The organism is Nonomuraea sp. NPDC048826 (assembly GCF_043198225.1).
Taxonomy (GTDB): Bacteria; Actinomycetota; Actinomycetes; order Streptosporangiales; family Streptosporangiaceae; genus Nonomuraea.
Map to the genome: position 1 here is coordinate 109,469 of NZ_JBICUQ010000007.1, position 54,595 is coordinate 164,063.

General features: G+C 72.9%; 54 protein-coding genes (2 of these 54 cut by a window edge). 29 read left to right on the forward strand and 25 right to left on the reverse strand.

Going from position 1 to position 54,595, the window contains the following annotated elements; translation table 11 throughout:
- The 3 genes in view from ACGFI7_RS25340 to ACGFI7_RS25350 are tightly spaced (each overlapping or abutting the next) and all read left to right on the forward strand, a layout consistent with a single transcriptional unit that may run on beyond the window.
- Positions 1–1,270: the 3' portion of a hydantoinase/oxoprolinase family protein gene (locus tag ACGFI7_RS25340; protein WP_393408895.1), read on the forward strand. 734 nt of this gene lie to the left of the window's left edge; 1,270 of the gene's 2,004 nt are visible here — the last part of the coding sequence; the start codon falls outside the window, past its left edge; its stop codon occupies positions 1,268–1,270.
- Entirely contained in the window at positions 1,267–3,111 is a 1,845-nt protein-coding gene (locus ACGFI7_RS25345; RefSeq protein WP_393408898.1) for a hydantoinase B/oxoprolinase family protein, read from the forward strand. Before ACGFI7_RS25340 ends, ACGFI7_RS25345 begins: the two co-directional genes overlap by 4 nt.
- Positions 3,108–3,689 (forward strand): isochorismatase family protein, encoded by a 582-nt coding sequence (locus ACGFI7_RS25350; protein ID WP_393408901.1) that lies wholly within the window; start codon positions 3,108–3,110, stop codon positions 3,687–3,689. Before ACGFI7_RS25345 ends, ACGFI7_RS25350 begins: the two co-directional genes overlap by 4 nt.
- Here the strand turns inward: ACGFI7_RS25350 and ACGFI7_RS25355 are convergent.
- From ACGFI7_RS25355 to ACGFI7_RS25380, 6 genes are all read right to left on the reverse strand, one after another.
- Entirely contained in the window at positions 3,684–4,112 is a 429-nt protein-coding gene (locus tag ACGFI7_RS25355; RefSeq protein ID WP_393408903.1) for a DoxX family protein, read from the reverse strand. The two genes, ACGFI7_RS25350 and ACGFI7_RS25355, sit on opposite strands and share 6 nt — an antisense overlap.
- A gap of 29 nt (positions 4,113–4,141) precedes the next feature.
- Positions 4,142–4,933: a VOC family protein gene (locus ACGFI7_RS25360; protein WP_393408906.1), complete on the reverse strand. Its 792-nt coding sequence runs from the start codon at positions 4,931–4,933 to the stop codon at positions 4,142–4,144.
- A 253-nt stretch (positions 4,934–5,186) separates the two neighbouring features.
- Entirely contained in the window at positions 5,187–6,083 is an 897-nt protein-coding gene (locus ACGFI7_RS25365; protein ID WP_393408908.1) for a hydroxymethylglutaryl-CoA lyase, read from the reverse strand.
- 203 nt (positions 6,084–6,286) lie between these two features.
- Positions 6,287–8,026: a thiol reductant ABC exporter subunit CydC gene (gene cydC, locus ACGFI7_RS25370; protein ID WP_393408911.1), complete on the reverse strand. Its 1,740-nt coding sequence runs from the start codon at positions 8,024–8,026 to the stop codon at positions 6,287–6,289.
- Positions 8,023–9,681 (reverse strand): ABC transporter ATP-binding protein/permease, encoded by a 1,659-nt coding sequence (locus tag ACGFI7_RS25375; protein WP_393408913.1) that lies wholly within the window; start codon positions 9,679–9,681, stop codon positions 8,023–8,025. The genes cydC and ACGFI7_RS25375 overlap by 4 nt, the downstream gene beginning before the upstream one ends.
- Before the next feature lie 77 nt (positions 9,682–9,758).
- A complete protein-coding gene (locus tag ACGFI7_RS25380) occupies positions 9,759–10,367 on the reverse strand; it encodes a hypothetical protein (protein WP_393408915.1) in 609 nt (202 codons plus the stop codon).
- Positions 10,368–10,449: 82 nt separating this feature from the next.
- On the opposite strand from ACGFI7_RS25380, the gene ACGFI7_RS25385 reads away from it, so the two are divergent.
- On the forward strand, positions 10,450–11,811 hold the full coding sequence (locus tag ACGFI7_RS25385; RefSeq protein ID WP_393408917.1) for an MFS transporter: 1,362 nt from the start codon (positions 10,450–10,452) through the stop codon (positions 11,809–11,811).
- Here ACGFI7_RS25385 and ACGFI7_RS25390 read toward each other — a convergent pair.
- The 7 genes from ACGFI7_RS25390 to ACGFI7_RS25420 form a co-directional block, all read right to left on the reverse strand.
- Entirely contained in the window at positions 11,805–12,548 is a 744-nt protein-coding gene (locus ACGFI7_RS25390) for an arylmalonate decarboxylase (protein ID WP_393408920.1), read from the reverse strand. The two genes, ACGFI7_RS25385 and ACGFI7_RS25390, sit on opposite strands and share 7 nt — an antisense overlap.
- Entirely contained in the window at positions 12,545–13,267 is a 723-nt protein-coding gene (locus tag ACGFI7_RS25395) for an SDR family oxidoreductase (RefSeq protein WP_393408922.1), read from the reverse strand. The genes ACGFI7_RS25390 and ACGFI7_RS25395 overlap by 4 nt, the downstream gene beginning before the upstream one ends.
- A complete protein-coding gene (locus ACGFI7_RS25400) occupies positions 13,252–14,166 on the reverse strand; it encodes a hypothetical protein (RefSeq protein WP_393408924.1) in 915 nt (304 codons plus the stop codon). Before ACGFI7_RS25400 ends, ACGFI7_RS25395 begins: the two co-directional genes overlap by 16 nt.
- Complete coding sequence (locus ACGFI7_RS25405) at positions 14,163–14,864, reverse strand: hypothetical protein (RefSeq protein WP_393408926.1); 702 nt, start codon at positions 14,862–14,864, stop codon at positions 14,163–14,165. The genes ACGFI7_RS25400 and ACGFI7_RS25405 overlap by 4 nt, the downstream gene beginning before the upstream one ends.
- The gene (locus tag ACGFI7_RS25410) at positions 14,839–15,969 is read right to left on the reverse strand and encodes a Rieske 2Fe-2S domain-containing protein (protein ID WP_393408928.1); all 1,131 of its coding nucleotides are present in this window, start codon (positions 15,967–15,969) and stop codon (positions 14,839–14,841) included. The genes ACGFI7_RS25405 and ACGFI7_RS25410 overlap by 26 nt, the downstream gene beginning before the upstream one ends.
- The gene (locus ACGFI7_RS25415) at positions 15,962–16,870 is read right to left on the reverse strand and encodes an alpha/beta hydrolase family protein (protein ID WP_393408930.1); all 909 of its coding nucleotides are present in this window, start codon (positions 16,868–16,870) and stop codon (positions 15,962–15,964) included. Before ACGFI7_RS25415 ends, ACGFI7_RS25410 begins: the two co-directional genes overlap by 8 nt.
- 123 nt (positions 16,871–16,993) lie before the next feature.
- On the reverse strand, positions 16,994–17,275 hold the full coding sequence (locus ACGFI7_RS25420) for a Dabb family protein (RefSeq protein ID WP_393408932.1): 282 nt from the start codon (positions 17,273–17,275) through the stop codon (positions 16,994–16,996).
- Between the two features lie 87 nt (positions 17,276–17,362).
- Between ACGFI7_RS25420 and ACGFI7_RS25425 the strand changes: the two genes are divergently transcribed.
- Positions 17,363–18,907, forward strand: a complete 1,545-nt coding sequence (locus tag ACGFI7_RS25425) for a nitrilase-related carbon-nitrogen hydrolase (RefSeq protein WP_393408934.1) — start codon at positions 17,363–17,365, stop codon at positions 18,905–18,907.
- A 54-nt stretch (positions 18,908–18,961) separates the two neighbouring features.
- On the opposite strand, the gene ACGFI7_RS25430 is transcribed toward ACGFI7_RS25425, so the two are convergent.
- From ACGFI7_RS25430 to ACGFI7_RS25450, 5 genes are read right to left on the reverse strand one after another with little or no spacing between them, the layout of a single operon-like run.
- Positions 18,962–20,380 (reverse strand): aldehyde dehydrogenase family protein, encoded by a 1,419-nt coding sequence (locus ACGFI7_RS25430; protein ID WP_393408937.1) that lies wholly within the window; start codon positions 20,378–20,380, stop codon positions 18,962–18,964.
- 43 nt (positions 20,381–20,423) lie between these two features.
- On the reverse strand, positions 20,424–21,554 hold the full coding sequence (locus ACGFI7_RS25435; RefSeq protein WP_393408940.1) for an FAD-dependent oxidoreductase: 1,131 nt from the start codon (positions 21,552–21,554) through the stop codon (positions 20,424–20,426).
- Entirely contained in the window at positions 21,551–22,951 is a 1,401-nt protein-coding gene (locus ACGFI7_RS25440; protein WP_393408942.1) for an aldehyde dehydrogenase family protein, read from the reverse strand. The genes ACGFI7_RS25435 and ACGFI7_RS25440 overlap by 4 nt, the downstream gene beginning before the upstream one ends.
- Entirely contained in the window at positions 22,948–24,225 is a 1,278-nt protein-coding gene (locus ACGFI7_RS25445) for an acyl-CoA dehydrogenase family protein (protein WP_393408945.1), read from the reverse strand. Before ACGFI7_RS25445 ends, ACGFI7_RS25440 begins: the two co-directional genes overlap by 4 nt.
- Positions 24,203–25,486 carry a flavin reductase gene (locus ACGFI7_RS25450; RefSeq protein WP_393408947.1) on the reverse strand — a complete coding sequence of 428 codons (1,284 nt, stop codon included), beginning with the start codon at positions 25,484–25,486 and terminating at the stop codon, positions 24,203–24,205. The genes ACGFI7_RS25445 and ACGFI7_RS25450 overlap by 23 nt, the downstream gene beginning before the upstream one ends.
- Before the next feature lie 132 nt (positions 25,487–25,618).
- On the opposite strand from ACGFI7_RS25450, the gene ACGFI7_RS25455 reads away from it, so the two are divergent.
- A complete protein-coding gene (locus ACGFI7_RS25455) occupies positions 25,619–26,407 on the forward strand; it encodes an IclR family transcriptional regulator (RefSeq protein WP_393408949.1) in 789 nt (262 codons plus the stop codon).
- A gap of 7 nt (positions 26,408–26,414) precedes the next feature.
- Here the strand turns inward: ACGFI7_RS25455 and ACGFI7_RS25460 are convergent, their stop codons facing one another.
- Positions 26,415–27,467, reverse strand: a complete 1,053-nt coding sequence (locus ACGFI7_RS25460) for a GNAT family N-acetyltransferase (protein ID WP_393408952.1) — start codon at positions 27,465–27,467, stop codon at positions 26,415–26,417.
- A 30-nt stretch (positions 27,468–27,497) separates the two neighbouring features.
- Between ACGFI7_RS25460 and ACGFI7_RS25465 the strand changes: the two genes are divergently transcribed.
- The 3 genes from ACGFI7_RS25465 to ACGFI7_RS25475 all read left to right on the forward strand — a co-directional run bounded on the left by ACGFI7_RS25465 (position 27,498) and on the right by ACGFI7_RS25475 (position 30,427).
- Positions 27,498–27,959 carry a MarR family winged helix-turn-helix transcriptional regulator gene (locus tag ACGFI7_RS25465; RefSeq protein WP_393408954.1) on the forward strand — a complete coding sequence of 154 codons (462 nt, stop codon included), beginning with the start codon at positions 27,498–27,500 and terminating at the stop codon, positions 27,957–27,959.
- A 143-nt stretch (positions 27,960–28,102) separates the two neighbouring features.
- A complete protein-coding gene (locus ACGFI7_RS25470) occupies positions 28,103–28,543 on the forward strand; it encodes a protein-tyrosine phosphatase family protein (RefSeq protein ID WP_393408956.1) in 441 nt (146 codons plus the stop codon).
- 381 nt (positions 28,544–28,924) lie between these two features.
- The gene (locus tag ACGFI7_RS25475) at positions 28,925–30,427 is read left to right on the forward strand and encodes a hypothetical protein (RefSeq protein ID WP_393409560.1); all 1,503 of its coding nucleotides are present in this window, start codon (positions 28,925–28,927) and stop codon (positions 30,425–30,427) included.
- A gap of 123 nt (positions 30,428–30,550) precedes the next feature.
- On the opposite strand, the gene ACGFI7_RS25480 is transcribed toward ACGFI7_RS25475, so the two are convergent.
- Positions 30,551–31,576, reverse strand: a complete 1,026-nt coding sequence (locus tag ACGFI7_RS25480) for a helix-turn-helix transcriptional regulator (RefSeq protein ID WP_393408959.1) — start codon at positions 31,574–31,576, stop codon at positions 30,551–30,553.
- 93 nt (positions 31,577–31,669) lie between these two features.
- Here ACGFI7_RS25480 and ACGFI7_RS25485 point away from each other — a divergent pair, with 93 nt between their 5' ends.
- On the forward strand, positions 31,670–32,092 hold the full coding sequence (locus ACGFI7_RS25485; protein ID WP_393408961.1) for a VOC family protein: 423 nt from the start codon (positions 31,670–31,672) through the stop codon (positions 32,090–32,092).
- A complete protein-coding gene (locus ACGFI7_RS25490; RefSeq protein WP_393408963.1) occupies positions 32,089–33,231 on the forward strand; it encodes a winged helix DNA-binding domain-containing protein in 1,143 nt (380 codons plus the stop codon). Before ACGFI7_RS25485 ends, ACGFI7_RS25490 begins: the two co-directional genes overlap by 4 nt.
- Positions 33,232–33,243: 12 nt before the next feature.
- Here the strand turns inward: ACGFI7_RS25490 and ACGFI7_RS25495 are convergent, their stop codons facing one another.
- The gene (locus tag ACGFI7_RS25495; protein ID WP_393408966.1) at positions 33,244–34,080 is read right to left on the reverse strand and encodes a nitroreductase/quinone reductase family protein; all 837 of its coding nucleotides are present in this window, start codon (positions 34,078–34,080) and stop codon (positions 33,244–33,246) included.
- 419 nt (positions 34,081–34,499) lie between these two features.
- On the opposite strand from ACGFI7_RS25495, the gene ACGFI7_RS25500 reads away from it, so the two are divergent.
- From ACGFI7_RS25500 to ACGFI7_RS25520, 5 genes are all read left to right on the forward strand, one after another.
- On the forward strand, positions 34,500–35,267 hold the full coding sequence (locus ACGFI7_RS25500) for a putative protein N(5)-glutamine methyltransferase (protein ID WP_393408968.1): 768 nt from the start codon (positions 34,500–34,502) through the stop codon (positions 35,265–35,267).
- 94 nt (positions 35,268–35,361) lie between these two features.
- Positions 35,362–35,511 carry a hypothetical protein gene (locus ACGFI7_RS25505; protein ID WP_393408970.1) on the forward strand — a complete coding sequence of 50 codons (150 nt, stop codon included), beginning with the start codon at positions 35,362–35,364 and terminating at the stop codon, positions 35,509–35,511.
- 110 nt (positions 35,512–35,621) lie between these two features.
- Positions 35,622–35,975: an ArsR/SmtB family transcription factor gene (locus ACGFI7_RS25510; protein ID WP_393408973.1), complete on the forward strand. Its 354-nt coding sequence runs from the start codon at positions 35,622–35,624 to the stop codon at positions 35,973–35,975.
- Positions 35,976–35,980: 5 nt separating this feature from the next.
- Positions 35,981–36,592: an SRPBCC family protein gene (locus ACGFI7_RS25515; RefSeq protein WP_393408975.1), complete on the forward strand. Its 612-nt coding sequence runs from the start codon at positions 35,981–35,983 to the stop codon at positions 36,590–36,592.
- Between the two features lie 4 nt (positions 36,593–36,596).
- A complete protein-coding gene (locus tag ACGFI7_RS25520) occupies positions 36,597–36,992 on the forward strand; it encodes a VOC family protein (protein WP_393408977.1) in 396 nt (131 codons plus the stop codon).
- Between the two features lie 3 nt (positions 36,993–36,995).
- Here the strand turns inward: ACGFI7_RS25520 and ACGFI7_RS25525 are convergent, their stop codons facing one another.
- Complete coding sequence (locus ACGFI7_RS25525; protein ID WP_393408979.1) at positions 36,996–38,117, reverse strand: hypothetical protein; 1,122 nt, start codon at positions 38,115–38,117, stop codon at positions 36,996–36,998.
- On the reverse strand, positions 38,114–40,843 hold the full coding sequence (locus tag ACGFI7_RS25530; RefSeq protein ID WP_393408982.1) for a DEAD/DEAH box helicase: 2,730 nt from the start codon (positions 40,841–40,843) through the stop codon (positions 38,114–38,116). Before ACGFI7_RS25530 ends, ACGFI7_RS25525 begins: the two co-directional genes overlap by 4 nt.
- Positions 40,844–40,943: 100 nt before the next feature.
- Here ACGFI7_RS25530 and ACGFI7_RS25535 point away from each other — a divergent pair, with 100 nt between their 5' ends.
- The 5 genes from ACGFI7_RS25535 (at position 40,944) to ACGFI7_RS25555 (ending at position 44,327) form a co-directional block, all read left to right on the forward strand.
- Positions 40,944–41,561 (forward strand): DedA family protein, encoded by a 618-nt coding sequence (locus ACGFI7_RS25535; RefSeq protein WP_393408984.1) that lies wholly within the window; start codon positions 40,944–40,946, stop codon positions 41,559–41,561.
- Positions 41,545–42,648 carry a sensor histidine kinase gene (locus tag ACGFI7_RS25540; RefSeq protein ID WP_393408986.1) on the forward strand — a complete coding sequence of 368 codons (1,104 nt, stop codon included), beginning with the start codon at positions 41,545–41,547 and terminating at the stop codon, positions 42,646–42,648. Before ACGFI7_RS25535 ends, ACGFI7_RS25540 begins: the two co-directional genes overlap by 17 nt.
- Positions 42,639–43,283, forward strand: a complete 645-nt coding sequence (locus ACGFI7_RS25545) for a response regulator (protein WP_393408988.1) — start codon at positions 42,639–42,641, stop codon at positions 43,281–43,283. Before ACGFI7_RS25540 ends, ACGFI7_RS25545 begins: the two co-directional genes overlap by 10 nt.
- Positions 43,284–43,386: 103 nt before the next feature.
- A complete protein-coding gene (locus tag ACGFI7_RS25550; protein ID WP_393408991.1) occupies positions 43,387–43,920 on the forward strand; it encodes a dihydrofolate reductase family protein in 534 nt (177 codons plus the stop codon).
- Between the two features lie 2 nt (positions 43,921–43,922).
- Positions 43,923–44,327, forward strand: a complete 405-nt coding sequence (locus ACGFI7_RS25555; RefSeq protein ID WP_393408993.1) for a hypothetical protein — start codon at positions 43,923–43,925, stop codon at positions 44,325–44,327.
- Positions 44,328–44,339: 12 nt separating this feature from the next.
- Here the strand turns inward: ACGFI7_RS25555 and ACGFI7_RS25560 are convergent, their stop codons facing one another.
- The gene (locus ACGFI7_RS25560) at positions 44,340–45,056 is read right to left on the reverse strand and encodes a MerR family transcriptional regulator (protein WP_393408995.1); all 717 of its coding nucleotides are present in this window, start codon (positions 45,054–45,056) and stop codon (positions 44,340–44,342) included.
- A 114-nt stretch (positions 45,057–45,170) separates the two neighbouring features.
- On the opposite strand from ACGFI7_RS25560, the gene ACGFI7_RS25565 reads away from it, so the two are divergent.
- The 5 genes from ACGFI7_RS25565 to ACGFI7_RS25585 all read left to right on the forward strand — a co-directional run bounded on the left by ACGFI7_RS25565 (position 45,171) and on the right by ACGFI7_RS25585 (position 50,190).
- Complete coding sequence (locus ACGFI7_RS25565; protein WP_393408998.1) at positions 45,171–47,477, forward strand: ATP-binding cassette domain-containing protein; 2,307 nt, start codon at positions 45,171–45,173, stop codon at positions 47,475–47,477.
- A 156-nt stretch (positions 47,478–47,633) separates the two neighbouring features.
- Positions 47,634–47,996 carry an antibiotic biosynthesis monooxygenase family protein gene (locus ACGFI7_RS25570; RefSeq protein ID WP_393409001.1) on the forward strand — a complete coding sequence of 121 codons (363 nt, stop codon included), beginning with the start codon at positions 47,634–47,636 and terminating at the stop codon, positions 47,994–47,996.
- 27 nt (positions 47,997–48,023) lie between these two features.
- On the forward strand, positions 48,024–48,683 hold the full coding sequence (locus tag ACGFI7_RS25575) for a DsbA family oxidoreductase (RefSeq protein ID WP_393409004.1): 660 nt from the start codon (positions 48,024–48,026) through the stop codon (positions 48,681–48,683).
- A gap of 54 nt (positions 48,684–48,737) precedes the next feature.
- Positions 48,738–49,595, forward strand: a complete 858-nt coding sequence (locus ACGFI7_RS25580) for an LLM class flavin-dependent oxidoreductase (protein WP_393409007.1) — start codon at positions 48,738–48,740, stop codon at positions 49,593–49,595.
- A 148-nt stretch (positions 49,596–49,743) separates the two neighbouring features.
- Complete coding sequence (locus ACGFI7_RS25585; protein WP_393409009.1) at positions 49,744–50,190, forward strand: pyridoxamine 5'-phosphate oxidase family protein; 447 nt, start codon at positions 49,744–49,746, stop codon at positions 50,188–50,190.
- Here ACGFI7_RS25585 and ACGFI7_RS25590 read toward each other — a convergent pair.
- Positions 50,187–51,812 (reverse strand): ATP-binding cassette domain-containing protein, encoded by a 1,626-nt coding sequence (locus ACGFI7_RS25590; RefSeq protein ID WP_393409011.1) that lies wholly within the window; start codon positions 51,810–51,812, stop codon positions 50,187–50,189. The genes ACGFI7_RS25585 and ACGFI7_RS25590 overlap by 4 nt on opposite strands.
- A 52-nt stretch (positions 51,813–51,864) precedes the next feature.
- On the opposite strand from ACGFI7_RS25590, the gene ACGFI7_RS25595 reads away from it, so the two are divergent.
- From ACGFI7_RS25595 to ACGFI7_RS25605, 3 genes are all read left to right on the forward strand, one after another.
- The gene (locus ACGFI7_RS25595; protein WP_393409013.1) at positions 51,865–52,509 is read left to right on the forward strand and encodes a TetR/AcrR family transcriptional regulator C-terminal domain-containing protein; all 645 of its coding nucleotides are present in this window, start codon (positions 51,865–51,867) and stop codon (positions 52,507–52,509) included.
- A gap of 93 nt (positions 52,510–52,602) precedes the next feature.
- Positions 52,603–54,000 (forward strand): FAD-dependent oxidoreductase, encoded by a 1,398-nt coding sequence (locus tag ACGFI7_RS25600; protein ID WP_393409015.1) that lies wholly within the window; start codon positions 52,603–52,605, stop codon positions 53,998–54,000.
- A 28-nt stretch (positions 54,001–54,028) separates the two neighbouring features.
- On the forward strand, positions 54,029–54,595 hold the 5' portion of the coding sequence (locus tag ACGFI7_RS25605) for an MFS transporter (RefSeq protein ID WP_393409019.1). It continues 735 nt past the right edge of the window; only the first 567 of its 1,302 coding nucleotides appear in the window; its start codon is at positions 54,029–54,031; its stop codon lies beyond the right edge, outside the window.

Below are 54,595 nucleotides of genomic sequence, written 5' to 3' on the forward strand. Positions count from 1 at the left end.
GGCCCCGGTCAACATGCTGCTGTCCGGCCCGGCGGGCGGGGTGGCGGGTGCGACCTGGGTGGCCGAGCAGGCCGGTTTCACCGACTTCCTCACCTTCGACATGGGTGGCACCTCCACCGACGTGGCCCTCGTCCAGGACGCCAAGCCGCGGGTCGGCCGCGAGACCAAGGTGGGCGACCTCACCGTCCGCTCGGCCTCCGTGGACGTGCGGACCGTCGGCGCGGGCGGCGGCTCGATCGCGCACGTCCCCGAGCTGACCAGGGCGCTGCGCGTCGGCCCGCAGTCGGCGGGCGCCGAGCCGGGACCGGCCGCCTACGGCAAGGGCGGCACGGACCCCACCGTCACCGACGCCAACGTGGTGCTCGGCTACCTGCCCTCGCGGCTGGCCGGCGGCGAGATCGTGCTGGACCGGGAACGGTCCCGCGAGGCGGTGCGGCGGGTGGCCGACGCGATGGGCCTGTCGGTGGAGGCCGCCGCGCAGGGCATCGTCGACATCGTCAACGAGAACATGTTCGGCGCGCTCCGCCTCGTCTCCGTCCAGCAGGGCTTCGACCCGCGCGACTTCGGGCTGGTCGCGTTCGGCGGCGCCGGGCCGCTGCACGCCAACGCGCTCGGCCGGCTGACCGGCTCCTGGCCGGTCATCATCCCGCCGTCGCCCGGCGTGCTGTGCGCGTACGGCGACGCCACCACGTGCCTGCGCGACGAGGCGGCCAGGACCAGCATCAAGCGGTTCTCCCAGCTCACCGACGACGAGCTGCGGCAGATGCTGACCGAGCTGGCCGAGCGGGCCGCCGCCACCCTGGAGGCCGAGGGCGTCAGCCGCGCCGACCAGACCGTCACGTACCAGGTCGACGTGCGCTACCACGGCCAGGGCTTCGAGATCCCCATCGACCTCGGCCTGGACACCGGGCTGGAGGCGCTGGGCAAGGCGTTCGACGCCGAGCACGAGCGGCTGTTCTCGTTCCTGCTGAGCAACGAGCACGAGATCGTCAGCGCCCGCGCCTCGGTGAGCGGGCCGCGCCCCGACGTCCAGCCGGTCCGCCTGGCCCAGGGCGGCCCCACCGCCGAGCCGGTCGACAAGCACGAGATCTGGATCGACGGCGGCTGGGCCGAGGCCTCGGTCTACGACCGCGCCACCCTGCTCGCGGGCAACCGGATCGAAGGTCCCGCGATCGTCACCGAAATGGACTCCACCACGCTCGTCCTGCCCGGCCACGTGGCCGAGGTGCACGAGAGCGGCAGCCTTCTCATCCGGCCACTGGAGGCATGATGGCCCAGATCATCCAGACCGCGACGGAGCCTCTGGCCGAGGTCGAGGTCGACCCCGTCACGCTCGACATCATCGAGAACGCGCTGCGCAACGCCCGCTACGAGATGGACGAGGTGCTCTTCCGCACCGCCCTGTCGCCGGGCATCCGCGAGCAGCACGACGAGTTCCCGCTCATCGCCGACCCCGAGGGCCGCATGGTCGCCGGGCAGTTCGGCCTGTCGATCCCGGCGCTGCTCGACCGGTTCGACGGGACCGTGGAGGAGGGCGACGTGCTGCTCACCTCCGACCCGTACTCCTGCGACGGCGCGATCAGCCACGCCAACGACTGGCTGGTGGTCATGCCGGTGTTCGTGGACGGCCGGGTGGTCGGCTGGGCCTCGATGTTCGGCCACATGTCGGACGTCGGCGGCAAGACCGCCTGCTCGATGCCCACCGACGCGCGCACGATCTTCGAGGAGGGCGTGGTCATCCCGCCCTTCAAGCTCTACTCCAAGGGCGTGCTGAACGAGGACGCGCTGCGCATCATCCTCAACCAGGTGCGCCGGCCCGACTGGAACCGCGCCGACCTCAACGGCATCGTGGCCGCCTGCCGCACCGCCGGGCGCCGGATCCAGGAGCTGTGCGCGCGGTTCGGCGCGGACACCTACACCTCGGCCCTGAGCGCGCTGCTCCAGCGCAACCACGACGCGATGCGCGTCCTGCTGACCACGCTGTTCGAGGACGGCGAGACGCTCACGTTCAAGGACTACATCTGCGACGACGGCGTCGGCAACGGCCCGTACGAGCTGGTGCTGTCGCTGACGCGGACGGGCGACAAGGTGCTGCTGGACTTCACCGGCAGCTCCGAGCAGGCCGAGGGACCGATCAGCTACTACCTGAACGAGAACCTCGCCCGGATGTTCTTCGGCATCTACCTGATCACGGTGGCCGACCCGCAGATCCTCTGGAACGACGGCTTCTACCCACTGATCGACGTGCGCATCCCCGACGGCAGCTTCTGGAAGCCGAAGTATCCCGCCGCGCTCAACGCCCGCAACCACGGCGTGGGCCGGATCTTCGACCTGTTCGGCGGGCTGCTCGGGCAGAAGACGCCCGACCTGCTCAACGCGGCCGGCTTCTCCTCCTCACCCCACTTCATGTACGCGGGCGAGGGGTTCCAGCTGTACTCCATCGGCTTCGGCGGCATCCCCGGCAGGCCGATCGGCGACGGGCCCGACGGCCACTCGCTCTGGCCGTCGTTCACCAACATCCCGTGCGAGTTCCTGGAGTCGTACTACCCGCTGCGCATCGAACGCTGGGAGACCGTCGCCGACAGCGGGGGAGCGGGCCTGCACCGGGGCGGCAACGGCGTGGACGTGGCGTACCGGTTCCTGGAGCCGGGCACGATCGCGATCCACGACGACCGCTGGCTGACCTACCCGTGGGGCGTGAACGGCGGCGAGCCGGGCGCGCGCGGCCGCAAGTGGATCGACCGGGCGGACGGCGGGAAGGAGATCCTTCCCAGCAAGGTGCACGACGTGCCGGTCAAGCCCGGTGACGTGCTGCACTTCGTCACCTGGGGCGGCGGCGGCTGGGGCGACCCGCTGGCGCGCGACCCCGGCCTGGTCGGGCTGGAGGTGAAGCGCGGCCTGCTGACGGCGGACGGCGCCCGCCGCTACGGCGTGGCCTGCGCGGCCGACGGCACGGTGGACGAGGCGGCCACCCGGGAGCTGCGGGCGGAGCTCGAACGCACCAGGCCGGCGCCGCAGGTCTTCGACATGGGCCCGCCGATGGAGGAGATCCTGGCCCGGTGCGAGGAGGAGACCGGTCTGCCGGCTCCCCGGCCCCCGGCGAGGGCGTGAACCCGTTCGACGGGACGCTCCCGTTCGGGGAGCGTCCCGCGCTCATCCTCATCGACCTGATGCGGGCGTACTTCGAGCCGGGCGCGGACCTCTACATGGGGTCGCGGGACTGCCTGGACAGCGCCGCCCGGGTGCTGTCGGCGGCCCGCGCGGCCGGGGTGCCGGTGGTGCACACCCGGGTCGCGTTCGGCGCGGGCGGCGTCGACGGCGGGCTGTTCTACCGCAAGGTGCCGCCGCTGCGGCACCTCGCGGGCCCGCTGGGCGAGCTGATGCCGGAGGTGGCGCCGGCCGACGGCGAGGTGGTGATCGTCAAGCAGTACGCCAGCGCGTTCTTCGGCACCACGCTCGCCTCCACGCTGACCGCGCTGCGGGTGGACACGCTGCTCATCACGGGCGTGTCCACCAGCGGGTGCGTACGGGCCAGCGCGGTCGACGCGGTGCAGCACGGTTTCGTCCCGATCGTGGTCCGGCAGGCGGTCGGCGACCGCGACCCGGGCCCGCACGAGGCGAACCTGTTCGACATCGGCGCCAAGTACGGCGAGGTCTGGGACGAGGAGGAGGTGCTGCGCCGCCTATGACACGACCGCACGGTCGGCCGGGGCGGCGACGGCCGGCAGCTTTCTGTCGGCCGGCCTGGAGGACCAGGACACGATCGTGAGAACGAGAAGGAAGACCGCCGGGATCAGTTGATACCAGGGGTCGCCCGAGGCGAGGTGCGAGAACGACCCTCCGGTGAGGAGGAAGAAGATTCCCGCGTACGCCCACTCCTTGAGGAGCGGATACCTGGGGGCGACGATCGCCGCCGCCCCCAGGATTTTCCAGGCGCCGAGCAAGGTCAGGACGTAGACCGGGTAGCCCAGCTGGACGATGCCCCAGGCGTACGGCGGCGCCAGCGCGCCCTCGTTCTCGATGCGCAGCAGTTGCTGGATCCCGGAGGCGACCAGCGCCGAGGCCAGCACGACGGTGGAGACCCAGTAGGTGATCTTCCGGCTCTTCGTCATGTCACTTCGCTCCTTTCAGCTGTTCGTCGTCAGTGCGTCACGCGCCACCGGAAGCCGTCCGGGTCGGTGAAGGAGCCGGAGTATCCGCCGGACGTCTGCGCGGGGTCGGCGGTGATCCGCCCTCCGGCGACGGCCACCGACGACAGGAGGGCGTCGACTTCTTCCCGGGACCCGGCCGCGTGGTCGAGGATCATCGAGGGGAAGCCGTCGCCGTCCTCGGTCGTGCCCGCGTCCTTGGCCAGGACCCGGCGTTCCATCAGGCACAGCCTGGTCGCCGCCGCGGCGGGGTGGAAGTCGATGTACTTGTTGCCGTAGTCGCGGTCGACCGACATGCCCAGAGCCTCGTAGAAGGCCCTGGAGGCCTTCGGCGCGGACACGCCGAGAATGAGGGTGATCTCGGTCGGCAGCGGGCTTTCCGCCGCGGGGCCGGTGTCCTTGGCGGTGGCCGACGCCAGTTTCCAGACGGCGCCGTCGGGTGCCAGGAACACCCCGGAGAACGCTCCGAACAGGATCTTCTTGGCGGGCTTGAGCACCTTCGCGCCGCTGCGGACCGCGGCGTCCATCAGGGTTTTGACCTCGGTGGGCTGGTCGACGACGTAGTTCAGCACGTAGCCGCGGAACCCCGGCGCCGCCGGTTCGGCGCCCGCGTCCGCGGCGAGCCTGTCGGCCGCCGTCAGCGTGAGCCGCCCGGCCCCGTGCAGGTCGAGGTGTGCCGAGCCGTCGTCGTCGTCGATGGCGGGGGAGAACGTCGTGCCGTAGAACGTGCGCGCGGCGTGCACCTCGGGCGCCCCGAGGGTGATGACGTCGAGCGTGAGAGCCATGGTGTTGACCATCCAGTGATATCGCGCGAGCCCGGGGCCGCGTCCGGATCGCCGCCCGGCGGGAAGCCGCGGTGGCGGTGCTGTTCACGCGAGTAACGCTAGGCGGGGCTCATGGGGCCGCGCTTCTCGATTCCTGACCGCTTCGGCGTCCGCATAAAGACCGCCTGCGGCGGCGCGAGCCGGGGTGGGGATGGTCACGCGGGCGCCGAGCGCCGCGGACGTGCCGCGCCCGCCGCGGGGGCGGGCGCGGCTCTCAGGACGGGAAGTCGCCCGCCTTGCCGAGCAGGGCGGGCACCGGCGCGCCGAGCCGCTCGCCGATGTAGGCGGCGGCCGTGGTCAGCTGCTTCAGGTCGACTCCGGTACGGATGTCCGACCGGCGCAGCGCGTAGGCCAGGTCCTCGGTGGCGATGTTGCCCGTGGCGGCCGGGGCGAACGGGCAGCCGCCGATGCCGCCGCTGCTGGCGTCCAGGGCGCTCGCCCCGGCCTCGACGGCGGCCAGCGCGTTGGCGTACCCGGTGTTACGGGTGTTGTGGAAGTGGAAGCGCAGCGGCAGGTCCGTGACCGCGCGCACCGCCTCGACCAGGCGGCGCACGTCGGCGGGCACGCCGACGCCGATGGTGTCGGCCAGCGCGATCTCGTCGGCGCCCGCCTCGGCGCAGCGCCGCACCATCGCGGCCACGTGGTCGGGCGACACCTCGCCCTCGAACGGGCAGCCGAACGAGGCGCCGACCGTCGCCGTCACCCGCAGCCCCGCGGTGTGCGCGCGGGCGGAGATGGCGGCGAAGGAGTCGAGCGCGGCGGCGATGGTCATGCCCTGGTTGCGCTGGGAGAAGGTCTCGGTGGCGACCACGGTGACGTTGACCTCGTCGACGCCGGAGTCGAGCGCCCGGTCCAGGCCGCGCTCGTTGACGATCAGGCCGATGTAGCTGAGCCCGTCGCGCCGCGGCACCCGGGCCATCACCTGCTCGGCGTCGGCCATCTGGGGGACCAGGCGGGGGTGGACGAAGCTGACCGCCTCGATGCGGGTCAGCCCGGCGTCGGCGAGTGCCTCTATGTAGGCGACCTTGTCGTCGGTGCCCACCAGGACGGACTCGTTCTGGAGACCGTCCCGGGGACCCACCTCGACGAGGCTCACTGCGGGGGGATGCATCCATCTTGAATATCAAATTGTATGCAAAAAATCCAGTTCCAGGACTTCGGAGGGTTCGATGGTGTTGATGTGCATACAATGCAGGTCAGTCGACGGCCTGCGCTGGGCGCTCGTCTGGCGGGGCCGACCGGGAGCGGGATCCATCCGCTCCCTCTCCCGGCTGGTCCGCGAGCTGGGCCCGCCGGAGCTGTGACGGCGTCCGGTCAGCCGACCGCCCGGTCCAGGTCGTCGGCCTGGCGGGCGTACAGGCGGGCGTAGGCGTCCGCGCGGGCCAGGAGCTCCTGGTGGGTGCCCTGCTCCACGAGGCGGCCGCCGTCCACCACGAGGATGCGGTCGGCGCCGGTGACCGTGGTCAGCCGGTGCGCGATCACCAGGAGGGTCCTGCCCTGGGCCAGCTCGTCGATCTGCCGCTGGATCTCGGCCTCGGTGTGCGTGTCCAGCTCGGAGGTGGCCTCGTCCAGCACGATGATGGGGGCGTCCTTGAGCAGGGCGCGGGCGATGGCCAGCCGCTGCCGCTGGCCCCCGGACAGCCGCTCGCCCATCTCGCCGATCACGGTGTCGTAGCCGTCGGGCATCGCCATGATCGTGTCGTGCAGGGCGGCCCGGCGGCAGGCGGCCTCCAGCTCCTCCTGGGTGGCGTCCGGCCGGGCCAGCCGCAGGTTGGCGGCCACGGTGTCGTTGAACAGGTAGGTCCGCTGGCCGACGACGGCCACCAGGTCGCGCAGGTCGCCCAGGCCGAGGCGGTCGACGGGGACGCCCCCGAGGCGGATGGCGCCGGAGTCGACGTCCCAGAACCGGAGCAGGAGCGAGACCATGGTGGACTTGCCCGAGCCGGACGCGCCCACGACCGCGTACCTCTTGCCTTCGGGGACGGTGAACGAGACGTCCTGCAGCGCCGGCTCCGGCCGGCCCGGGTAGGTGAAGGTCACCGACTCGAAGGCGATCGAGCGTGCGGCGGGCTGGGGTTCGGCGGCGTCGGGGTCGCTGACCAGGGGCGGCCGGTCGGTGATCTCCCAGAGGCGGCGGGCCGCGGCGAACGCCTGCTCCAGGTCGGCGACGAACTCCTCCACGCCCAGCACCGGGCCGAAGGCCGCGAGGCTGATCGCGACCGTGATCGCGATGTCCTGCCAGCCGAGGCCCTGGGCGTATCCGGCGAGCAGGACGGCGATCACGCCGGCGGCGACGAGCAGCTCGTTCAGGCCGCGGCGCAGGGCGATCAGGCTGCCGAGCCGGCCGATGGCCGACGCCCCCGCGGCGCCGAGCCCGTTCAGCTCGGCCAGCCGGCGCGGGCCGTACCCGAAGGCGAGCACCTCGCGGACGCCCTGCACGCCGTCGGTGAGGTGCTGGGAGACCTCGCCGCGCGAGGCGCGCAGCTCGGTGGCGGCGCCGGCGGCGGCGCGGTGGCTCAGCCACGGCACCCCGATGCCCACCGCGATCAGGAACGGCGCGAGCACGAGGGCCACCACCGGGCTGAAGACCGTGCCCAGCACCGACAGGGTGATGACCGGCACGATGACGGCGGCCAGCGCCGGTGCGATGGTGTGCGCGTAGAACACCTCGATGCGGTCGATGTCCTTCATCACGCGGGAGAGCAGGTCGCCCGAGCGTCCGCCCTCGATCCCGGCGGGCGCCTGCGGCTCGACCCGGTCGTAGAAGTCGTTGCGCAGCAGGGAGAGCAGCTTGAAGGCGACGAAGTGCCCGAAGTACTGCTCGACGTAGCGGAACAGGCCCTTGGCGAAGGCCATGACGACCATGGTCAGGGCGATCCGGCCGATCACCTCGGGCTCGCCGGACACGACCCTGACCACGCCCCAAGCGCCGACGCCGTAGAGCGCGATGCCCAGGCACATCTGCAGCACGCGGAAGGTGACCGAGACGGCCAGCGGGACCAGGAGCGGCCGGCCGAAGGCGAGCAGCCGCCTGCTGATCTGGATCCGGTTCATCGTGACCTCACCGCCCGGGCGTAGTGGCCGTCGCCTGTCATGAGTTGGTCGTGCGTGCCCTGCTCGGTGACGGCGCCGTCCTCCAGGACCACGATCCGGTCGGCGTCGCGGACGGTGGAGAGCCGGTGCGCGATCATCAGCACGGTCCGCCCGGTGGTGAGCCGGTCGAGCGCGGACAGGATCGCCGCCTCGGACTCCAGGTCCACGTTGGACGTCGGCTCGTCGAGGACCAGGATGGGCGCGTCCTTCAGCACGGCCCGCGCGATCGACACGCGCTGCGCCTGGCCGCCGGAGAGGGTCAGGCCGCGCTCGCCCACGGGCGTGTCGAGGTCCAGGTCGAGATTGGCCACGGCGAGCGCCTCGCGCAGCCGGTCGTCGTCCGCGTCCGGCGCGGCGACCTTGAGGTTGTCCCTGAGCGTGCCGGTGAACAGGTAGGTCGTCTGGGCGACGACGCCGATCTGCTCGCGCACCCAGGCGGCGGGCACGGCGGTGACGTCGTGGCCGCCGACGCGGATCGTGCCCTCGCCCGGGCCCAGGTTGCGCTGGAGCAGCGCGGCGACGGTCGTCTTGCCCGATCCCGAGGGCCCGACCAGCGCGAGCTTCTCGCCGGGCGAGATGGCGAAGCTCACCTGCCGCAGCACCGGGGTGCCGGCGAGATAGGCGAAGCTCACCGCGTCGAAGGCCACCTCGGAAGTGGTCGTCGCCGGGGCCGCGCCCTCGGCGTCGCCGACCGTGGGCTCCTCGGCCAGCAGGTTCTTGATCTCCTTGGCCGCGGCCATGCCGCCCATGCCGACGTAGAAGAACTGGCCGACCTTGTCGAGCGGCTCGACGAGCTGGGTGGCCAGCAGCACCAGGGCCACGGCCTCGCCGACGTCGATCGCGCCGTCGCGGAAGCGGATCATCGCCAGGACGGTCGCCGCGGTGATCATCCCCAGGGAGAAGACGGTGTCGATCACGAAGAGGATGACCTGGTTGCCGGCCAGCAGCCGCATGATCGCCTGGCGCAGGTCCTCCGACGCCTTGGCCAGGACCCGGCCGTGCGCGGTGCCCTGGTTGAAGAGCTTGAGCGTGGTCAGCCCCTGCAGGGCGTCGAGGAAGCGGGCGGCCAGCCGGTTGGCGGTGTCGCGGTAGCCGTCGCTGACCTTGGCGAAGGCCCGCTGGAAGACGCCGACGGTGATCGGGATGGCCGGGACGGCGATGGCCAGGATGAGCGCGGTCCACGGGTCGATCAGGATCGCGATGGCGGTCAGCACCAGGATCGGCACGGTCATCGAGGCGAGGATCGGGCCGAGGAAGGTGGCGTAGTAGGTGGCCACGAGTTCGACGGCCTCGGTGCCGGTGGAGACCAGGCGGCCGGTCTGCTCGCTGGAGCGCAGCGGGGCGCCGAGCCTGAGCAGGTGGCGGTAGACCCGGTCGCGCAGGTCGAGCTCCAGCCGCCCGCCCGCTCTGATGGTGATCGCGGGCACGAAGGCCGCGAACAGCGCCCGCAGGACGGCGGCGACGGCCAGCCCGGTCATGACGCCGGCGCCGGGCGGGCCGCCCGCGGCGATCTGCCCGATCGCGTGGCCGGTGAACAGCAGCAACGCGGTCGTCGCCAGGGCCTGGAGCCACGTGCCGAGCACGGACAGCAGGACCGGCCCGCGGATGGGTCGCATCAGCGACTCCACGTGAGCCTCCACAGGTGTTTCGATACGTGAAACAAGGTTTCCCAGTTCATCATCTGAATAGATGTTCAGTCAATGGGCCTGGCGCGGGTCAGGAACCACGCCCCCAGGGCGAAGGCCGACCAGTTGACCGTGTTGAGCGACTCCTCCACCCACTGCAGGGCGATCGTCTGCTCGGGCCGCGCGGCCAGCATCCCCATCGCGTACGTGCCGAGAAGGTTGAACCCGAACAGGAACACCGCGGGGGTCGCCCCCGCCCGGCGGGCGAGCAGCAACAGCCGGATGCCCACGAGGGTGGCCGCGACGGTGGTCACGATCAGCATCGGCCAGGTGTCCCGGACCGCGGCCGCGGCGGCGATGCCGAGCAGCGCGAAGCCGGCGAACACCCACAGCGGCGGCCGCCGGCCCGGCCCGACGCCCAGCAGCGCCCAGGCCATCAGCGTGAAGCCGGTGCCGAGCAGGAAGAACTGGGCCTCGGACAGCACCTCGACGTCCGGGCCGCCGCTCGCGACGATGAGCTTCCAGACGGCTTTCAGCGCGCCGCCCAGGACGGCGAGGCTCCCGCCCGCCGCGAACGCGGGATGGCGGACGTAGGGGATGAGCAGTGCGACCGCGACGGCCATGGCGATGACCGGAAGGAAGTCGACGAGCGCGAGAGAGAGCGGATAGTCCATCATCGTGTCCTCGCTTGGGAAACAGTGTTTCCCAAAATAGAACGAGATCATTGACGGGAAACACTGTTTCCATAACGATGTGCGCATGTCTAACAGCAGTGAGCACATCGAGGTCCCGATCGTCGGAAGAGCGCCCAAGCGGGTGCGGTTAGCCGCGGCGGCGCCGTTCGGCTGGTGGCCCGCGATCTGTGTCGCCCTGATCGCGTTCATCGATCGGGTGGAGTTCAACCTGATGGCCGGCGCGCTCGCCGACATCCAACGGGAGATCGGTTTCGGTGACACGGCCGGCGGCGCCATCGCCACGGCCGCGTCGCTGGCCGGGGTCATCCTGCTGATCCCCGCCGGGCGGCTGGCCGACCGGGGCCGCCGGACCTGGACCCTGGCCCTGGTGGTGGGCGTCTGGTCGCTGCTCACCCTCGGCAGCGGGCTGGTGACCACGTACGCGTTGCTGTTCACCGTGCGAGTGCTGCTCGGCGGCGCGGGATTGCTCTACAACCCGGCCGCATCCAGCCTGCTGGCCGACTACTTCCCCGGCAGCAGCCGGGCCAGGGCGTTCTCGCTGGAGCGGTTCGGCTACTTCGCCGGGCCGCCCGTCGGCATCATCGCCGGCGGGGCGCTCGCCGACGCCTACGGCTGGCGCACCATGTTCTTCCTGGTGGCGGTGCCCGGCGTGCTGATCGCCCTGCTCTGCCTGACCCTGCGTGAGCCCGAGCGCGGCACCGGCGACCGCATCGAGCTGCTGCGCACGGGCCAGGCGCCGCCGGTCGCGCCCGCCCCCGAGCCCGCCGCCGGGTCCAAGGGGCGCGCCTCGGTGCTGGCCGAGATGCGGGACCTGCTGCGGATCAGGACTTTGCGCGCGATCGTGATGGGGCTGGGTACGGTCTTCTTCGGGGTGAGCGGGCTGATGTTCTGGCTGCCCACCTTCTACCAGCGCACCTTCGACCTCCCGCTCGGGGCCGCGTCCGGCATGGCCGGCGGCGTCGGGCTGCTCGGCATCGTCGCGGGCAGCATCATCGGGGCCCGGCTGGGCGACAAGGGCCACGGGGTCAGGCCCGGCTGGCGGGTCACGCTCGGCGCGTGGGGCCTGCTCGTCGGCGCGGTCAGCCTGACGGGCGCGGCCGTGCTGCTGGTGCTGCCCGCCCAGCTGATCTGCCTGGCGCTGTCCACGGCGGGGTTCCTGGTGGCCATCCCCAGCCTCACCGCCGCCACCGCCGACGTGGTGCCCGCCTCCCGCCGGGGGCTCGGGTTCGCGCTGCTGCAGTTCCTCATCTCCCTCGCCGGGTCGGCGGGGCCGCTGATGGTCGGCGCGTTCTCCGACGCCACCGGCTCGCTGCGCTGGGCCTACGCCATCCTGTCGATCCCGCTGCTGGCGGGCGCGCTGCTGGCGTTCCGGGGCAGGTCGAGCCTGGAGGACGACCGCAAGGCCGCCCTCCAGGACCTTCAGTGATCGCGCAGGAGCGAGCCCGCCCCGTACACCTTGTCCTCGATGCCGTTGTCGCGCAGCGCCATCCACCAGGTGGCGGCGTTGATCGCGATGACCGGCTTGCCGAACCAGCGCTCGGCCTCGTCGGCCAGCCGCACCATTGACAGGTTCGTCCCGCACTGCACCAGCACGTCGACGTCGGCGGAGTTGACCTCCATCAGCGCGTCGCGCAACTCCGCCTCGCTCACGTGCGCGATCGACACGGCCGTGGGGCACTTCAGGCCCTTGATCGCGGTCACCTCGAAGCCGATCTCCGAGAAGAAGCGGACCACGTTCTCGTCGCCCACCGGCTGGTAGGGGGTGACGACGCCGATGCGGCGGGCGCCGAACAGCTTCAGCGCCCGTTCGCAGGCCTCCGCCCCGGTGGCCACCCGCAGGCCGGTGAGCTCGTGGATCTGCTCCACGAACTGCCGGTTGCCCTCGACGCCGCCCCAGAAGGTCTCGGCCGACATGCCCATGACCATGTAGTCGGGCTCGCAGGTCATCACCCGTTCGCAGGCCGCGCCGATCTCGGCGCGGATCTGCTCCAGCAGGCGCTCCATGCCCGCGTCGCCGGCCATGTTCTGATCCCTGATATGGATCCGGCTGAAGTGCGCGGTCACCCCGGGCACGGTCATCGCGTAGAACTCCGGCTCCACGATGGTGTTCGTGGACGGCGCGATCACTCCGAACTTGCGGCGCCAGCCGAGTGCGTCGGTCACACCAGTACCTTTCTCTTGGTGAAGGGAGCGGCCGCGAACCGGGCCGCGACCTTGCGGCCCGTCAGCCAGCGGACGTGCGCGCCGTTCCGGGTCCGGGCGAGCGCCTGCTCGGCCAGCCACGGCGTCACGGTCTCGACCCGGTCGGCCAGGATGTCGAAGATCTTGCGCGACTTCGGGTTGAGGTCGCGGACGAGCAGGTCGGTGACGACCATGCCGGGGCTGAGCAGCCCGACCGAGACGCCGTCGGGCACCTCCTTGGCCAGGGCCTTGGTGAGGTAGGTCAGCGCCCGTTTGCCGGCCCCGTACACCGACAGCCCCGGCACGGTCCGGCCGTCGCTGCCCAGTCCCTCCATGTTCCAGACGTGGCCGTGGCCCTGGGCGGTCATGCCCGCCAGCGCGACCGCGCAGCCGTTGATCACCCCGGTGAGGTTGACGTCGACGACCGCACGGGCCTCCTGCTCGGGCAGCTCCCACAGCGGCACGCGGGCGTGCGTGATGCCCGCGTTGTTGATCCAGAGGTCGACCTTGCCGTGCGCGGCGACGGCTGTGTCCCACAGCCGGCGTACCTGGGCCCGGTCGGCGACGTCGGCGACGATGCCCAGGCCGTCCTCGGGCGCCTTGGTGCTGCCGCAGGTGACCACCTGGTGGCCGCGGGCCAGGAACTCCTTGACCAGGCCCTGCCCGATCCCGCGGCTGCCGCCGGTCACGACGATGACCACGTCAGCACCCCGTGCATCACCGCGGTGAGGGCGCCGCCCTCGAACAGCTGGTAGACCACCGCCTGCTCGGTGCCGGAGCCCATGCCGGGCGCGGCGTCGAGCATGAACTCCCGGCCCTTGAGCTTCCAGACGTCGGTGAAGTGGACGCTGGGGTAGTTGGCCCGGCCGAACGCCTGGGCGTTGCCCCACGCGGCCGGCCCCTCGTAGAAGGAGCGGCAGCCGTCGCGCCGCACGTCCACCGTGTACTCCCGGTCCAGCGCGCCCGACCAGGTCACGTGATGCCGGGTGCGGAGCAGGTCGAGCGGCTCGAGCTCGACCCGTACCTCGACGGCGCCCAGAGGCTTCTGGTCCGCGCCGTACAGCTCGCAGGAGCCGGCGAACGCGCCGCCGGTCTTGGTCGGCAGGATGTACGGGACCGGACCGTTCCTGGTCTCGGCGGCGAGCCAGTCGGCGGTCTTGCCCGGGTCGCGGGTGTAGAGGCCGTTGAAACAGCCGACGACCGCGGGGCCCTGGTAGAGCATCGAGGAGTAGACCTGGATGTCGCCGATCACCTGGTTGAAGGTGTTGAGGTCGACCTGCCAGCCCGGCCCGTAGTAGTGCGCGTCGACGAAGGACCCGTACGGCTGGCCGGTGCCGTAGAAGTCGGGGCCGGTGTAGATCCGGCTGGCGTCGGAGTCGACCACCCCGAAGGCGAACGGGGCGCCGAGCCGGAACCGGCCCGCCAGCGGCCCGCCGCCCTCCAGCCCGCCGTCCATGTAGTACGTGGTCACGCCGTTGTCCATGACCGAGGAGCGACGGATGTCCTCGAATCCCAGCCACGTCCCGGTGTGGTCGAACAGGGACGGACGGCCGACCCATTCGCCCTCGATGCGACGCTGCCACTCGCTGGACTCGGTCAACTCAGCAGTTCCTTCCGCACGGTCTCCGACTGCTCGGCGCCGATCAGCCTGGTCACCTGGTGCCAGACGGGGTCCACGTCGGGGGAGAAGAGGTTGGCCCGGTTGACGCGGTCGCGTTCGGCCAGGTCGCCGGTGGGCTGGGGGACGCCGTCGGCGGCCAGCGCCAGCCAGTGGTCGAGGTAGGCGTCGACGGTGGTGCCGAGCTTGGCGAAGGCGTCGTCGGTGGCGCGGCACACCAGCATCCAGGGCGACATCATGGCCTTCTGGCGGGCGGTGATGGCGGCGGGCGAGAGCCCGTCGAGCTGCCAGGCGCCGTCCAGCAGGTCGGTGAGCGGCACGAAGCAGGCGTCCAGATAGTCCAGGTTGACGGCCAGATCGGCGCGCGGGATGAGGTCCAGGTGCATGGCGTGGAACTCGGCGGCGGCCACCGCGTCCACGGTGAAGTGCGGCACCGCGGAGCCCGGCCGGGTGAACGCGAAGATCATGTGGCTGTCCAGCCCGATCTGCGGCACCACGAGGCTGACCGCCACCGCCTTGTCGACCGGCCCGTCCGCGCCCGAGGGGCGCAGCACGAGGAGCCGGCCGACGGGGTCGGGCGACATCGGCGAGGTGAGCGGCACCTCGGCGGCCGGCCTCAGGTCCAGGGCGGTGGTCAGCCGCTCCAGCGTGCGCTCACTCAGCGCTTCGGGCAGGCTCATAGGTCTCTCCTCGGGTCTTGTGCACCCATGCGCGGGCGAGTTCGGGATTGTCACGGCGGGCCGGCGAGGCGATGACGGTGGCCTCGCGGCGCGGCACGTCACCCATCACCTTGTCGTCGTCGCCCAGCCACCAGCCCTGGTCGATGAGCTCCTGACGGCGCCGCCGGTAGGCGATCTGCGTGGCGTCGCTGCGCAGGTGCAGCTCGGCCGCGAGGTCGAAGGGCAGCAGCTCGGGCCGCTGCGACTCCACCACCCGCCGGTCCTGTTCGAAGATGCGGACGATCCGCTTGATGGCGTTGCGGTCGGCCCACTTGCCGGTGAAGAAGTTGCGGTAGCCGACGAGCTTCACCAGCGTGCGGTTCTGCGACAGCGGGATGTTGTGGTCGTACATGATCAGGTCGCCGAACGCGAGCCGGATGTGCAGCTTGACCACGTTCGGCAGATACCAGCTGTTGGTGACCACGACGGGCTCGACGCGCTTGCGGGACAGCATCCGCCACAGGCCCTTGGACGCCGGCGGGTGGAGCAGGACGTCGGCCTGCGCGTGCCATTCGCTCTGGTGCACCTCGTAGTCCGGGATCTCCGGCTTGTCGGGGTTGCCCATGATGGTGCGGTGCACGAACGGGGTGTGCGCCGCGTCGATGGCGTTCTCCATCGCCCGCTCGTAGTTCGCCTCCAGGACGGTCTGCCAGTAGACGGGCCGGAAGGAGGGGTCGGCGTGCTCGGGCACGTGCGGGATGGGCGGCCGCTGCTCCTCGGGCAGGTCACCGAGGTAGGCCCAGACCAGGCCGTACTTCTCCTGCACCGGGTAGGCGTCGACGCGGGCCTTCTTCGGGATGCCGCGCCCGGGCGGGTTCGCCGGGATCCGCACGCAGGCGCCGTCGGCCTCGTACTCCCAGCCGTGGTACGGGCAGGCGATGCGGTCCTCGACCATCTCGCCCATCGACAGGGCGCCGCCGCGGTGCACGCACAGGTCGGACAGGCAGGCCACCGAGCCGTCGCGCCGGCGCCAGATCACGAAGTCCTGTCCGAGGCAGGTGACCTTGCGCGGCCGGCGCTCCACCTCGTGGGAGAACTCGATCGCGTACCAGAAGTTCTTAAGCATGCTTCCTCCTTACGGGCAGATCGGCCAGCACGGTGCGTGCCTCCGGATCGTCGCGCAGGTGGGTGCGGAGGAACGCGGTGATCAGCTGGGCGAGTTCTGGACGGGGCTCTGCGGTGGGCGGCAGGTCCAGGAAGGCGCGTGCGGCCGTCGGATCCACCGGGTCGGCGATCAGGAAGTGGTTGGCGCCCTCGAAGACGGCCAGCAGGTGCTCGCCGTCGCCGAGCGCCTCCTCGAAGGTCCGGGTGACCGGGTCCGCGGCGTGCCGGTCCTCGCCGTAGCGGTCGGCGCTGCCCATGATGACGCCGTCACGGGTGCCGACCGACAGCAGCACCGGGCAGTCGGCCTGGGCGGGCAGCACGGTGCCGGCCGGCCAGCCCAGCATGGTGGCGACCATGGTGTGCGCGCCGTAGGAGAAGACCGCCTTGACGCCGGGGAAGAACCGGGCCGACTGCATCGCCACGGTGCCCCCGGCGGAGTGCCCGCCGATGGCCACCCGGTCGAGGTCGAGCACTCCCTTGAGCAGGTCGATCCGGGCCAGCGAGGCCAGGACGTCGCCGATGGCCGGGCAGGTCGGCCGGGTGCCGTACCGCTCGGGCGAGGCCGCGGTCAGGTCGACGCCGGGCGTGAGCCCGTACTCGCCGCCGAACAGCTCGCCCACCCGGTCGAACGTCACGCACACGAATCCGGCGCGGGCGATCTCGACCGCCAGCCAGCGGTAGGCGTCCTGCCCGACGTTGATCCCGGACAGGAACAGCACGACCGGGTACGGCCCGCCGTCGGGCGCGAACGTGCCGGTCAGCCGGTCGCCTTCGGCCACCGCCGGATAGTGGACCTTCAGATGCGCGGTGCCGAACGGCGGCGTGCCACCGGTGTCCGCCGCCCACCACAGGGACCGGATCATGACGGCCTCGGCCGGTCCGGTCGCGCTTGCCTCACAGCTGTTCCCCAGTCTGTCACCAGCAAAGAAACGGTGTTTCCCTTGCAGGATCCCCCGAAACGGGCACCCGTGTCCAGGAGATCGCCGCTATCCCTCGTGGTCGACCACCGCGCGCGCGTCCAGCCGCGGGCGCAGCCAGCCGGCCACCTCCAGGTGCTCGGGGTGCTCCTGGTAGCCGCGCAGTTCGTCGGCGGACTCATGCCTGGTGACCAGGCACAGGTCGTAGGAGACCGGCGAGTGCACCACGTCCAGGTGCACCGACAGCTCCTTGATCTGCGGCACCTTGCCGGTCAGCCCTTCGAGCAGCCTCTTGGCCTCCGGCGCGTCGGCGGGGTCGGTGAACTTCATCAGCACCACATGGGTCAGCACGGGCCGTCTCCTCTGGACATCGGGCTCTGGTTTGCGAGATTGTAGGCGTTGGAAACACCGTTTCTCTAGAGGTAACAGGGAGGCACTGTGGTGCGGGTCGCCGCGGTTCAGTTCGAGGTCGGCCAGGACATCGCCGCGAACCTCGCCACCAGCTTGCGCATGATCGGCGAAGCCGCGAGCCGAGGCGCCGAGCTGATCGTCTTACCCGAGTTCTGCAACCATCTGTCCTGGTACGAGAGCCGCGAGCAGGCCCACGCGCTGGCGTGCCGGCACGGCGATTCCTTCCTCACCGCGATCGCCGACGCCGCCCGCCGGCACCGCGCGCACATCAAGATCGGCGTCACGCTCGCCCATGACGACGGCCGCACCACCGGCGCCTCCCTCCTGTACGGCCCGGACGGCGACCTGCTGGGCGAGGCGGACAAGCAGATCCTGATGGGCTCCGAGAACGACTACTTCCAGCCTGGCGCCGAGCTCGGCCCGGTGATGGACACCCCCGTCGGCCGGATCGGCATGTACGCCTGCATGGAAGGCGTGATCTGCGAGGTCACCCGCGGGATGGCCGTGCGCGGCGCGCAGGTGCTGCTCAACAGCCTGAACTCGTTCGCCACCGACGAGGCCTCGCTGCACATCCCGGTCCGCGCGGCCGAGAACAAGGTCTGGGTGGTCGCCGCCAACAAGGTCGGCCCGCTCATCCCCGCCGACCGGCTGGCCCAGGTCAGCGCCGGGCTCAAGATCCCGGCCGAGTGGCTGCACGGGGCCGGGGAGAGCCAGATCGTCGCTCCCGACGGGACCACCGTGGCCAAGGGCCCCCGCACCGGGGAGGCGGTCGTGGTGGCCGACATCGACCCCGGCAGCGCCGACGATGACCGCGCCCGGCATCTCGCCACCCGCCGCCCCGCCCGCTACACCGCCATCGCCCGGCCCCCGCGCGGCCGCACCGCACCGCCGGGCACGCCGGAGCTCCACGTCGCGGTGGTCCGCGGCGGCGCCTCCGCCGTGCGCCGCGCCGCCGCCGACGGCGCCGCCCTCATCGTCCTGCCAGAGGGCTCCCCGCTGACGGCGGAGGAGGTCGCGGAGGCCGTACGGGAGACTCCGGCCCATGTCGTGACCGGTTCAGGGACTCTGGTGAACGCCTCCGGCGCGCTGCCTCCCGAGGAGTCCGCCGACGACCCGTGCCCGATCCACCGGCTGCCCTGGGGCCGCCTGGCGGTCATCGCCGGGGAGGACGCGCGGCACCCGGAGGAGTTCCGCCTGGCGGCGCTGGCCGACGCCGACGTGGTCGCGGTCCCGTACACCGCCAGGGAGGCATGGGAGCTGCGGCTCGGCCTGCTGGAGCGGGCCGCGGAGAACCGGCTCAACCTGGTGGTGGCGGGCCAGGACGGCCCTGACGGCGTGGCGGGGCTCATCCTCGGCGCGCCCCGGGACTTCACGCTCTGGACCGTCTGGGAAGGTCCCTTCACCGGCCGCATCAGCCATCCGGAGGTGACCACGGTGAAGAACTCCGACGAGGTCGTGCATGCCGTGGTCCGCCCGGAGCAGGCGGTCAACCGGCATGTCTCCCGGGGCACCGACGTGGTGGACGGCCGCCCCTGGCAGCTGGCCGGCGCCCTGACCGAACCCGCGCGCTGACACCACGAGGCCCGGGGCGATCGGCGATCGCCCCGGGCCTCGTCGTTGTCCGGGTCATACGGGATAGGCGGTGGCGGACATCCCGGCGCCGTCGCGGCGGAAGGCCGCGGGAGCGTGCACGACCGCGCTCTGCACGTACTCCAGCAGCCCTTCCTCGCCGTACTCCCGGCCGTAGCCGCTGCGCTTGACGCCGCCGAAGGGGGCGCGCAGGGACATGCCGGTGCGGTTGTGGGTGTTGACGAAGACGAAGCCGGCCTCCAGGCGGGCGGCCAGGGCGAAGGCGCGGTCCTCGTCGGCCGACCACACCGAGGCGCCCAGGCCGAGTTCCCCGGCGTTGGCCCTGGTCAGCGCCTCCTCCTCGGTGTCGTAGGACAGCAGCGGCACGACGGGGCCGAACTGCTCCTCGGCGACCAGGGGAGCGTGGTCGTCGAGCCCGGTGACGAGGGTCGGGGTCACGAAATATCCGGATTCGGGGTCGGCGTCCATCCGGCCCAGCGTCACCTCCGTACCGCCCCGCTCGACCGAGGCCGCCACCAGCCCGCGGACCCGGTCGGCGGCCTGGGCGGAGATGACGGGCCCCATCGTCACCCCGGGCGTCAGCGGGTCCCCGGCCACCAGGACCCGCGCGGCCGCCGCCCGGTACGCCTCGGTGAACTCCGCCGTCCTGGCGCGCGGCACGTACAGCCGCTTGGCGGCCATGCACACCTGCCCGCTGGTCGCGAACGTCGCCATGACGAGGCGCTCGTAGTCGTCGCCGGAGAGGGCGAAGTCCGGCAGGAAGATCGCCGGGTCGTTGCCGCCGAGCTCCATGACCGTCGGCGTGAGCATCGCGCCGGCCGCCGCGGCGATCTCCCGGCCGGCCGCGTCGCCGCCGGTGAAGGCGACCTTGCGGACCAGCGGATGGGTGACCAGGGCCCGCCCGGTGGCCGCGCCGCCGTGCACGGCCTCCACGCCCGGCAGCGCCGCGGCCACCTCGCCGACCGTGAGCGGCGCCAGCGGCGACGGCTTGAGCACCACGGCGTTGCCCGCCGCCAGCGCGGGCGCCAGCTTGACGACGGCCAGGATGACGGGGGCGTTCCACGGCGTGACGCACCCCACCACTCCGTACGGCGCCCGCCGCACCACCAGGCGGCCGGCCGCGTCGTCGGTCTCGGCGGGGGCCAGCACGCGCGGCGCGTGCTCGCACACCCAGCGCAGGTGGGCGAGCGCGAACGAGATCTCGCCCCGGCAGTCGGCCAGCGGCTTGCCGGCCTCGCGTGCCAGCAGCACGGCCAGCTCCCCGACCCGGCCGGCGAGGGTCTCGGCGGCCTGGCGCAGGGTGGCGACCCGGTCGCCGATCGGCCGGGCCGCCCACTCCCGCTGGGCCGACGCGGCCCGGCGCACCGCCGCGTCCACCCCGTCCGCGCCGGTGACGGGGACCCGGCCGACGATCTCGGTGGTCCGGGCGGGGTTCTCCCGGCTGATCAGGTCCATCGGATCTTCCTTTCCCGCCCGTCCTGGGCGGCCGCCGCGACCGTCACCTGAGCGAGGTGATCAGGCAGGCGCGGAGCAGGTGCTGCCTGGCGGCCTCCGGGTCGGCGGCCAGGGCGCGCAGCTCGGCGTGGTGGGCGGCGGGGTCGGCCGAGCGCAGCTTCTCCCAGTTGCCGTGGCTGATCGCGCGCACGTGCTGGAGCGCCACCTGCCGCCGGCGTTCCGCGGCGGCGTCGACCGCCGCGCTGTCGCCCGAGAGCAGCGCGGCGGCCATGAGCACGGCGTCGTGGATGCCGCTGTTCATGCCGAGGCCGCCCAGCGGGTTGTTGACGTGCGCCGCGTCCCCGGCCAGCAGCACCGGCCCGTCCCTGAAGCGGCCGGCCACCCGCTGGTGCACCCGGTAGAGCGAGGAGTGGGCGACCTTCCAGTCGCGCCCGGGGTCGGCGACGGCGCGCAGCCGCCCGGCCAGCCGGGCGAGCTCCGCGTCGTCGGGGGTGTCGTCGGGCGTGGGCAGCAGCACCCGCCAGTGGTCGGGCGTGCGCAGCAGGACCAGCCACTCCTCGGGGTCGAAGACGTAGTTGATCGGCGCGATGCCCGGCAGCAGGCTTTCCACGTCCTCGTCGGTGGAGGCGACCAGGAACCGCTCGGGGTAGGTGATGCCCTCGAAGGGGATGGCGAGCGCCCGCCGCACCGCGGAGTGGGCGCCGTCGGCGCCGATCAGGACGTCGGCGTCGAACGGCACGCCCGCCGCGGTGGTCGCCCGCACGCCGCCGGCGCGCGGCAGGACCTCCTGGACGGCCGCCCCGAACACCACCTCGCCGCCGTGCCGGAGCAGGTGCTCCATCAGGATGGGGGTCAGCTTGCTCTGCTCGCACTGCACCCGGTACGGGTACGGCGTGTCCTCGGCGAGCACGGCCATGTCCAGGGTCGCGATGGCGCCGCCGCGCCGGTCGCGATACTGGAAGGTGGGCGCGACCAGCCCGCGCGTCATCAGCTCCGGCAGCACGCCGAGCTCGGCCAGCATCTCCAGCGTGGGCGGGTGGAAGGTGGAGGCCCGTGACTCGGCGGCCAGCTCCGGCCCGGCCTCCAGGACGGTCACCGGCACGCCGCCGCGCGCCAGGGTGAGCGCCGCGGTCAGTCCCACCGGCCCGGCGCCGGCGATCAGCACGCGCTTCACGGCGCCCCCTCGACGCCGACGACGCGGGTGCCGGTGAAGAACCGGATCGTCTCCGCCGTGCCCTCGTCGACCAGCCCGGACAGGCCCCACGCCGGGCGCGGCGTGAACAGGTGCAGGCTCATCACGCTGGACCCGTTGACCTTGACCTCGCCGGCGCGCACCTGCCGGGCGACGGCCAGCGCCCGCTCGGTGTCGGCGCCGACGACGTAGCCTTCGAGCCCGTACGGGGTCGCGTTGGCCAGCCGCACCGCCTCTTCCTCGGTGTCGTAGGGCACCACGGCGGCGACGGGCCCGAAGATCTCGTCGGCCAGGTCGGCTCCGGTGATGAGGGTGGGCGCCAGGTAGTTGCCCTTGGCGGGCATGTCGCCGTACGCGGTCGCGTGGCCGCCCGCCTCCTCCGTCGCGGCGCGTACCCGGCGCAGGTGGACGGAGTGGACCAGCGGCCCGTAGGCGGTCTCCGGGTCGAGCGGGTCGCCGGCGCGCAGCGCGGCGAGCCGCTCGCCGACGGCCGCCACCAGTTCGGGCAGGCGCGGCCGGGGCACGATCAGCCGGCCGAGCGCCCGGCACCACTGGCCGTTGAGCGAGGTGAGCAGCTCGGCGGCGGCCGTGGCGGCGGCGTCGGTGGCGGCGTCGGGCAGCACCACGAGCGGGTTGTTGCCGCCGAGCTCCAGCTGGGCGGGGCGCAGCGCGCTCGCGCAGGCGGCGGCGACGGCCCGCCCGCCGGCCAGGCCGCCGGTGAAGGAGACGACGCGGATCCGCGGGTCTTCGGCCAGCCGGGCGCCGGTGCGGGCGTCGCCCATGACGAGCTGGAAGACGCCGGGCGGCAGCACCTCGCCGAGGACCTCGGCCAGCAGCTGGGTGCCGTAGGGGGCGTACTCGCTGACCTTGAGCACGACGGGGCATCCGGCGGCCAGCGCGCTGGCGGCCTTGTGCGCGGCCATGGGGGCGGGCGCGTTCCACGGGACCAGGCACAGGGCCGGGCCCCAGGGCAGGTGGTGCACCTCGACCCCGTCGCGGTCGGCGCGCAGCAGGCCGGCCCGGAGCCGGCCGGCGGCGAGCGCGAACGCGCCGTGCACGATCAGCCCGAGCCCGCTGGTCTGCCCGATCGGGACACCGGTGGCGAAGGACTCCAGCGCGGTGATGTCGCCGACCCGGCGTCGCAGCGCCTCGGCGGCGGCGTCGAGCAGCGCGGCGCGTTCCTCGACGGAGGTGCCGCCCCAGCTCGCGGCGGCCCGGTCGGCGGCCGCGAGCGCCGCCTCGACGCGGGCGGCGGAGGAGCCGAGGGCGCGCGCGACCGGCTCGCCGGTGGCGGGGTTCTCCAGGTCGAAGCCGAGGTCCTCGGTGCAGCGGGCCCAGTCGCCGTCGACGAGGTCGGCGGTTCCGGGAAGCGCGATCACGACTTCTCCACGGTGGCGAACAGCGTGTTCTCCTTCTCCTGGGTCACCATCTGGGCGACCTCCAGCCGGCCGCGCTCGGCGGGGAAGGTCATGACCAGCCCCATCGCCAGGTCGCGCAGCGCCCGACCGGCGGTGCCGGTCATGGAGGCGCCGGAGGTGCCGGAGGCCTTGAACGCGCCGAGCGCCACCTGGAAGCACGCCTCGGTGACCGATCCCTTGCCCATCCGCCACTGGCGGAAGACGTCGGACTTGGGCCGCAGCGGCGGCTCGGAGGTCTCCAGCAGCAGCTGGCGGCGGAGCCACAGGTAGGCGGTCTCCAGCTGGACGGTCATCTCCCCGATGATCTGCTGGTGCATGGGCGAGGAGGCGATCGGCCTGCCGGTGTCGGCGAAGGTCTTGCGGGTGAGCTGTTCGAGGGTCTCGTCGTAGACGTTCTGCGCGCAGCCGGTGTAGACGGCGGAGATGGCCAGCTGGTTGCCGACGAAGCTGCCGCGGCTCATCTGGAGCATCCGGGTGAACGCTCCGGGCACGGTCAGCGCCTCGTCCTCGGGGATGAACACCTGGTCCAGCCGGATGCCGTTGTTGGCGGTGGCCCGCATGCCGAGCCCGTCCCACGGCGCCCGGGTGGAGACGCCCTTCGCGTCGCGCGGCACGAAGAAGGTGACCAGGCCCTCGGCGGTGTCGTAGCCCTCCAGCTTGGCCGTGGTCAGGTAGTAGTCGGCGACGCCGGTGGCGCAGCCGAACGACTTCTCGCCGTCCAGGATCCAGCCGCCCTCGGTCCGGCGGGCGGTGGTGGCGATGGCGATGTTGGCGGCGGAGCTCTTGACCGACTCCGAGGCGAAGTTGGCCAGCCAGACGCCGGACGCCATCCTGGTCAGCACCTTCTCGGCGAAGGCCCGTACGACCGGGATCTCCTCCTCGTCGAACAGGCCCGCCTCGATCGCCTCCAGCGGCAGCAGGCCGCGCGAGGCGCTGGTGTTGTGGAAGAAGAAGGCCAGCGCGGTGGACGGGCAGGCGGTGCCCATCGCGAACGTCGCGGCGGCCAGGTCGCGCAGGGTGCCGCCCAGCCCGCCGTACTCCTGCGGCACCACGAGGCCGAGCAGCCCGGCCTCGCGCAGCAGCGCCACGTGCTCGATCGGGAAGTCGCCTTCCTGGTCGGCCTTGACGGCGGCGGCGCGCAGGGCGGGCAGCACGGACTCGACCCGCTCGGCGCGGGCGCGCTCGGCCTCGGTCATGTCGTCGATGAAGCGCTCACCGGTCAATCTGTCGATCACGTCGTCCCCTTTGGTTCGCGAATTTGTAGGTGCGTCCGGGGAGCACGGATCCCCAGGTGCTTTCCAGTTCGGCAGCGCTGGCGACCAGCACCGACCGGTCGACGGCGGTGTCCACGTCGAGCTGTCCGGCCAGGAAGAGCACGTCTTCGGCGGGCAGCGCGCCGTCGACGCCGCCCAGCGTGGTGTCGAAGTGCCGCACCCCGCTCTTCATCGCCACCAGCGCGTTGACCAGGCCGATGCCGTGGCGTTCGCGCAGGGCGACCCGGACGGTGGCCGCCCCCGCGACCGCGGCGGCGTCCTGCAGCAGGTCACGGACCCGGATCGGGGTGGCGGCGACGGCGCCTTCCTCCAGCCCGATCTCGTCGCAGCCGAGCTCGGCCAGCCGGGCGACGGTGGCCACGACGTGGTCGGCGCGGTCGCGAGCGAACGCCTCGGGGACGTGGCCGACGGTGGCCAGCCCGGCGCGCCCGGCCGCCTCCAGGAGCCGGGCGGCCGGCTCGGGTTCCGCGGCGGTGAACTCGGCGACCCCGGCTCCCGCGGAGGCGACGGCCCGCGTCTGGGCGGGTTCGGTGATCAGGGCGGAGGCGGTGGCGGGGTCGAGGTCCTCGGGCGGCAGCGGGTCGGCGCACGGGTCGGCGCCCTGCTGGTCGAACAGCCGTACCCGGCTGCCCGCGGCGCGCAGCGAGCGGGCGATGCCGGCCAGCCGGGCGCCGGTGAAGCCGCGGGCGCGCAGCACGGCGAGCAGGCCGGTGTCGGCCACGCCGATGCGGTCGGGCAGCAGGTCGGCGAGCTGGCCCCAGGCGCGCGAGTGGAACAGCACCGGCGCCACCCGGCGCGGGGTGGCGGTCCTGAGCACCTCGCCGACGAAGATCGTGTGGTCGCCTCCCGGGTACGCGTGCGCGACCCGGCAGTCAAGCCAGGCGACGGCGTCGGCGAGCACGGGTGAGCCGGTCGCGCCGGGGATCCAGGGGGCGCCGGCGAACCTGTCCTCGGCGGGCTCCTGGCCGGCGAACCTGCGGCCGATCGCGATCTGGTCCTTGCCCAGCACGCTGACGGCGAAGAAGCCGTGCTCGGCCACCAGCCGGTGTGTCCTGCTGCCGTGGGCGAGGCATACCAGGACCATGGGCGGGGACAGGCTCACGCTGGCGAAGGAGCTGGCGGTCATGCCGTGCCAGGCCCCTTCGGCCCCGGTGGTCACGATGACCACGCCGCTCGGCCACTGCGCCATGGCCGCGCGGAAGGACTCGCCGCTTGCCGTCACCGGGTCTCCCTGTTCCATTGATGGAAACAGCGTCACGCTGACGGTAACGACTCCTCAAATTCGTGTCAACGTGACGCCGTTTCCCCAAGGGAAATAGACTGGGGCATGTCGTCGATGTAACAAGGGGGTCCGGTGCACGTCCAGGCGGAGTCGGAGAATCAGAGCCGGTCGATCGCCGCGGTCGAGCGCGCCATGGACGTCCTGCTGTTGTTCGGCCGGAGCTCACGGCCTGACCTGGGGGTCACCGAGATCGCCACCGAGCTCGACCTGACCAAGGCGGCCGTCCACCGCATCCTCACGGCGCTGCGCAACCGCGACCTCATCGCCGTCGACCCGGTCACCCGGCGCTACTCGCTCGGGCACGCCGCGATCGCGCTCGGCCGCGCCTACCTCGCGCGCACCGACCTGCGCGCGATGGCCGGGCCCGAGCTGCGCCGGCTGTCGGCCCAGTCGGGGGAGACCGCCACCCTGTCGGTGCGGCGCGGCGACACCCGCCTCTACGTCGAGCAGGTGGTGCCCGACCACGACCTGCGCATGGAGGTCTCGCTCGGCATCCCGTACCCGCTGCACGCGGGCAGCTCCTCCAAGGCGATCCTGGCGTTCCTGCGCGAGGAGGAGATCGACGGGTTCCTGTCCAGGCATCGGCTCACCGCGCTCACCGACAAGACGATCACCGACCTCGACGAGCTGCGGGCCGAGCTGGCGGCGATCAGGAAGCGCGGCTACGCCAGCTCGCTCGGCGAGCGGCTGGAGGGCGCGGCGTCGATCGCCGCGCCGGTCTTCGACCACGACGGGCTGGTCATCGCCGCGGTGAGCGTCTCGGGGCCGGGCAGCCGGTTCGAGCCGCGGATGCCGGACCAGGCGCCCCTCGTGGTGGAGTCGGCCTCCCGGCTCTCCGCCCAGCTCGGCCACATCGGCTGACCCGGGTTCAGGCCCCGGCCTTGGCCAGGGTGACCGCGTCGCCGTCGGCCGGCCCCGTCACCTCGAAGCCCTCGCTGCGGTAGAGGGCCAGGTTGCCCGAGCTCCTGGCGCCGGTCGACAGCACGACGCGGGCGCCTTCCGGCGCGGCGGCCTGGGCGGCGCGCAGCAGCCACCGGCCCAGCCCTCCGCCGCGCAGGTCGGGCACCACGGCGAGCCTGCCCAGGTGCCAGTCGGCGCCGTCGGCCCGGGTCCTGACCATGCCCACCAGCCGTCCGTCCAGCCACAGGCCGGTGGCGTCCCAGGTCGTCAGCCAGCTCCGCACGTCGTCCACGGTCTCCCGCAGCGCGGCCAGGGCCGTCGTGTCGTTGGCGACGGCCTCGTCCACCCAGCAGCATCGCTGCAGCACGGTCACCTCGGGCGCGTCGGCGGGCGACAGCCGCCGCAGGTAGGAGCCCGGCAGCGGGCCGGGCGGGAAGCTCTCGCGCTCGCGCACGGGACGCAGGGCGTGGGCCACGCGGACGAGCTCCTCCAGCACCTCCACGGCGGCGCCGTCGCGGGCGGGGTCGGGCACGAGGCCGCCGTCGCGCACCGCCTCGCCGATGCGGATCGCGACCGTGGCGCCCAGCGGCACCAGCCGCAGCGTGGTCACCACCTGCTTGGCGTGCTGGACCGACCGGGTGCCCGCCGAGGTGTTGCCGTAGCTGACGAACCCGATCGGCTTCCACGCCCATTCGCGGCTCAGGTAGTCGAGCGCGTTCTTCAAGGTGGCGGGCATCCCGTAGTTGTACTCGGGGGTGACGGCGATGAAGCCGTCCGCCGCCTCGACGATCGCGCTCCACCGCTTGGTGTGCCCGTGCCGGTAGAGGCCCGAGGACGGGTGTTCCTCCTCGTCCAGGAACGGCAGGTTCAGCTCGGCGAGGCTGACCGGCACCAGTTCGACGCCCAGCTCGGCGGCGCGGCCCGCCACGGCTTCGAGCAGCCATCGCTGGATGCGGGGCCCAAGAGCGCCGGGGCGGGTGCTGCATCCCAGGACGACGACACGCACAGGTTTCGTTGACATGTAAACGAATGTAGATGGTAGATTGATTACATGTCAACGACTTCGTCGGACGCGGTCCGGTGGCTGGAGGCGGACGAGGAACGGGCCTGGCGCGCGTTCCGCCGCGTCATGATCGCCGTGCAGACCGGCACCGCCCACGACCTGGCCGCGATCGGGCTCTCCGAGGCCGACTACGAGGTCCTCAGCACGCTCTCCGAGCGGCCCGGCCACACCAGCAGCCTGGGCGAGCAGGCCACCAAGATGGGCTGGTCACGCAGCCGGCTGTCGCGGCACGCCACCCGGATGGAGGCGCGCGGCCTGCTGCGGCGGGCCCCCGACGAGTCCGACGGCCGGGGCTGCCTGCTCGTGCTCACCGACGACGGGCTGGCCGCCCTGCGCGACGCGGCGCCCGCCCACCTCGTCTCGGTACGCCGCCACTTCATCGACCGGCTCACCCCGGACGACCTCGCCGCCATCGAACGCATCGCCCAGCACCTCGAATCGGGCGGGTGACCGGATCTTCCGCGGCATCATTCGCCGGAGTTCCGCCGATCTTCCGGCGGATCTTCCGTGGGCGCCGGATCTTTCGTGTGCCGGATCTTCCGCCGGAAGCGAAGCCGCCGGTCGGCGGGGGAGACACGGACGACAATGAGCCCATGGCGGACACACGACTGACCAGCGCGATCCAGTTGCCCGACGGCGGGTGGGTGCGCGGCCGCGGCCTCAGGAATCCCGCCCCGGCGGGTGAGGTCCCCGACCGGGGCCTCTACCTGGGCGGTGGCCGGTTGCGCCGGAGCCATGACGCTCAGCTGATCTGGCCCCACGCGTGGATCGACTGGCCGGATTTCCTGTTGCCGCGCGACCGCGAGCAGGCGATCCGGCTGATCCGCGAGCTGTCTGAACACACCCGCTCCGGCGAGCGGGTCGAGGTGGCCTGCGGCGGCGGCGTAGGCCGCACCGGCACCGTCATCGCCTGCCTGGCCATCCTGGCAGGCATCCCCGCCGGCGAGGCCGTCACCTGGACCCGCACCCACTACCACCCCCGCGCGGTCGAGACCCCCTGGCAGCGCCGCTGGGTAGAGCGTTTCCCCATCTGACCCGGTCCGGGGCGAGTCCTCACGCCGCCGAGCAGAGCACTCACCCGCCTCGCCTCGTCCGGCCGCAGAACTCTGGCGGAGTCGGAACGCCGTGGCAGCGCCGCTGAGCAGAGCACTCACCCGCCTCGCCTCGTCCGGCCGCAGGTATCTGGCCCGGTTGAGACGCCGTGGCAACGCGGCTGGTGGAGTCCTTCCGCCTGACCTGGTTCAGCCGGGGTCCCTCGTGTGGGGGATCCGCGTCGCTGGCGGCAGGGACGCGGAAGATGGCTCCGCGGCGTGACGCCCTCGGGGGGCCGCGCTACCTAGTCTGCCCGCCATGGACGCGACAACCGAGTCACCCGCCCTCACCCCGTTGATCTCCCTTCCCGGAGCCGCGTCGTGATGCGCGCGGAATGGGCGACGTTCCGGGCCAGCCGCGGCCGGGTGATCGCCATGCTGGTCGCGCTGCTGATCCCGATGGCGGTCGGGCTGGCGTTGACCCTCACCGCGCAGGCCACGTGCGGCAAGTTCGACCTGGCCACGCGCACCGACATCGAGGAGCCCTGCCCGCCGCCCGTGCTCGGGCCCGGCGGCCAGGCGGTGGAGGACGACTTCACCTTCGTGCACCGGTCGCTGCGCGGCGACGGCAGCATCACCGCCCGGGTGACCGGGATGACGGGGCGGATCAAGGAGCCGCCGCCTCCCGGCACCGGCGCAGGTCCTCCGCCGGTCCCCGGGCTCGTGCCCTGGGCGAAGGCGGGCGTCATGGTCAAGGACGGCATCGAACAGGGTTCGCGGTACGCGGCGGTCATGATGACGGCCGGGCACGGGGTGCGGATGCAGCACGACTTCACCGAGGACACCGCGGGCTCGACCGGCGGGTTCCCGCGCTGGCTCCGGCTGACCAGGGCCGGCGACACGCTGACCGGGTTCGAGTCGCCCGACGGGAAGCGGTGGACCGAGGTCGGCACGGCGCGGCTCGACGGCCTGCCCGAGACGGTGGAGATCGGGCTGTTCGCCGCCTCGCCCGGCGCGGTGACGATGGGCGGTGGCGGGCCCGAGTCGCGATTCACCGAGGCCACCGGCGTCTTCGACCAGGTCAGCCCGCGAGCCGGCGACTGGACGTTCGACGACATCGGTGTCGAGATGGAGCCCGACGGCGTCACCCCGCACCACCCCGGCGCCTTCTCCCGCTCGGGTGACGAGTTCGTCGTGACGGGGGTCGGCGACATCGCTCCCGCCGTGGCCGGCCAGCCCATCGAACGGACCCTCATCGGCGGGCCGGTGGGGCTCCTCGTGGTGATCGTGGTCGCGGTCGCGTACGCGACGTCGGAGCGCCGGCGCGGCGCGCTGCCCGCCAAGGCTGTGGTGATGGGGACGGCCGCCTTCCTCGCCGGGGTGATCCCCGCCGCGGTGGTGGTGCCGGTGAGCCTGGCGGTGCTGCCGTCCAGGGGCGTCCATCCTCTTCCGGTCGGCCTGCCGGCGTACCTGCAGGTGGTCGTCGGCACGGGTCTGCTGTTCACCGCCGTCGCGGTGCTGTCGCTGGCCCTGGGCGCGTTGATCAGGCGCCGGGCGGTGGCGGTCGTCGCGGCGGTGGCGGCGGTCGTCCTGCCCTACGTCCTGGCGCTCGCGGGCGTGGGCGAGTGGCTGCTGGTCTTCACGCCCGCCGCGGGTTTCGCGATCCAGCAGAGCGTCCCCGAGTACGCGCACATGGAGGACGTCCACCTCCCGATCATGGGCTACTTCCCGCTGCCGCCGTGGGCGGGCTTCGGGGTGCTGTGCGCCTGGGCCGCGCTCTTCCTGTGGGCGGCGATCGCGTCCGCCCGCCGGCCCATGACGGGAACGCCGACGCCCGAACGGGAGGAGGCATGGACACCCGGCTGGAGGGCGAACAGCGGTTCCTGACCTTTCCCGACGGGCGCGCGAGCCGCGGAGATCCGCATGCGCGTCGAACCCGGCGCACGGGAGATGAAGCAGGCGATCGAGGCCAAGAGTCACCGAAGGTGACACCACAGGCTGGTGGAGGGGTCAACGCCGCAGGGCGGTCTCGCCGGTCGCGGCGGCGGTGAAGCGGCGGGCCAGGAGGGCGAACGCTTCCTTGAGCTCGGGCGGGCCGATGACCTCGATGTCGGCGTCGAACCTGCCGAGGTCGGCGGCCAGGCCCGGCCATGACCAGGATCCCAGGACGAGCCGGCAGCGGTCCGGGCCGAGTTCCTCGACGACGCCGTCGCGGGCGTATCGGGACACGTCGGCGGCGGGCAGGCCGAGGATCACCTCTCCGCGGCAGGGCCAGTCGCCGGCGCCGGAGCCTCGGAACCTGCCGGCCACGAACGCGGCCACCTCGCCTCCGGGCAGTTCGCGTGGCTTGAAGCGGGGTCCCGTGGGAGTGCGCGGGGTGATCCGGTCGGCGCGGAAGGTGCGCCAGTCCTCGCGGTCGAGATCCCAGGCGACGAGGTACCAGCGCCCGCCCCAGGTGACGAGGTGATGGGGCTCCACGCGGCGCGGCGGCTCGGCCTCGCGCACTCCGGCCGTGCCGCCGGCCCCCTTCGCCTGCCGGGCGGTGCCGCCCGGCGCGGGTGGGGTGGCGTAGTCGAAGCGGAGGACCTCGCGGGCGTGGACGGCGGCGCTGAGTGCCAGGAGCACACGGCTGTCGACCTGGGGAGCGGTTCGTTCGACGGCGGTGATGCGCAGGGTGTCGACGCGGTGGCGCAGCCGGGCGGGCATGACCTGGCGGACGGTGGTCAGCGCGCGGGCGGCGGCCTCCTCGATGCCGGCGCCGCTGGTGGTGGCGATCTGCAGCGCGATGGCCAGCGCGACCGCCTGCTCGTCGTCGAAGAGCAGCGGGGGCAGGTCCTTGCCGGCGTCGAGCCGGTATCCGCCGTCGGGACCCTTGACGGCGGCGATGGGGTAACCGAGTTCGCGCAGGCGGTCGACGTCGCGGCGGACGGTGCGCGGGCTGACCCGCAGCCGTTCGGCCAGCAGCGCCCCGGGCCAGTCGCGGCGGGCCTGGAGCAGGGAGAGCAGCGCCAGCAGCCGCGCTGAGGTTTTCGGCATGACATCCATGGTGCCCGGAGTAGAGGACACTACCTGTCCTCTTCGCCTGCGACTGTGGTCTGCGAACGAACGATCGACCTTGAGGAGCCGACCATGCCCATGAAGACCGTGACGCATCTGAACTTCCGCGGCGACGCCCGCGCGGCGCTCGAGTTCTACCGGGCGGTGTCCGGGGGTGACCTCGCCGTGGTGACCTACAAGGACGCCGGGGCCGTGCAGGATCCCGCCGAGGCGGACCAGGTGATGTGGGGCCAGGTCGTGGCCGCGAACGGCTTCCACGTGATGGCCTACGACGCGCCCGCCCAGGTGCCGTGGGACCGGGGCGAGAACGCGTTCTTCGTCTCCCTGCGCGGCGAGAGCGCGGACGAGGTGACCGCCTGCTGGGAGAAGCTCTCCGAGGGCGCCGTCGTCGCGCGGCCGCTGGGGCCCGCGCCGTGGGCCGCGCTGTACGGGATGCTCACGGACCGGTTCGGGGTCACCTGGGTCGTGGACGTGGTGGGCGGCGGCAACGGATGACGACCCCGACGACACGATCGGCGCGCGGGCGGGTGCTCGGCGCCCGGGCGCTCAACCGTGCGACGCTCGCCCGGCAGTTGCTGCTCGACCATGCCGACCTGCCGGTCCTGGACGCCGTCGCGCACCTGTGCGGGTTGCAGGCGCAGGAGCCGCAGGAGCCGTTCGTCGGCCTCTGGTCGCGGGTGCGCGGCTTCGGCCCGGCGGCGCTGTCGGATCTGCTGGTGGGGCGGAGCGTGGTGCGGGTGCACCTGATGCGGCGCACCGTGCATCTGGTGAGCGCCGCCGACGCCCTGGCCTGGCGGGCGCGGCACGACGGCATGCTGCGTCAGCGGGTGGCGGCGACGTACCGGGCGGAGCTCGCCGGGGTGGACCTCGACGAGCTCGCCGCGGCGGGACGCGCGGTGCTGGCGGACGGCGAGCCGCGCACGTCGGCGGAGCTGACGCGGGCGGTCGCCGGCCGCTGGCCCGGGGCGGGGCGGCGGGCGCTGGGCGAGATGCTCGTCTCCGCCCTCGTCCCGGTGGTCCAGCTGCCGCCGCGCGGCGTCTGGCGGGTGAAGGCGGGGGTGCGCGTCGTCCCGCTGTCGTCCTGGCTGGGGCGCGAGATCGACCCGCCTGCCCCGGGCGGATCCGATCCGGCCGGCGAGGCGCTGGTGCGGCGCTATCTGGCCGCGTTCGGCCCGGCCGCCACGGCTGATCTGCGTGCCTGGTGCGGTCTGGCGGGGCTGCCGGCGGCGGTGTCGGCGATCCGCCCGGAGCTGGTGTCCTTCCGGGACGAGCGCGGCCGGGAGCTGCTGGATCTGCCGGACGCGCCGCGCCCGGACCCTGACACGCCCGCCCCGGTGCGGTTCCTGCCCGCGTTCGACAACGCGATCCTGGGTTACCACGACCGCGGCCGGATCATCGACGACGCGCACCGCGGCCTGTCGGTGGCCGGGGAACGCGTCGTCCTGGTCGACGGCCGGGTCGGCGCGACCTGGACCGTCGAGACGGGCACCGGGCCCGTCATCGTGCGGGTCGTGCCGTTGCGGCGCTTCACCCGGGCCGACCGCGCCGCCGTGGCCGAGCAGGGAGCCGCGCTGGCGTCGTTCCTGTCCGGCGGCGAGAGCCACCGGGTACGGATCACCGCGTCTCCCCGCTGAGAGCGGCCGAGGTCAGGGCATCGCGTTCAGGATGGGGACGAGGTGTTCCTCCTCGTAGTCCAGGTGCGCCTCCACCTCGGCGGTCAGCCGGTCGACCTCGGCCGACACCGCCGCCCGGTCGGCGTGCTCGCCGCCGAGGAGGAGGCGCAGCGCCTCCAGGAGGCGGGCGATCTCCTCGTGCTCGCGGTGCAGCCGGGTCATGACGTCGGCGAGCTCCGGGTGCTCCTCGCCCAGCCGGGGGAACATGTTCGTGTCCTCCATCCGGTGATGGTGGCCGAGCCCCTGGCACACGACCAGGCAGTTGACGCGCAGTTGCGCGCCCAGGACGCCGCCGGACGCGGCGACCTCCTTGCGGACGATGTCCAGCTCCTTGCGGAAGGCGTCGTGGACCATCTTGAGCCCGTCGCCGCGCCGGGTGACCGCGGTCTCGGGCGGGCCGGCGGGTTCCAGCGCGACCACGGGCAGGACGCGCCCGGACGCGTCCTCGTACCGTGCCCATCCGGGGTCGGCCTCGACGGCGCGGGCGAAGATCCGATCGCGTTCCGCGCCTTCCAGGACGCGGGCCCGCGCCTCGTACGTGAATCCGCCGGTCTCGATGGTGACCTGCGGGTTCTTGCGGAGGTTGTGGTACCAGGCGGGGTGGCGGGGTGAGCCGCCGGCGGAGGCGATGACGTGCCGCAGGCCGGGCTGCTCGTCGGGCAGGTAGCCGAGCGGGGTGGTGTGGCGGGCGCCGGACCTGGCGCCGGTGGTGGTCAGCAGGAGCAGGCGGGCGTCCTCGAAGGGCGGCCCGACGCGGCCCCGGCCGGCCCGGAACTGGTCGATGACATGCTGGTTGAAGTCCATGGTCATGCGGTGCTTTTCTCCCCAGGGGTAGGAAAGCCCGCACGCCGACCACGCGAAGCGCATAGCTGGCGAAGCTACGGAGAAGAAGAGGAAGCGGGGACGGCGCGCAGGCGCGGTCTCAGATCAGGCGCATCCGTGTGTCGTGGTCATGACATCGTCCCCTTGCTTCGCGGCCTCCATGCCACCGCCGTCCACCCGTGCGGCGTCACGCGACCTGTCGATCATTGAACGCCTCCGCCGTGACGGCTGTCAAATCCCGCCCGGGTGTTTGCGGGACGTGGGGCCGTCGGCTAATGTCGCCATCCCAGCGACGACGAGGAGGTGAGACCGATTCCCGCACGTACCGGCCGGGTGCTCTCACCTCACGACATCCGCCCGGCCTGACCGGCCGGGGGAGAGCGCCCGCGACATCTCGAAAGGCGCTCATGTCTCTTTCCGTCATCGTCACCCGGCTCCGCGCCGCAGGCTGTGTCTTCGCCGAGGACGAGGCGCGGCTGCTGGCCGACGCCGCCCCCGACCCCGGCGCGCTCTCCCGTCTGGTGGAGCGCCGGGCCGCCGGTGAGCCGCTGGAGCACGTGGTGGGCTGGGCCCGCTTCCGTGGCCTGCGCATCCTGGTGGATCCGGGGGTGTTCGTGCCGCGTCCGCGCACCGAGTTCCTGGCCGAGCAGGCGGTCGCGGCCGCGCCCCCGCGCGGCGCGGTGGTGGTGGATCTGTGCTGCGGGTCGGGTGCGCTCGGCGCCGCCCTGGCGGCGGCGCTGGAGGGGGCGGAGGTGCACGCCGCCGACATCGATCCCGCCGCCGTCGCCTGCGCCCGCCGCAATCTGCCGGGGGCCGGGGTGTACGAGGGGGATCTGTACGATCCGCTGCCCGCGAGGCTGCGCGGCCGGGTGGACGTGCTGCTGGCCAACGTCCCGTACGTGCCGACCGGCGAGATCCCCCTGCTGCCCGCGGAGGCCCGGCTGCACGAGGCCCGGGTGGCGCTGGACGGCGGCGGTGACGGGCTCGAGGTGCTGCGCCGGGTGGCGGCGGGCGCCGGGGAGTGGCTGGCCCCGGGCGGCCGGTTGCTGTTCGAGACCGGGGAACGTCAGGCGCCGCACGCCGTCGAGGCGATCGCCCGTCACGGGCTGACGCCGCGCGTGGCCCGCTCCGCCGACTGGGACGCCACCGTGCTCATCGGCTCCCGGCGGGCCTGACCTGAGGACTCGGGCCGTACAGGGGTCGTCCAGGGCGATGAGCTTGACCGGCGCGATGAGGCGTTCAGGCGGCCGTTCAGGGTAGAGGGCGACCATGGCAACGCTCATGGATCGGGTGCGCGCTTACATGCGCAGCCCCAAAGGCAGGCAGACGGTCGAATCGGCCAAGCGGATGGCCCGCGATCCCCGCAACCAGCAGAAGGCCAGGGGTTTCCTGAACAAGTTTCGCTCCCGGCGGCACTGACCGCCACGGTCGGCGGCGGCGCTTCCCACGCGCCGCCGCCGATCGTTTTCCCTGGCCACTTCTTATATGCGTGTTGACTTATATAAGCAGAGCCTGAAAGACTCGGATTCGTGCACGCGTTCGACGTTCTCGGTGATCCGGTCCGGCGCCGGATCCTGGAGCTGCTCGCCGACGGCGAGCTGAGCTCCGGCGAGGTCACCGCCGTCATCCAGCACGAGCACGGCATCTCCCAGCCCGCGGTCTCGCAACACCTCAAAGTGCTGCGCGAGCACGGCTTCGCCACCGTGCGAGCCCAGGGCACCCGGCGGTTCTACGTCGTGGACCCGGCGCCGCTGCGCGAGGTCGACCAGTGGCTGGACCGCTTCCGCGGCTTCTGGGAGCAGCGCCTCGACGCGCTGTCCGTGGAGATCGCCCGCGGCAAGCGGGAGCGCCGTGCCCGCGATACGAATCCGACAGAAAGCTGACTCCGATGGACATCATCGATGAGATCACGCGCACCCATCGCGAGGTGCGCGACACCGGCGAGATCAAGGTCGTCCAGCTCGTCCGCCACTACGACACCGATGTGACGGACCTGTGGGACGCCTGCACCAGCGCTGAGCGCATCGGCCGCTGGCTCACGCCCGTCACCGGCGACCTGCGTCTGGGCGGTCACTTCCAGCTGCAGGGCAACGCCGGCGGCGAGATCCTGGCCTGCGACCCGCCGAGCCTGCTGCGGGTGTCGTGGGCGATGGGCGAGGGCCCGGCCTCGCACGTGGAGGTGCGCCTGGCGGCCGACGGCGACCGCACCCGGCTCGAGCTGCGCCACGAGGCCTCCGTGCCGCCCGAGTTCTGGGAGCAGTTCGGCCCCGGCGCGGTCGGCGTCGGCTGGGATCTGGCCCTGCTCGGCCTGGCCCTGCACCTGACCGGCGGCGAGAAGGTGGACGAGGCGCACTTCCACGAGACCGGCGAGGGCCGGGAGTACATCATCCGGAGCAGCCGCTACTGGGGCGAGGCGTTCAAGGCCTCCGGCGCCCCGGACGACCTGGTCGCCGCCACGACGGCCGCGACCACCGCCTTCTACGCACCGACCGCGGAGTGACGTCATGACCAAGAAGATCTCGCCGTTCCTCATGTTCGAGGGCAGGGCGCAGGAAGCGATCGACTTCTACCTGTCGGTGTTCGACGACGCGGAGCTGATCTCCGCGAACCGCTACGGCCCGGGTGAGCCGGGGCCGGAGGGCAGCATCCAGCTCGCCCAGTTCAGGGTCGCAGGCCAGGAGTTCTTCTGCAGTGACAGCTTCGTGTCGCACGACTTCACCTTCACCCCGTCGCTGTCGCTGTTCGTGGAGTGCGAGTCGGAGGAGGAGATCGACCGCCTCTGCCCCGTGCTGTCGGAGCAGGGCGGCACGATGATGCCGCTCGGCCAGTACGGCTTCAGCGCGAAGTTCGCCTGGGTGGCCGACCGGTTCGGCGTCTCCTGGCAGCTCAACCTGGCCTGAGGGTCAGCCGAGCAGCGCGGCCGGGTCGGGTTCGGGCGGGCCGGCGGGCCACCAGGTGCCGCCGCGCCGTTCGAACGGGTACCACCGGCCGTCCCTGCCGTATCTCAGCTGACGGTCGCCGAGGGTCCACCGGTTGCGTTCGTTCTCGACCTCGGGCAGCCCGCCCTCCCAGGCCGCCTCCCGGGCCGCCTCACGGGCCGCCTCCAGCTGGGCGCGCGCTCGGGCGAGGTCCTGCCGGGCGGGGGTCCAGGCGGTCTCCAGCGCCTCCAGCCCGGCGGCGCCGCCGTGCCGCCAGGCGGCCACCTCGGCGTCCAGTCCCCGGTCGAGGTCGAACGTGGCGCTCATCCGTACCAGGTCCTGGTGTTCGGTCAGGGCGGGCAGGCGGCCGCGGGTGAGCAGGTCGCGCGCCCGGGAGGCGGCGGAGGCGGCCAGCACCTCCAGGGCGGCCACGTCCACGCCGGGCGCCGGCTCCAGCCCGAGCGGCGCGTGGGCGACGTCCGCCGGGGGCGGCTCGGGCAGCGGCGGCACCCCGAGCGCGAACGCCTCGCGGGCGGGCACGCCTTCCTTCGCGGGGCTCGGCGCGTCGCGCAGGCGCAGCGCCTCGATCAGCTCGCGTTCGCCGCGGCCGCGCAGCAGCAGCAGGACGAACGGGTCCGCGTCGAGCAGCCAGGAGGCCTGGTAGCACAGGGCGGCGGTGTGCCGGCAGGCCCAGTCGGGGCAGGAGCATTCGGGCTCCAGGTCGCCGATCGCGGGCAGCAGGGGCACGCCGGCCGCCTCTGCGGCGCTCACCAGGTCGTGCGGCATGTCGCGGTCGAGCAGGGCGGCGATGTGCCCGGCCTTGGCGGCGACCTGGTCGAGGAAGCGGTCCCACTCGGCGTCGGAGAGTTGTTCGACCCGGACGACGGCGTCGTGCTCGTGCTCGGCGACCGCGGCCAGCCGTCCGGGGCTGACGGTGATGGGGCCGAGCTGTCCGGCCTTGGCGTAGGCGCGGCCCTGCTGGAGCATCGTCTGGTCGAGGGCGGTGTCTTCCAGGGCCTGGAGCCAGGCGCGTCCCCACCAGGTGGTGGCGAAGCGGACGCCGGCGCGCCGGCGGGGGAAGGCGGGGAAGCCGCGGGCGGCGGTCATCTCAGCTCCACGAGTGCGGCCAGTTCGGCGTCGGTCAGCTCGGTGAACGCGGCCTCGCCGGAGGCCAGGACGGCGTCGGCGAGTGAGCGTTTGGCGGTCAGCATGCGGGCGATGCGGTCCTCGACGGTGCCTTCGGCGATCAGCCGGTGCACCTGGACGGGCCGGGTCTGGCCGATGCGGTAGGCGCGGTCGGTAGCCTGGTCCTCGACGGCGGGGTTCCACCAGCGGTCGTAGTGGATGACGTGGTCGGCGCGGGTGAGGTTGAGCCCGGTGCCGGCGGCCTTGAGCGACAGCAGGAACACCGGCGCCCGGCCGTCCTGGAAGCGGCGGACCATCTCCTCGCGGCGGGGCACGGGGGTGCCGCCGTGCAGCAGCTGGGTGGGCACGCCGCGGCCGGTCAGGTGCTTGTCGATCAGCCGGGCCATGGCCACGTACTGGGTGAAGACGAGCACCGCCCCGTCCTCGGCGACGATGGTGTCGACGAGTTCGTCCAGCAGTTCCAGCTTGCCGGAGCGGCCGGCCAGGCGGGGCGTGCTCTCGTGGAGGTACTGGGCGGGGTGGTTGCAGATCTGTTTGAGCCCGGTGAGCAGTTTGACGATCAGGCCGCGCCTGGCCATGCCGCCGGCGTTCTCGATCTGGGTCATGATCTCGCGCACGACCGCCTCGTACAGGCCGGCCTGCTCGGTGGTGAGGGCGACCGGCCGGTCGGTCTCGGTCTTGGGCGGCAGCTCGGGGGCGATGCCGGGGTCGGACTTGCGGCGGCGCAGCAGGAAGGGCCGCACCAGGGCGGACAGCCGCTCGGCGGTGGCGGTGTCGCCGGACTCGATCGGCGTGGCCCAGCGGGCGCGGAACCGTGTCAGCGGGCCGAGCAGTCCGGGGGTGGCCCAGTCGAGGATGGCCCACAGCTCGGACAGGTTGTTCTCGACGGGGGTGCCGGTGAGCGCGACGCGGGCGGCGGCCGGGATGTCGCGCAGGGCCTGGGCGGTGCCGGAGGCGGGGTTCTTGACGTGCTGGGCCTCGTCGGCGACGACCAGGTCCCACGGGTGCGCGGCCAGTCTGGCGGCGTCGAGCCGCATGGTGGCGTACGTGGTGAGCACGAATCCTTCGCCGGCCAGGGTGCGGGCGGAGCCGTGGAAGCGGCGGACGGGGACGCCGGGGGCGAATCTGGCGATCTCCCGTTCCCAGTTGCCCAGCAGCGAGGCCGGGCACACGACGAGGGTGGGGCCGCCGCCGCGGTGCAGGTGGAGGGCGATGAGGGTGATGGTCTTGCCCAGGCCCATGTCGTCGGCCAGGCAGGCGCCGAGGCCGAGCGAGGTCATCCTGGCCAGCCAGCGCAGGCCCTGGAGCTGGTAGTCGCGGAGGGTGGCGGCCAGGCCGGGCGGCGGGGCGAGGTCCTCCGGTTCGGTGAGCCGGTCGCGCAGCTCGCGCAGCCAGGCGCCCGGTTCGACGGGCACCTGTTCGCCGTCGGCCTCGACGGTGCCGGTGAGGGCGGCGGCGAGCGCGTCCAGGCCGGTCAGCGGCTTGAGCTCGCGCTGGCGCGCTTTGCGGGCCAGGTCGGGGTCGATGAGCACCCACTGGTCGCGCAGCCGCACGACGGGCCGGTGGGCCTCGGCGAGGCGGTCCATCTCGGCGGCGGTCAGCCGTTCGCCGCCGAGGGCGAGCTGCCAGTCGAAGGCGACCAGGTGGTGGCCGCCGAGGAACGACGGCATGTCGGACGGGGCGGGGTCGCGTTCGCCGAGCGAGGCGCGGGCGGTCAGCCCGCGTACGAGGGAGCGCGGCCAGTGGACCTCGGTCCCGGCGGCGGCGAGCCGTCCTGCGGCCCCGGCCAGCAGGTCGCCGATGTCGTCGTCGGTCAGCGGCAGCTCGTCGGGGACGGCGCTGTCGAGCAGGGCCCGCAGCCGGGGCCAGGCCTGGGCGGCGCGGCGCAGCCCGATGGTGGTCTCGATCCTGGCCCGTCCGCCGAGGCTGCCGGACCCGGGGTCGTGGCCTTGCCACAGGTCGGCGGCGTCGACCATGAGGGACGGGTCGGCCAGGCTGTGCACCTGCACGACGGCGCGGAAGTCGCCGCCGGCGACGTCGTCGGCCTCGATCCGCAGCGACACCCGCACGCCGGCGTCGAGCCCGGCGGACACGTCCTCGGCCCAGGGGCGCAGTTTGGGCACCTTGACGGGGCGGACGGCGGCGAACGCGGTGGTGCCGGTCGCCTTGACGGCGCCGGGTGAGCGGGGCATGCCGTCGGCCACGGCGTCCAGGAACGCCCGGACCAGCGTCTCGGCGCCGGCCAGGAGGGGTTCGGCGTCTTCGGTGTCCTGGCCGACGGGGATGGCGCGGGCGGCGGCCGGCATGGCGGCGGCGAGCTCGCGGACACGCCCGAGATCGGCGGCGTCGAAGGGGCCGGCCCGCCAGGCGTCGTATCCGGACGCGGTCACGGTGGGGCGGATGCGGCCGCGGGTGACCAGCTGGAGGGCGACCAGGGCCGCCGCGCCCCAGAAGCGGGCGGCGGGGTGGGCCGTGGTGTCGGTGCGGGCTCTGGCCAGGGCGGAGACGGCTTCGGCGACGGGCACCCGGGTGGCGGGGGCTTGCCTGGTCCGCACGCCGCCGGCCTGCTCGGCTATGGTGACGGTCTCTTCGCCCGCGGGGTCGAGGAAGGTGATGTGTCCGGCTCTGGGCGGATCGCCAGGCTCGAAAACGACCGCGTTCTGTACCGAATCATGTCCGACTGTCACAACCGTACAGTGTACGGTACGCGGGGGTGTGGTTTCCCCCACCTGAAGGCAGAAGCCTGCCTCATCAACGGGAGCACCCGATCTTCCGTACCCTTGGCGCATGGTTGATTGGGTTGTGCAGTTGATGGAGCTCCTGGGCGCGCCGGGAGCCGGCGCGGCGGTGGCGCTGGAGAACCTGTTCCCGCCGATCCCGAGCGAGGTGATCCTGCCGTTGTCGGGGTTCACGGCGAGCCGGGGCCAGATGGGGTTGGTCGACGCCTTGATCTGGACCACGATCGGCTCGATCGTGGGCGCGCTGGCGCTCTACTGGGTGGGGGCGCTGCTGGGCCGCGAGCGCGTGCTGGCGATCGCGGCGAAGATGCCGCTGGTGAAGGTCTCCGACATCGAGAAGACGGAGGCGTGGTTCCTCAGGCACGGCAAGGCGACGGTGTTCTTCGGGCGGTTCATCCCCATCTTCCGCAGCCTGATCTCGGTGCCGGCCGGGGTGGAGCGGATGCCGGTGCTGCAGTTCACACTGCTGACGGCTCTCGGCAGCGGCATCTGGAACACCACGTTCGTGCTGGCGGGCTACTACCTGGGCAAGCAGTGGCGTCTGGTCGAGACGTACGTGGGCGTGGCCTCCAAGGTGGTGCTCGGCCTGGTCCTGCTCGCGGTGGTGGTCTTCGTGGTGGTACGGCTGAGCGAGCGGCGCAAGGGGCGCCATGCGCTTCGCCGCTGAGGGCGGGCGGGTTCTCGGCGCGGTGGTGCTCGGCGCCCTGACCGCGCTGGTGGAGCTGGTCTTCCTGCTGGTGTCGCTGCCGTTCCTGGGTCGTGGGCGGGTGGCCGGCGCGGCCAGGCGGCTGGCGGCGCTGGAGGTGCGGAGGCTGCGGCTGGAAGCGACCGAACTGGACGGGCTGGACGCCTCGGACGGGGGTCCGGCCGTGCGCTATCTGGCCGCGCGGGTGCCCGCCGGGCTGCTGGGCGGCCTGGTGGTGCTGTTGCTGGTCTTCGGGATCGGCACGGGGGTGCGGCTGGTCGCGGCCTGGGCCGCGGGGGAGACGTTCGACGGGATGACGCCGACGGCGCCGCTCGTGGCGTACATCGGCGTCGCGGGGCTCGTCCTGCTCTTTCTTGTGCTTTCCGGCATCGGGGGCGTGCACGGGGTGGAGCGGCGGCTGGCCCGCCGGGTGCTGACGCGCGACCGCGCCGAGGTGCTGGAGCGCCGGATCGCCGAGCTGTCGGAGAGCCGGGCGGGGATCGTGGCGGCGGTCGACGCCGAGCGCCGCAGGATCGAGCGTGACCTGCACGACGGGCTGCAGCAGCGGCTGGTGGCGCTGTCGATGCTGATCGGCCGGGCCCGGCGCGGCCATCCGGATCTGATGGGCCAGGCGCACGTGGAGGCGCAGCAGGCGCTGGCGGAGCTGCGCGAGGTGGCCTGGCGGGTGTACCCGAGCGGGCTGGACGCGCTCGGGCTGGGTGAGGCGCTGGCCGGGGTGGCCGAGCGGTCGGCGGTGCCGGTCACCGTGACGTGCGAGCTGGCGGAGCGGCCGCCGGCGGCGGTGGAGGCGGCGGCGTACTTCGTGGTGAGCGAGGCCGTGACGAACGCCAACAAGCACGCGGGCGCGGCCCGCGTCGAGGTCGGTGTGCATCGGGAGGGGGCGACGCTGGTGGTGCGGGTGTGTGACGACGGGACGGGCGGCGCGAGCGCGTCCGGTGGCGGGCTGTCGGGGCTGCGGCGCCGGGTGGCGGCGCTGGACGGGGTGTTCGCGGTGGACAGCCCGCCGGGCGGGCCGACGGTGATCGGGGCGGAGCTGCCGTGCGGGTGATCCTGGCCGAGGACTCGACGCTGCTGCGCGAGGGGCTGGTACGGCTGCTGCTGGAGGAGGGGCACGAGGTCCCGGCGGCGGTGGGCGACGGCGGGGCGCTGGTGTCGGCGGTGGCCGCGCACGCGCCGGACGCGGTGGTGGTGGACGTGCGGATGCCGCCCACGCACACCGACGAGGGGCTGCGCGCGGCTCTGGAGATCAGGCGGCGCTGGCCGGGCGTGAAGGTGCTGGTGCTGTCGCAGTACGTGGAGAAGCGGTACGCGACGGAGCTGATGAGCTCGGATGTGTCGGGGGTCGGCTACCTGCTGAAGGACCGGGTGGCGCAGGTGGCGGACTTCCTGGACGCGCTGGACCGGGTGGGGGCCGGGGGCGCGGCGTTCGATCCGGAGGTGGTGCGCCAGTTGCTGGCCCGCACCAGCCAGGTGGATCCGCTGGCCCGGCTGACGGCGCGTGAGCGCGAGGTGCTGGAGCTGATGGCGCAGGGGCTGACGAACGCCTCGATCGCGGGGGCGCTGCACGTGTCGCAGAGCGCGGTGGAGAAGCACGTGAACGCGTTGTTCGACAAGCTCGACCTGTCGCACGTCACCGGTTACAGCCGGCGGGTGCTGGCGATCCTGCGCTTCCTCGGTTCCTGATTTTTCGTACCAGGTCACTTCTGTGGGGTGACCTGCGGCTCTGCTTGACAAATTTATTTGTCGGTGAGACGGTGGAACCACACCCCGACACGAGGAGTCACCGATGCGGAAGATCGTCGCAGGCCTGTTCATCTCGCTCGACGGCGTCGTGGAGTCGCCCGAGAAGTGGCATTTCCCGTACTTCGACGCGGACATGGGCCGGTCCGTCGACGCGCTCATGCGGCGCGCCGACACGCTGCTGCTGGGCCGCAACACCTACGAGACGTTCGCCTCCCACTGGCCGCACCAGGATCCGGCGGACCCGATGGCCGCCCTGCTGAACGAGCGGGCCAAGGTCGTGGTCTCCGCCACCCTCACCGACCCCTCCTGGCACAACACCACGGTCGTCGGCTTCGACGACCTGGCCGCGCTCAAGGAGGGGCCGGGCGGCGACCTCGGCATGAGCGGCAGCCCCTCCCTGGTGGTGGCGCTGCTGCGGGCGGGCCTGCTGGACGAGCTCCACTTGCTGGTGCACCCGGTGGTGATCGGCGAGGGGCAGCGGTTGTTCGAGGACGGGGCGGGGCACATCCCGCTCACATTGACCCGGTCGGAGACGTTCGGCTCCGGCGTGCTCGACCTGACCTACGAGAGGGCCTGACCATGGCTGCCAAGACCGTCGCCGAGAAGCTGCTCGTCAAGCCGGGCGGGTCTGTGTGGATCTCCGCCGGTGAGCACCGGGCGCTGGTGTCGCCGCTGCCGGAGGGCGCCGCGTTCGTCGAGGACCTGGCCGAGGCGGCGGTGGGCGTGCTGTTCGCGGCCGACGCCGCCGCGGCCCGGCGGCTGCTGGACGCCGAGCGTGACCGGCTGACCGGGCCGCCGGTGCTCTGGGTCGCCTATCCGAAGGGCAACAAGGCCGACATCAACCGCGACACCCTGTGGCCCATCGTGGGCGAGTACGGGCTGCGCCCGAACGGGCAGGTGGCGGTGGACGAGGTGTGGTCGGCGCTGCGTTTCCGGCCGCTGAAGCCGGGCGAGCCGCCGTTCACCGGCGGCGCCTCCCGCTGACCCTGCGGAGCGTCACGCCGGGTCGTCGGCGTCCAGGTAGGCGCCCAGGTAGGCGTGCAGGCCGGCGGCGCCGGCCAGCATGGCGGTGGTGCGGTCGGTCAGCTCGCGGTGGCGGCGGTCGATGGCGGCGCGCAGGGCGGCGCTGCTGCCGGTGCGGCGCAGCCCGTCGAGGACGGGCCTGATCTGCGGGAAGGCGTAGCGGGCCTGCCGCAGCATGAAGATCATGCGGGCGTCGCGGACGTCGGCGGGGCCGTAGAGGCGGTAGCCGGTGCCGGGTTCGCGGCGGGGCTCCAGCAGCCCGGCGGCCTCCCACACGCGCAAGGCCGAGGTGCGCACGCCGAGGAGGGCCGCGATCTCGCCGATGCGCAGGCCCTGCCGTGAGACCGGGGCCTGGGTCTCCAGGGGTTCTTCCATCGTCGCCTCCAGGGCCCGTCCGGCCGCTTCCAGGGCGGTGCGCCGGCGGTGCAGCTCGGCGTGGCCGGCGTCGACGAGGGCCAGCGCGCGCGGCACGTCGCCGAGATGCACGGCCCGCATGATCTCGCGGGCGGCGTCCCAGCCGTGGCCGGCGGCCAGCGCGCGGTAGGTGAGCAGCGCCTGCCGGTGGCGGTGGCCGAAGCGGCGGTAGCCGGCCGGCGTGCGCGGGGTGGGCGGCAGGATGCCGGAGTCGGCGTAGTTGCGGATCTGCTGGGTCGACAGGCCCACAGCCCGGGCCAGGTCGATCGGCCGCACCGGCACCCGCCTTCCACGTACAGGGGTTACGTCGCACTTTAAGGTTAGCGGCCTTGAACCCATGGAGAAGGCGGTGAACCCTCCACTTGCAGGTTCAATGAGAAACTTGATGCCATGACTTTCGCCGATGATCTCCGCAAGCGTGATTACCGCGCCGCCGACGGCCATGACCACATCCAGGTGCGCGGCGCCCGGGAGAACAATCTGGCCGGCATCTCCCTCGACATCCCCAAGCGGCGGCTGAGCGTGTTCACCGGGGTGTCCGGCTCCGGCAAGTCGTCGCTGGTCTTCGACACCATCGCCGCCGAGTCCCGGCGGCTGATCAACGAGACGTACACGGCGTTCATCCAGGGGTTCATGCCGCCGCTGAACCGCCCGGACGTGGACGCGCTGCACAACCTGAGCGCGGCGATCATCGTCGACCAGGAGCGGATGGGGGCCAACGCCCGCTCCACGGTGGGCACCGCGACCGACGCGTACACGATGCTGCGGATCGTCTTCAGCCGGATCGGCATCCCGCACGTGGGCCCGGCCTACGCCTTCAGCTTCAACACCCCGCAGGGCATGTGCCCCGGCTGCGAGGGCCTGGGCCTGATCACCGACATCGACGTGGACGAGCTGGTGGACCGGGAGCTGTCGCTGAACGAGGGGGCGATCAAGGCGCCCGGGTTCACGGTCGACTCGTGGTACTGGCAGGTGATGGCCGGCTCCGGGTTCTTCGACCCGGCGGTCAAGGTGAAGGACTTCACGCCCCAGCAGTGGGAGGACTTCCTGCACAAGCCGCAGACCAAGGTCAAGAGCGCCTCGGGCACCAACTTCACCTATGAGGGCCTGGTGGTCAAGGTGCGCAAGCAGTACCTGGGCAAGGACCGCGAGGCGATGAAGGGGCAGATGCGGGCGTTCGCCGACCGGGCGGTCAAGCTGCTGCGCTGCCCCTCCTGTGACGGCACCCGGCTGAACGAGGCGGCCCGCTCGGCGCGGGTCGACGGGCTGACGATCGCCGAGTGCTCGGCCATGCAGATCAACGACCTGGCCGCCTTCCTGCGCGGGATCGACGACCCGTCCGTCGGCCCGGTGCTGGAGGGTCTGCGGGCCACGCTCGACGCGCTGGTGGAGATCGGGCTGGGCTACCTGAGCCTGGACCGGGAGTCGGGCACCCTGTCGGGCGGCGAGGCCCAGCGGGTCAAGATGGTGCGCCATCTCAACTCCAGCCTGAGCGACGCCACGTACGTCTTCGACGAGCCGACGGCGGGGCTGCACCCGCACGACATCCAGCGGATGAACGAGCTGCTGATCAAGCTGCGCGACAAGGGCAACACCGTGCTGGTGGTGGAGCACAAGCCGGAGATGATCGCGATCGCCGACTTCGTGGCGGATCTCGGGCCGGGCGCGGGCGCGCAGGGCGGCAGGCTGTGCTTCGCCGGTGACCTGGACGGGCTGCGCGCCTCGGGCACGCTCACCGGCCGCTATCTGGACCATCGGGTCTCGCTGCGCAAGACGCCGCGCGAGCCGTCCGGGTGGCTGCCGATCCGCGGCGCGAACCTGCACAACCTGCGCGACGTGGACGCCGACCTGCCGCTCGGGGTGCTGACCGTGGTGACGGGGGTGGCGGGGTCGGGCAAGAGCTCGCTCATCCACGGCTACGTCGCCGGCCGTGAGGGGGTGGTGGTGGCCGACCAGTCGCCGATCCGCGGGTCGAGGCGGAGCAATCCGGCCACGTACACGGGCCTGCTCGACCCGATCCGGGCGGCGTTCGCCAAGGCGAACGGGGTCAGGCCGGCGTTGTTCTCGGCCAACTCCGAGGGCGCCTGCCCGGCGTGCAAGGGGATCGGCCTGATCTACACCGATCTGGCGATGATGGCCGGGGTGGCGACGGTGTGCGAGGACTGCGAGGGCAGGCGGTTCACGCCGGAGGTGCTGGCCTACCGGCTGCGCGGCAAGAACATCGGCGAGGTGCTGGAGATGCCGGTGGCCGAGGCGTCGGACTTCTTCACCGAGAGCGCGGCCCGGGCGATCCTGGAGCGGCTGTCGGCGGTCGGGCTGGGCTATCTGGGCCTGGGCCAGCCGCTCACGACGTTGTCGGGCGGTGAGCGGCAGCGGCTGAAGCTGGCGGTGCACATGGCGAAGAACGGTTCCACGTACGTGCTGGACGAGCCGACCACCGGGCTGCACCTGGCGGACGTGGACCATCTGCTGGGCCTGCTGGACCGGCTGGTGGACGACGGCAACACGGTGATCGTGATCGAGCATCACCAGGCGGTGATGGCGCACGCCGACTGGATCGTCGACCTGGGGCCGGGCGCGGGTCATGACGGGGGCCAGGTGGTGTTCGCGGGGACTCCGGCCGATCTGGTGGGCTCGGGCGACACGCTGACGGCCCGCCACCTGCGCGCCTACGTGGGCGCCGACGTGGGCGCCTGACGTCCCGTTCGCGGGCCGGCGCGGAGGCCGCGCCGGCCCGCGGCCTCCCGCTACGGATGCGCGGCTCACCTGGGCGTTTGACCTCAACCGCGGTTGAGATTGCACGATGGCGACCGGGGCGTCCGCCCCTCGCATCCGCCCTTGAGGAGTGTGTCCGTGAGCACCGACGCCGGGTTCTACTCGATCATCGACTACACCGTGGACGGCGCCGAGACACAGCGTGAGTTCGTGGCGGCGTTCGCGGAGATCCAGGAACGGTGGGTGCGCTTCTATCCCGGTTATCGCTCGGCCCGTTTCCATGTGAGCACCGACGGGACCCGGGTGTACACCATCGTGCACTGGGCGAGCGAGGCGGACTACCGGCACTTCGTGCAGACCTCCGACGCCGACGGCCGGCTGGCCGCCATCGGCGAGGCGCTGGCGGGACTGTCCGGCAAGGCCGAACCACGCATGACCGGGACGCCCACCTACACCGTCGTCCGCGAGGTCGGTCCCGGGCCGCGGCGCCTCGATGCCTGACCGGCCGACACGCTCATTGGGGGATTCATGAAGGTGGAGATCTATGCCGATGTGCTGTGCCCGTGGAGCTACATCGGCAAAAGACGCCTGACGGCGGCCTTGGCCCAGCGGCCCGGCCGCGACGGTGTCGAGATCGTCTGGCGCGCCTACGAGCTCGCGCCGGACGAGGGCCGGACGCCCGGGCCGACCGCCGAGGAGGCCATGGCCGGCTGGTGGGGCGAGCAGGCGCCCGCCCGCGTCGCCCGGATCCGGTCGCTCGCCGCGGCCGAGGGCCTGGAGCTGAACCTGCATGTGGCCCGGCCGGTGAACACCTTCGACGCGCACCGGCTGGTCAAGCTCGCCGCCGACCGCGGCCGGGCCGACCAGGTGATGGAGTCGCTGCTGTACGCCTACCACACCGAGGGACGCAACGTGGCCGACCCCGGGGTGCTGGAGCCCCTGGCCCGCGCGGCCGGGCTGGACGCCGGGGAGGTGCGCGCCGTCCTGGACGGCGACGGCTACGCCGACGAGGTGCGCGCCGACCGGCGCCGCGCGGCGGAGCACCGTGTGACCGGCGTGCCCAGCCTGGTGATCGACGGCCGCCCGCCGGTCTCGGGCGTGCGGCCCGTCGCCGATCTGCGGAGGCTCCTGGGGAACGGACCGGCCGGATCGTCCGGCGTTCTCGTCACCTCCGATCGACCCGGCTGACGATCCCGTCACGCTCGTCGCACCGTCTCTTCCCGGAAGGAAATCTCATCAGCGATGGACATCGGTATCGGGTTGCCCGGTCATGCTCGGTGGACCGAAGGCAGAACCCTGGTGGAGTGGGCGCGCCGCGCCGAAGCCCGCGGCTTCTCCACTCTCAGCGTCAGTGACCGTCTGGTCTGGTCGACGCCGGAGCCTTTGATCACGTTGGCAGCCGCGGCCGGCGCCACCTCGCGCATCCGGCTCCTGACCAGCGTGCTTCTGGCGCCGTTGCGCGCCAACCATGCCCTGTTCGCCAAGGCCGTCACCACGTTGGACCAGCTCGCCGGTCCTGGCCGGCTGCGGCTGGGGCTGGCCCCGGGAGCCCGGGAGGACGATTTCGTGGCCGGCGAGGTCGACTACGCCGCCCGCGGCAAGCAGTTCGACCAGCTCCTGGAGCGGCTGGCCGCGGTCATGGCGTCCGGGGACCTGGTGGGGCCGCCGCCGGCCACCCCCGGCGGTCCCTCCCTGCTGTTCGGCGGCAACTCGAAGGCGGCCCTGCGTCGCATCGCCTCCCACGGAACGGGATGGATCGCCGGCGACGCGACCGTCCAGGACGTGCAGGACTTCGCCCCCCAGCTGCGGCAGGCCTGGGAGGCGGCCGGCAGGTCCGGCTCGCCCCGCATGGTGGCGTCGGTGATGTACGCGCTCGGTCCCGGCGCGGAGGCCGCGGTCGCCGACGCCATCGGCTCCTATTACGCCTTCGCGGGTGACGAGTACGCGCAGTACGGCATCTCCATCGCCTACACCCGGCCGGAACAGATCACCGCCGCGATCGCCGACTTCGAGCGGATCGGCTGCGACGAGCTGATCTTCATGGGCAACGATCCCGATCCCGCGCAGGTGGACCTCCTGGCCGACGCCATCGGCCTCTGACCACGGGCGGGACGGGCGAGGTGACCACCTGGCGGTCACCTCGCCCCAGCCCGCGCACCGCTTCACCTTCTCCACCGATCCCGGCTGCTTGATCCGGAGGTGGTAGACATTCCACGGCGAACTCTCGTACGTGAAGGAAGGTTGTGAAGTGGCTCGTACGCGCGCGGAACGCAAGCACGACACTCTGGCCCGGCTGGAGAAGGACGTGGACGCCTGGATCGCGACGGCGGGGCCGGCGGGGGAGGGGCCGTGCATGGTCCCGCTGTCGTTCCTGTGGGACGGCGAGACGCTGCTGATCTCGACGGCCGAAGCGGCGCCGACGGCGCGCAATCTGCTGGCGGACGAGCGGGTCCGGGCCGGGGTGGGGCTGACGCGTGACGTGGTGCTGATCGAAGGCACGGCGCAGGCGGTCCGGCCGGAGGAGCTGACGCGGGAGACGGGGGACGCGTTCGCCGCCAAGACCGGGTTCGACCCGCGCGCTCTCTCCTCCCCGTACTTGTATTTCCGGATCCGCCCGGTGTGGGTGCGCGCGTGGCGGGAGGAGGACGAGCTGGCGGGCCGGGTTCTCATGCGGGAGGGCCGCTGGCTGGACTAGCGGTCCCAGGCGGGCTCGGTGGCGTCCTCGACGGCGCCGCCCGCGGTGAAGATCAGGTAGCGGTCGAAGTCGGCGGCGAACCAGCGGTCGTGGGTGACGGCCAGCACCGTGCCGCGGTAGGCGGCCAGGCCCTGCTGGAGCGCTTCGGCACTGGCCAGGTCGAGGTTGTCGGTGGGCTCGTCGAGCAGCAGCAGGGTGGCGCCGGACAGTTCCAGCAGCAGGATCTGCAGCCGGGCCTGCTGGCCGCCGGACAGGGTGTCGAAGGGCCGGTTCCAGGCGGGGGCGAGCTCGTAGCGGGCGAGCGCGGCCATGGCGTCGTCACGCTCCAGCCCGCCCGCCTGCCCTTCTTTCGGCCCGCTTGCCGGCCCGCTTCTGGGTCCGGCCGCCATGACGATCTCGGCCACGGTGCGGCCGGTCAGGTCGGGCCGTTCGTGTGTCTGGACGAACAGGCCGGGACTCACCCGGGCGCCGAGGGTGACGGTGCCGGTGTGCTCGACGGGCTCGCCCGCCAGCAGGCGCAGGACGTGTGACTTGCCGGTGCCGTTGAGCCCGACGACGGCGACGCGCTCGCCGTACCAGATCTCGGCGTCGAACGGCCGCACCAGGCCAGGCAGGGCGAGCCGGTGGCAGGTGACGGCGCGTTTGCCGGTGCGGCCGCCGGTCAGGCGCATGCGCACGTTCTGCGGTTTGGGCGGGCGGCGGGGCGGCCCGGCCTCCTCGAACCTGGCCAGCCGGCTCGCGGCGGCCTGGTACGGCCCGGCCAGGGCGTCGTTGCGGGCGGCGCGCCGGCGCAGCGCGTCGGCCAGGGCGCGCAGCCGGTCGCGTTCGCGTTCCCACTGGCGGCGCAGTTCGTGCATGCGGTCGGCGCGGTCCTGGCGGGCCTGGGCGTAGCCGTCGAAGCCGCCGCCGTGCACCCACACGACGCCCGCCTCGACGGTGACGATCCGGTCGGCGGCGGCGGCCAGCAGCGCCCGGTCGTGGGAGACCAGCAGGACGGTCTTGCGGGTGCGGCGCAGGCGCCGTTCCAGCCACTGCTTGCCGGGCACGTCGAGGAAGTTGTCCGGTTCGTCCAGCAGCAGGACCTGGTCGGGGCCGCGCAGCAGCGCCTCCAGCATGAGCCGTTTCTGCTCGCCGCCGGACAGGGTGGCGAGCGGCCGCTCGCGTACCTCCTCGAACGGCAGGGCGAGGGCGGCGGTCGCGCACACGTCCCACACCACCTCCAGGTCGTGGCCGCCGACGTCGGCGTAGTCGGCGGCGGCCTGCGCGTAGCGGAGCTGGGCGGGCTCGTCGTCGCGGGCGGCCAGCGCCAGCGCGGCCCCGGCGGCGGCGAGTTCGGCGGCGGCCGCGCGGACCGGGCCTGGCGCCACCGACAGCAGCAGGTCGGCGACGGTGCCGGGGCCGAGGAACTGGCGCATCACGCCGACCCCGCCGTGGACCGTCACCCGGCCGGCGGCGGGCGTCAGCTCCCCGGTGATCAGCCGCAGCAGCGTCGTCTTGCCGGCGCCGTTGGGCCCGGTCAGGGCGGCCTTCACCCCGTCGCCGACCCGGAACGACACGTTGTCCAGCAGGGTCCGCCCGTCCGGCAGGCGGTAGGTCAGCTCACGCACCTCGACATAGCTCATCGTTCCAGTACTAGACCATTGATCCGGTCTTCGCACAACGTATTATCGGCGGGTGAACGAGAGCGTGTGGCTGCGGCCGGCCAAGCCCGAGCGCCGCCCCCTGACCCTGGCCCAGATCGTCGGCGAGGCGGTGGCGCTGCTGGACGAGGAGGGCGCCGACCGGCTGACGATGCGCCGCCTGGCCGAACGGCTCGGCACCGGCTCCACCACCCTCTACTGGCACGTCAAGACCAAGGACGACGTGCTCGACCTGGCCCTGGACTCCATCTTCGGCGAGGTCCCGCCGCCCGCCGGCGGCTCCTGGCGCGAGCGCGTGGCGGCGCTGGTGTCGGGCTGGCGGGCGGCGCTGCTGCGCCACCCGTGGTCGACCGGGCTGCTGGACCGGCCGATGATGGGCCCGAACGCGCTGTCGCGCACCGAGCTGCTGTACGCGACCCTGGCCGAGGCGGGCTTCACCGGGCCCGACCTGCCGGCGGCCGCCTTCAGCCTGTCGACGTACGTGACCGGCTCGGCCACCGCGCAGGCCCGCGACCAGGCCGCCGCCGGTCCGGCGGTGCACGCCCACCTGCGCGAGCGCCGCGACACCTACCCGACGCTGGCCGCGCACGGCCTCGACCACGACTGGGACGCCACCTTCACGCGCGGCCTGGAGTATCTGCTGGACGGGATGGCCGCCCGCGTGACCGCCCCGAGTTGATTAGATGCCTCTCTAATTTGACATCCCTCTAATTTATAGCTCATGCTGCTGACTTAGACAGACTTCAAAGCAGCGTGGATGAGGAGATGCGCCATGAGTGGATGCTGCGGTCCCACCGCCGCCGAACTGGAGCCGAGCCGCCAGGCCGCACGGCCCGGCGACCTGCCCGTCGTGATCATCGGCGCCGGCCCGGTCGGGCTGGCCGCGGCGGCCCACCTCACCGAACGAGGCGTCGACTTCGTGGTGCTGGAGGCCGGCGAGCGGGCGGGCGCGTCGATCGCGCGGTGGGGGCACGTCCGGGTGTTCAGCCCCTGGAAGTACGACATCGACGCCGCCGCCCGCCGCCTGCTGGAAGCCGGCGGCTGGAGCGCGCCGGACCCCGACTGGCTGCCCACCGGCGCCGAACTGATCGACGACTACCTGGCCCCGCTGGCCGAGCTGTTCGGCGACCGGATCCGTACCGGCGCGAAGGTGAGCGCGATCAGCAGGCTCGGCTACGACCGGGTCCGCACGGCGGGCCGCGAGGCGGCGCCGTTCCTGATCCGCCTGGCCGGCGGGGGTGAGCTGCACGCCCGCGCCGTCGTCGACGCCTCCGGCACCTACGCCACCCCGAACGTGCTCGGCGCGTCCGGGCTGCCCGCCCACGGCGAGGCCGGCGCCGCCGAGCTGATCGACCACGCGCTGCCCGACGTCCTCGGCGCCGACCGCGACCGCTACGCCGGCAAGCACGTCCTGGTGGTCGGCGCCGGACACTCGGCCGCCACCACCCTGCTCGCCCTCGCCCAGCTGGAGGACACCCCGATCACCTGGGCGATCCGCGCCGGCAGCGCCGCCCGCGCCTACGGCGGCGGCGAGGCGGACGCGCTGCCCGCGCGGGGAGCGCTCGGCACCCGCCTGCACGCCCACGTCACAAGCGGCCGCATCCGCCTGCTGACCGGCTTCTTCACCCACGCCGTCGAACGCGACGGCGAGCGGGTACGGGTGATCAGCCGTGACCCGTCCGGGCACGAGCAGGCCATCACCGCCGACCGGGTCGTGTCCGCCACCGGCTACCGCCCCGACCACGCCATCGCCGGCGAGCTGCGCCTGGATCTGGATCCGATCCTCGGCTCCACCCGCGCCCTGGCGCCGCTGATCGACCCCAACGCGCACTCCTGCGGCACCGTCCCGCCGCACGGCGCCGACGAGCTCGCGCACCCCGAGGACGGCTACTACGCCATCGGCGTCAAGAGCTACGGCCGGGCCCCGACCTTCCTGCTGGCCACCGGCTACGAGCAGGCCCGCTCCGTGGCCGCCGCGCTGGCCGGCGACTGGGAGGCCGCCCGGGACGTACGGCTTGATCTGCCCGAGACGGGGGTATGTTCCTCCAGCCTCGCCGAGGCGCAGGAGCAGCGGGCCGGTCTGGCCACCGGGATCAGCGGCGGCCTGCTGGGCACTCCGCTGCCGCTGGCGACCGCCGGGGCCTCTCAGGGCGGCGGCTGCTGCGGCTGACCCGCGTCCCCTTCTCCAGGAGAGCCTCATGCCCGCCGCCGATCCTCGCGCCGCCTCAGGCAGCGGCGAGAGCGGCCCCCTCGCCCCGCCCGGCCGCCCCTCGCGCCAGGATTGGCGGCTGGTGGCGGCGCTGGCCGTCACCCAGACCATCGGCTTCGGCGTGCTCTACTACAGCTTCTCGGTGCTGCTCACGCCGATGAGCCGCGACCTGGGTGTGAGCACCTCGCGGGTGTCGCTGGCGCTGACGATCTCGGTGCTCGTCGCGGCGGTGAGCGCGCCGGTGGTGGGCCGCCTGCTGGACGGCCGCGGCGGGCGGGGGCTGATGACGGCGGGCTCGGTGCTGGGCACGGCGGCGCTGCTGGCCTGGTCGCAGGTAGAAACCGTGGCGCAGCTGTACGCGGTGTTCGCGTTCGTCGGCGTCGCCGCGGCCATGGTGCTGTACGAGGCGGCCTTCGCGGTCGTCGTCGCCCGCTTCGCCGCCCCGGCCCGCGCCACGGCGCTGCTCGCCCTCACCGTGGTGGCCGGATTCGCCTCGTCCATCTTCATGCCGCTGACCGGCGCGCTGACGCAGGCGTACGGGTGGCGCCAGGCCCTG

What these genes read in the sequence shown, in the direction of transcription:
- ACGFI7_RS25345 (WP_393408898.1), top strand. Translation starts at nt 1,267, where the DNA reads ATGATGGCCCAGATCATCCAGACCGCGACGGAGCCTCTGGCCGAGGTC.
- ACGFI7_RS25355 (WP_393408903.1), bottom strand. Translation starts at nt 4,112, where the DNA reads ATGACGAAGAGCCGGAAGATCACCTACTGGGTCTCCACCGTCGTGCTG.
- ACGFI7_RS25360 (WP_393408906.1), bottom strand. Translation starts at nt 4,933, where the DNA reads ATGGCTCTCACGCTCGACGTCATCACCCTCGGGGCGCCCGAGGTGCAC.
- ACGFI7_RS25365 (WP_393408908.1), bottom strand. Translation starts at nt 6,083, where the DNA reads ATGCATCCCCCCGCAGTGAGCCTCGTCGAGGTGGGTCCCCGGGACGGT.
- cydC (WP_393408911.1), bottom strand. Translation starts at nt 8,026, where the DNA reads ATGAACCGGATCCAGATCAGCAGGCGGCTGCTCGCCTTCGGCCGGCCG.
- ACGFI7_RS25375 (WP_393408913.1), bottom strand. Translation starts at nt 9,681, where the DNA reads ATGCGACCCATCCGCGGGCCGGTCCTGCTGTCCGTGCTCGGCACGTGG.
- ACGFI7_RS25380 (WP_393408915.1), bottom strand. Translation starts at nt 10,367, where the DNA reads ATGATGGACTATCCGCTCTCTCTCGCGCTCGTCGACTTCCTTCCGGTC.
- ACGFI7_RS25385 (WP_393408917.1), top strand. Translation starts at nt 10,450, where the DNA reads ATGTCTAACAGCAGTGAGCACATCGAGGTCCCGATCGTCGGAAGAGCG.
- ACGFI7_RS25405 (WP_393408926.1), bottom strand. Translation starts at nt 14,864, where the DNA reads ATGAGCCTGCCCGAAGCGCTGAGTGAGCGCACGCTGGAGCGGCTGACC.
- ACGFI7_RS25410 (WP_393408928.1), bottom strand. Translation starts at nt 15,969, where the DNA reads ATGCTTAAGAACTTCTGGTACGCGATCGAGTTCTCCCACGAGGTGGAG.
- ACGFI7_RS25415 (WP_393408930.1), bottom strand. Translation starts at nt 16,870, where the DNA reads ATGATCCGGTCCCTGTGGTGGGCGGCGGACACCGGTGGCACGCCGCCG.
- ACGFI7_RS25430 (WP_393408937.1), bottom strand. Translation starts at nt 20,380, where the DNA reads ATGGACCTGATCAGCCGGGAGAACCCCGCCCGGACCACCGAGATCGTC.
- ACGFI7_RS25460 (WP_393408952.1), bottom strand. Translation starts at nt 27,467, where the DNA reads ATGTCAACGAAACCTGTGCGTGTCGTCGTCCTGGGATGCAGCACCCGC.
- ACGFI7_RS25465 (WP_393408954.1), top strand. Translation starts at nt 27,498, where the DNA reads ATGTCAACGACTTCGTCGGACGCGGTCCGGTGGCTGGAGGCGGACGAG.
- ACGFI7_RS25470 (WP_393408956.1), top strand. Translation starts at nt 28,103, where the DNA reads ATGGCGGACACACGACTGACCAGCGCGATCCAGTTGCCCGACGGCGGG.
- ACGFI7_RS25475 (WP_393409560.1), top strand. Translation starts at nt 28,925, where the DNA reads ATGCGCGCGGAATGGGCGACGTTCCGGGCCAGCCGCGGCCGGGTGATC.
- ACGFI7_RS25480 (WP_393408959.1), bottom strand. Translation starts at nt 31,576, where the DNA reads ATGCCGAAAACCTCAGCGCGGCTGCTGGCGCTGCTCTCCCTGCTCCAG.
- ACGFI7_RS25485 (WP_393408961.1), top strand. Translation starts at nt 31,670, where the DNA reads ATGCCCATGAAGACCGTGACGCATCTGAACTTCCGCGGCGACGCCCGC.
- ACGFI7_RS25490 (WP_393408963.1), top strand. Translation starts at nt 32,089, where the DNA reads ATGACGACCCCGACGACACGATCGGCGCGCGGGCGGGTGCTCGGCGCC.
- ACGFI7_RS25495 (WP_393408966.1), bottom strand. Translation starts at nt 34,080, where the DNA reads ATGACCATGGACTTCAACCAGCATGTCATCGACCAGTTCCGGGCCGGC.
- ACGFI7_RS25500 (WP_393408968.1), top strand. Translation starts at nt 34,500, where the DNA reads ATGTCTCTTTCCGTCATCGTCACCCGGCTCCGCGCCGCAGGCTGTGTC.
- ACGFI7_RS25505 (WP_393408970.1), top strand. Translation starts at nt 35,362, where the DNA reads ATGGCAACGCTCATGGATCGGGTGCGCGCTTACATGCGCAGCCCCAAA.
- ACGFI7_RS25515 (WP_393408975.1), top strand. Translation starts at nt 35,981, where the DNA reads ATGGACATCATCGATGAGATCACGCGCACCCATCGCGAGGTGCGCGAC.
- ACGFI7_RS25520 (WP_393408977.1), top strand. Translation starts at nt 36,597, where the DNA reads ATGACCAAGAAGATCTCGCCGTTCCTCATGTTCGAGGGCAGGGCGCAG.
- ACGFI7_RS25525 (WP_393408979.1), bottom strand. Translation starts at nt 38,117, where the DNA reads ATGACCGCCGCCCGCGGCTTCCCCGCCTTCCCCCGCCGGCGCGCCGGC.
- ACGFI7_RS25535 (WP_393408984.1), top strand. Translation starts at nt 40,944, where the DNA reads ATGGTTGATTGGGTTGTGCAGTTGATGGAGCTCCTGGGCGCGCCGGGA.
- ACGFI7_RS25540 (WP_393408986.1), top strand. Translation starts at nt 41,545, where the DNA reads ATGCGCTTCGCCGCTGAGGGCGGGCGGGTTCTCGGCGCGGTGGTGCTC.
- ACGFI7_RS25550 (WP_393408991.1), top strand. Translation starts at nt 43,387, where the DNA reads ATGCGGAAGATCGTCGCAGGCCTGTTCATCTCGCTCGACGGCGTCGTG.
- ACGFI7_RS25555 (WP_393408993.1), top strand. Translation starts at nt 43,923, where the DNA reads ATGGCTGCCAAGACCGTCGCCGAGAAGCTGCTCGTCAAGCCGGGCGGG.
- ACGFI7_RS25565 (WP_393408998.1), top strand. Translation starts at nt 45,171, where the DNA reads ATGACTTTCGCCGATGATCTCCGCAAGCGTGATTACCGCGCCGCCGAC.
- ACGFI7_RS25575 (WP_393409004.1), top strand. Translation starts at nt 48,024, where the DNA reads ATGAAGGTGGAGATCTATGCCGATGTGCTGTGCCCGTGGAGCTACATC.
- ACGFI7_RS25580 (WP_393409007.1), top strand. Translation starts at nt 48,738, where the DNA reads ATGGACATCGGTATCGGGTTGCCCGGTCATGCTCGGTGGACCGAAGGC.
- ACGFI7_RS25590 (WP_393409011.1), bottom strand. Translation starts at nt 51,812, where the DNA reads ATGAGCTATGTCGAGGTGCGTGAGCTGACCTACCGCCTGCCGGACGGG.
- ACGFI7_RS25600 (WP_393409015.1), top strand. Translation starts at nt 52,603, where the DNA reads ATGAGTGGATGCTGCGGTCCCACCGCCGCCGAACTGGAGCCGAGCCGC.